Origin of the sequence: Chryseobacterium urinae, from assembly GCF_030518295.1 — a bacterium.
Taxonomy (GTDB): domain Bacteria; phylum Bacteroidota; class Bacteroidia; order Flavobacteriales; family Weeksellaceae; genus Chryseobacterium; species Chryseobacterium mucoviscidosis.
Genome location: NZ_JAULSJ010000028.1, coordinates 1 through 56116, shown reverse-complemented (window position 1 = coordinate 56116; position 56116 = coordinate 1). Strand labels below are relative to the sequence as shown.

Here is a 56116-nt window from a genome sequence, read left to right as displayed (position 1 = left end):
AAAAAAATCTCCCACATTGCTGCGGGAGATTTTATATGGTACTTTTAATTAGTGTTCAGCTTTTGGAGCTTCTTTAGCTTCGGCAGGTTTTGCAGTTGCTGTACTGTCTGTTTTTGGAGCTTCGGCTTCGTGCTTTTCTGCAGTTGCCTCTTCTGTATGCATTGTGGCAGCTTCGTGACCATGACCTTCACCTTGAGGATCGTCTGAATATCTTTCTGCTCCTTCTTCAAGTTTCAAGGTATTTTTGTTCCCTCCGGCCTGAATTTTCTTACAGCTTACAGCAACAGTAGCAAGAGCTAAACATATAACTAATTTTTTCATATGTAAAATTTATTTTTTTAAGATCAGCAGAATCATTTTGCATAGATTAACAAACACGATTCTTATTAATTTTTAATTGTCCAAAATTAAGGATTCCTATTTTTTTCGGCAACATTTTTATACTGATTTTAGTATAATTTTTCCTTTTTTGGATTGTGTAAAAATAAGATAATTTTCTCCACCGTCCTTCAGATTGTATTTCTTCTTAATTTCTTCAGGTTTTAGAGGATAATTTTTTGAAATGATATTGAACTGACTTTTCTTAACAATCTGTTTAGCTTCAATAACTTCCATCTCTAAAATCCTTCCTGGAAAATCAGTTATCTTTTGATTTGACGTGTAAAGATGTGTATTCGGATGTAATTTTTTTAATCTGAATTTTTCTGAGATTACATTAAAAATTCCGACTTTTAAAATCGAATTATTGGGAATGTAGATGTATCTTTCTGGTTCACCAAACTCTGCAACAGTAGTTTCTTCATCTCCAAATGTGAATGTAAACATCGATTCTTCACTTTCAAGGTTTACACAATGACAGATAATTTTGTCTGAATTTTGGTTTGACAGAAATACGACGACTTCTTTGACATCGTTTTTCAAGGCAATAATATCAATCCTGAAAATGTTTGATAAAACCGATACCAAATATTTCAGATCAATTAATGGTGAAAGTTTTATAACAACTTCTGCTGAAATCGACAATAATTTTTCCTGAATTTCAAGAATATTAGGCGAAAGATCTTCCAAAAGGAAAACTTTATTCTTATGATTGTCTCTTCGCGCCGGATCAAGATAGATGACATCGTAAGTTTCTTTATTTTCATTTAAAAAATCTTCGAGGTTCTGGTTGACAAACTTTGCTTTCCTTCCTAAAACGCTCCAATTGTGTTCAACAATTGCCAGAAGTTCAGCATTTTGTTCCACCAAAGTTATTTCTTCGAAATTTTCTGATAAATAATAGGCATCAATTCCAAAGCCGCTGGTTAAATCGATGAACTTCTTACCTTTTAAGATCTCAGATTTGTACAATGCTGTTTTTTCGGAGGAAGACTGTTCTAAATTCAGTTGTGGCGGAAAAATAATTCCTTCTTTCAGCAGAAACGGAAATTTCTTCTGTGCAACCTGTCTTCCTTTGATCTGCTGAACAATTTCCTGTATAGAAACTTCCGGAAACGGGGATTTTTTTAATAACAAAGAATGCAAATCTGCGTTTAGATTTGCATTGATAAATTGCTGAATTTCCTGATATAAAATTTCTTTTTTCAAAGTTTTTTATCTTTTATAAAAAATGTAATCCGCTAAAATAGGAGTAATTCCATTTTTTTTCAATAAAGAATTGATTTGTCCTCTGTGATAAGTGGAATGATTAATTGCCTGAAAAAGCATTTCTAAAACTGTGTTTTCAAACTTTTTTCCTCTTGAATTCTGATATTCTATTTTTTGATCCGGATCAAATTTCTGAACAATTTCAAGACTTTTATTAAAGTTTTGCTGATTAATCCCATTTAAATTTTCAAAAGGATTAATCTGCCAAACCTCAAAAGATTTTTCATTTAAAATCCGGGAATTCCAAATTTGTTGGGCATTTAAAGTATGATTGATAAGACTGATTGTTTTTTCATCAACCTTTTCAAGATTTTCAGAAATAATTTTAATCATTTCTTTGTTGAAATGATAAGTATATTCGAATAAATCAACTAATTTTTCTTTCATACTAAGTTACAAATCAGATTCTTTTTTGAACAGCATTGTATCTGGTGATAATGGATCTATCTTTTCAGGATTTTTTTGCTCAGTGTCCATATAAAATAGAATTTCATCTTTTTTAGTGAATTCAATAAGTCCTTTATTAAATTCTCCACTAATAAGTTCATCCCCATTTTTAAAATAAATAATTAAAGTAATTTTAAATGGTTTTTTAGAGAAATCTACTTTATATTTTATCTGACCAACTTTTCCTTTAAAATCACCTTCAGGAATAATAAAATTTTTCCCGTCAATATTATCACTTCCGAAGTTAAATGATATGAATCCATCTGGATAAAACGTCACAAAACCTTTTTCACCCTGATCCACTCCCATCCATTTTCCATATAAATCTTTTTCGACTTGTGAAAAACATAACCCGAAAAGCATCAAAAAGAAAATTAATAAACTTTTTTTCATGATATTTTCAAAAATTATTCAAACATTTCCGCCCAGCGAACGGATTTAATTTCTTTTTCGTTATAAAGTTCCTCAATAGACTTTTTAACGTCTAATTTCGGGTATAAATTAACGCCGATCAGCTTTATTTTTCCTTCTTCCACCCACTTCTGCTCTTCAATGGCGTGATCGTAGATTTTTTTCTGAACAGTTCCCTGCTTCAAAAGCTCGAGATAACCTCCGTTCTCCTCTATTTCCACAAAAAATGCCCAAGATTTTTCCGCGATCTGCCGAGTAATATCTTCTACATAATAACTTCCGTTAGATGCATCTTCAAAAACATTGATGATGCTTTCATACGCAAGAACAATTTGCTGTTTGAAAGAAATTTCTTCTGAATTTTCGGTACTTTTTTCTACCAGATAATTATTGCTGAAAACGGCATCTGCACCGCCGATCATGGCTGCAGCCAGTTCAAGAGTAGAGCGGATCAGGTTGTTTTCATTATCGGAAACGGCTTTATTTCTCAGGGAAGTTTCTGCAAAAATGTAGGGAATTTCGTCAAGATCGTATTCTTTTGACAATTGATTGAAAACTATTTTAAAGGCTCTCAGTTTTGCCATTTCGAAGAAATAGTTTCCACCAACTGCTATTCTGAAGATGAGTTTGTTTACAATTTCTGAACCATAGATTTCTACAAGTTCTTTTGTTTTTGCCAAAGCAATTCCTAATTGCTGAACAATAGAGGCTCCAGCGTTCTGATGAAGGGAAATATCTATACAAATATTTCTTCTGAACTGTTTTGCGAGTAATTCTTTGACCAACTGATCGTTAATTACAGCTTGTTTTTCATCAAAAACATCAATTAGTGAAAAGTACTGATCCTGTTCTTCGGGACTGATGTGTCCCGCCAACTCTTCATTGTTTATGAAAATTGTTTTCTGCTCGAGATTTTCTACATTTTGGTCTAAAATAAATGCAAAAACGTCTTCTTCTAAACTTTCATGATATTTTGCTACCAAATGGGTGCTTTCTTCAATTTTCGGCAGATTTACCAATGGTTCCTGCACAGAATCGTAGAAAGGTTTCACCACAATTCCTTCCAGATTTTCTTTGGTAAGGATTGGATAAATATCGTCTGTTTTAAGCTGTTTTTTTACTAAATTTTCCCAGGCTGTATTTGACATAGTTTTTGTATGAATTTGTGAATGGTCAATAGTCAATCCGATTTTATTCATCAATTTTTACTTGATTATAATCCTAACGCAAAGGTTTTTCAATGATGATAAATGACGAAAAATCATTTTTTAAAATCTACTTGCGAAGCAAAATTCATTATTGACAATTCATTAAAAAAAATTATTTTTTCGCGTTTGCGCTGTCAACTACCAGAATAAAAATTTCTTCATCCGGCTTTTTCATGAAGTAGTTTTCTCTTGCGTATTTTTCTTTTTCAGATTTGTTGTTCATCAGCTTTTTATAAAACGCATCGTTCTTTTCGTATTCGGTTTTATAGTATTGAAGCTGTTCTTCGTATTTGCTGATTTCGCCGTTCAGTTCATTGATGACAAGAAAGGAAGTTTTATCAAAGAAAATCATCCATACCAGAAACAGACAGATTGTAATGGTATATTTATTCAAAAAATATTTCTGAATAAGTTTGAATGTTTCAGACTTGGGCTGAATGTCTTTAATAAGCTTATTATCTTTCATTTCTAGTGTTTTCTCAACGAGTTTTTAATAACGGTGGTTAAAAAATCTATCGCAACGGAATTCTGTCTCATATTCGGGATGATAAGATCCGCTTCATTTTTGGAAGGTTCAATAAATTCCTGATGCATCGGCTTCAAAGTTGTCTGATAACGGTGTAATACTTCGTTAAGATCTCTTCCTCTTTCCTGTGTATCTCTTCTGATCCTCCTGATAAGCCTTTCGTCCGAATCTGCATGTACAAAAACTTTAAGATCAAATTCCTTCAATAATTCCTTGTTGGTAAGAACAAGGATACCTTCTACTACCAATACATTTTTAGGTTCTACGGTAACGTGATCTCCTGTTCTTCCATGCGTTACAAAGCTGTAAATCGGCTGCTCGATTGATTCGTTATTTTTTAAAGCTTTTACATGTTTTATCAGAAGGTCAAAATCGATGGATTTGGGATGGTCATAATTTAAGGCTTCTCTTTCTGCCAATGTAAGATTATGATTATCATGATAATAGTTATCCTGTGAAAGGATGTTCATTCCTTCGATATCAAGCTGCTGAATGATCTTATCAACAACCGTAGTTTTGCCGGAGCCTGTACCTCCTGCAATTCCTATTACAAGCATTGTTTTTGTTTCTTTATAGTTTTTACAAATATACTATTTTACTTGAATGCAAATAAATATTAAAAGCTGAAATTGTTCAGAAAAAATACTGTACAAAAACACAGGATCATAAATTCCCCTTTTAGCTTATGGCTTCTAATGAATTGATAATTGATTGCTCTCATAAAAAAAGCTCCGATGATGGTCGGAGCTGATCAATTTTATACGATTTCGCTTGTTAATTCCCTTGATAGCAGTTTTTCATGCATAGGTTTCAAAAGATCCATTGAGCCTGTTTTTACCGTGCATTTCCCTTTAAAATGGACGAGAATTGTACATTGCTCGGCTTGCTCTAAGGTGTGTTTGCAAATCTCGATCAGACAATCAATAACATAATCAAATGTGTGAACGTCATCGTTATGCAAAACCAATTTATAGACTTCATCGGTCTCATCCAATACTAGAACTTCTTCTTCGTACTGACGTTTCGGATCTTCGTAATCTTTTATGCTGTTATAAAAAATCATTTTTACATGGTTTACAATAGATTAAACTTCTCCTATTTTTTCGGCAAGATCACTAATGCTGTTGGGTTCTTCATATACCAGCTCTACCATTTCAACACTCTTATTGTTCATTTTAAGAATCTTGAAATGATAATTTTCCAGATCAAATTCCTGATTTTCTTCCGGAATGTCGGCTAAAGCGTGAAGAATAAAGCCTGCTAATGTATTGTATTCACTTTCTTCGGAAAGCGGCAGTTTTTTAGGAATGAATTCATTGATTTCGTCCAAAGGCTGTGTTGCCTGAACCCAGTATGTATTTTCTCCGATCTTGTCTACAATTTTTTCTTCATCGTCTTCTTCATCCTGAATTTCTCCTACAAGCTCCTCCAAAATATCTTCAAGAGTAATGATTCCTTCTGTTCCTCCGAATTCATCAATAACAATCGCCAAATGCTGTTTTTTCTGCTGGAAAATTTTCAGTAAGTCTGAAATCTTTTTACTTCCCACCACGAAAAATGCATCACGCATCAGTTCTTTCAGATCATCATGATTCAGTTCGCCTTTTCTTTTTACAAATTCTCTGATGATTTCTTTAGTGTACAAAACACCAATCACGTTATCAATAGAATTTTCGTAGACCGGAATACGGGAATATCCGCTTTCCATGATTTTATTGATTATTTCATTAATATCTTCTTCAAAATCGATGGAAGTAATGTTCTGACGCGGAACCATGATCTGTTTTGCAGAATGATCTGTAAAATCAAATGCATTTTTAATGATCTCATAATTTTCCTCTTCAATTTCTCCGCTGTCGGCAGATTGTTTTACCAAAAGCTGAAGTTCTTCTGTAGAGTGAATTTCATGCTCAGAAGCCGGATGAATCTTTACGAGTCTTAAAAAGGTATTCGACATTAAATTCATCAACCAGATAAAAGGCTTGAAAACCGTATAAAAAACTCTCAACGGAATTGCAGTCGCCATTGTAGTAGATTCTGATTTTCTGATGGCAATGGATTTCGGAATAAGCTCTCCGAAAACAATGTGCATGATCGTAATCAGTACAAAACTTGTAATCACCGAAATGGAAGTGATGGTTGCCTGACTAAGATCAATACTAAGCGAATGGAAAATATTTTCTACAATATGGTGTAACGCGCTTTCTCCTACCCAACCTAAAGCCAGGGAAGCCAACGTGATACCAAGCTGTGTAGCCGAAAGATATTCATCAAGATGCTTGATGATATGCTCTGCCTGTTTTGCCATAGAATTCCCTTCTGCGGCTTTTATCTGAATCTGTGAATAACGAACTTTAACAATTGAAAATTCTGCGGCTACGAAAAAGCCATTAAGTAAAACAAGTAATAAGGCCAGCAAAAGCCTGACTATGTCCGAGTCCATTTAGAAATTATATAAATTTAGTTCTACAAATATATACAAAATAAAAATAACAAAAAAAGCATCGTGATCTACGATGCTTTAATATTGTGTTAAAATAATTCTTTACGAATTTTTCAAGGCTTCTGCTCCGGAAACGATCTCTAAGATTTCGTTTGTAATGGCAGCCTGTCTTGCTTTGTTGTAGAAAATTACCAAATCGTTTTTCAAAGCCTGAGCGTTGTCTGTTGCTTTGTGCATCGCCGTCATTCTCGCTCCGTGTTCAGAAGCTACTGAATCAAGGATTGCTTTGAAAACCTGAGTCTTGATTGACTTAGGAATAAGGTTATCTAAGATTTCTTCTCTGTTTGGCTCAAAAATATAATCTGTTTCTACCTGAGATTCTGTATTTTCAGGCATTGAGATCGGAAGAAGCTGTTCTGTAGTTACTTCCTGAGTGGCAGCATTAACGAATTTATTATAAATTAAATAAACTTCATCAAATTTACCTTCTTTGAAGCTGCCCATTACTGCTTCTGCAATATGAGCTACCGCATCGAAGTTCAGGTTATCATACACAGCACTTTCGTTTGCATACACCGTACGCGTTCTTCTTACAGCATCAAAAGCTTTTTTACCAACAGAAAGAACTTCCACCTCGTATTGAGATTTGTTTTGAAACTGTGCATTCAGTTCCTTAACGATGGAAGAGTTAAAAGCTCCGGCAAGACCTCTGTTTGAAGTAATAGCGATGAAAAGTATTCTTTTTACTTCTCTTTTCTGAGCGTAAACAGAAATCTGATCAGGATCTGAACTGGAATTTACATTCTGGATAAGTTCCTGTAATTTCTCAGAATAAGGTCTTAACATTACGATTGCATCCTGTGCTTTTTTAAGTTTCGCAGCGGAAACCATTTTCATAGCACGGGTAATTTGCATCGTAGATGAAATTGACGTAATTCTGCCTCGTATTTCTTTTAAGTTTGCCATATTGGGTTAGTTGTTGGTTGTCGGTTGTTGGTTGCTAGTTTTAGAAAATTCTGTCAACTATCAACCAAAAACCATCAACTAATTTTTAGTTATATTTTGCAGCTAGATCGTTAGCAGCCTGCTTAAGAACACTTGTAATTGAATCATCAATTTTTCCTGCTTTAATGGCAGCCATTGTATCCGGATGCTTAGATCTTAGGAACTCGATGTATTCTATCTGGAATTCTTTTACTTTTCTGATAGGAACGTTTCTCAATAAGTTTTCTGTTCCTGCATAGATCATTGCAACTTGGCTGTCTACCGGAAGTGGAGAGTTTACCGGCTGCTTAAGGATTTCCACGTTTCTTTCCCCTTTAGAGATTACCGCTAATGTAGCAGCATCAAGGTCTGAACCGAACTTAGCAAACGCTTCTAATTCTTTATACTGAGCCTGGTCTAATTTAAGTGTTCCAGAAACTTTTTTCATTGATTTGATCTGAGCGTTACCTCCTACTCTGGATACAGAGATACCTACGTTAATCGCAGGACGAACCCCTGAGTTGAATAGATCAGACTCCAAGAAGATCTGTCCGTCTGTAATAGAGATTACGTTGGTAGGAATATATGCAGAAACGTCACCCGCTTGAGTTTCAATGATTGGAAGTGCCGTTAATGAACCACCACCTTTTACGATTGGTCTTAAAGACTCAGGTAAATCGTTCATCTGTCTTGCGATATTGTCATCCGCGATTACTTTCGCAGCTCTTTCCAATAATCTTGAGTGAAGGTAGAAAACGTCTCCAGGATATGCCTCACGACCCGGTGGTCTTCTTAAAAGTAAAGAAAGCTCACGGTAAGCAACTGCCTGTTTAGATAAATCATCATAAACGATCAAAGCTGGTCTTCCGGTGTCTCTGAAGAACTCACCGATCGCCGCTCCTGCCATTGCAGAATATACCTGCATAGGAACCGGATCCGATGCGTTAGCCGCAACGATTACCGTGTATGCCAAAGCTCCCTTATCAGAAAGTGTTTTAACGATTTGTGCTACAGTAGACGCTTTCTGTCCGATAGCAACATATATACAATATACAGGGTTACCTGCATCAAAGAATTCTTTTTGGTTGATGATCGTATCGATCGCAACAGTAGTTTTACCTGTCTGTCTGTCACCGATGATAAGCTCTCTCTGTCCTCTTCCTACAGGGATCATAGAGTCGATTGCAACGATACCTGACTGTAAAGGTTCAGTTACCGGCTGTCTGTAAATAACTCCGGGAGCTTTTCTTTCCAATGGCATTTCATATAAATCCCCAGTAATAGGACCTTTACCATCGATAGGGTTACCAAGAGTATCCACTACTCTTCCTAACATTCCTTCTCCTACTTTAATAGAAGAGATTCTGTTTGTTCTTCTTACTGTATCTCCTTCTTTTACTAATTTACTTTCACCAAGTAGTGCAACACCTACGTTGTCTTCTTCAAGGTTTAGTACAATACCTTCTACATCACTAGAAAATTTCACCAACTCTCCGTATTGTACGTTTTCTAACCCGTATACACGAGCAATACCATCACCGATGGTTAAAACTGTACCTACTTCCTCAACGTTTGATTGAGTATCGAAGTTGGCCAATTGCTGTTTTAAGATCGCAGATACTTCTGCCGGATTTATTTCTGCCATTGTATGGTTGTTTTTTTCTTAATTTAAATGAAAATCTTTTTTAATACTGTTAAGTTTAGACTTCACAGAAGCATCTATTTGCTGGTCTCCAACTCTTAAAATATAACCTCCTAAAATTTCAGGCTTTATATTCAACTGCAAATCAAAGTTTGCAGCGGTGTTAACAAGATTGGAATTTCTTAAAATTTCCTCAAGGTTTTCTTTTGAAAGCTGCGTCGCAGTAGTTACCGTTACCCTCTGTACTCCATTGATATCTTCAACTTTGTTGATAAACTCCTGAGCAATATTCTTCAACTGGTTTTCACGACCGTGCTTGATTACCAAAGTAATCAGGTTCTTTGAAGAAACGGATAAACCTTTGAAAATTTCGTTTGCTACTTCTACTTTCTTTTTAGAATCGATGTAAGGTGTCATGAAAAATTTATTTAAGTCCGCAGACTCTTTCATGATCTTTACTACATCTTTCATTTCAGAAAATACAGTAGCCGTTTGACCTGATTCGTTGGTGAAGTCAAGTAAACCTTGTGCGTATCTTTTAGCTACTTTCGATGTAAGCATTCTTAGTTAAGGTTTGATTTGTTTAAATAATTTTGAACTAATTCGTTTTGAGCTTCGCTATTGTCTAACTTCTGCTTCAGGATAGATTCTGCGATGTTTACAGATAAAGTACCAATCTGAGTTTTGATGTCTGCCATTGCAGCATTTTTCTCAGCATTGATGGTTTGCTTAGCTGCTTCAATCATTTTATCTCCTTCTACTTTAGCAACATCTTTAGCTTCACCTACGATTTTATCTCTGATTTCTCTTGCTTCTTTAAGGATGGCATCTCTTTCGATTTTAGCCTCACGAATAATTCTTTCGTTATCCTCTTTTAAAGTTTCCATCTCTTTTCTTGCCAAAGTAGCCTGATTAAGAGCGTCAACAATAGAAGTTTCTCTATCATTAATAGATTTTAAAATAGGTTTCCAAGCGAATTTACCTAACAAGAATAACAATGCCAGAAAGATAACAGACTGGATAATAAATAATCCTGATGAAAACTGATGAATTAATTCCATTATATAAATGTATAAATAATTATTACTTTTTTTCTTAAATAACCACTACCTGTAACCAACCGTTACGGATAGTGGTTTAATTTTAATTAGTTTACCGCGAATAGAGCAGCAAACGCAACACCTTCTACAAGTGCAGCTGCGATAAGCATAGCTGTTTGGATTTTTCCAGATTGCTCAGGTTGTCTAGCGATAGCTTCAAGAGCAGCAGCTCCGATTTTACCAAGACCGATACCTACACCTAGTACTACGATACCAGCACCTACAATTTTAGGGATTTCCATAATATATAATTTTAAAAAATTTGTTTCTGATAATTATTTTAAACTTTCAAATTAGTGAGCAGCGTGGTGTTCATGCTCATGCTCCTGTACTGCCATTCCAATGAACAAAGCAGATAACATTGTAAAAATATAAGCTTGTAAGAATGCAACCAACACTTCTAACAAATAAATTACTAATGTTAAGAAAGGGAATGCAACTCCTGCCACTACATTTTTAAATACATAGATTAATCCGATCAAACTCATTACTACAATGTGTCCAGCAGTCATGTTGGCAAAAAGTCGGATCATTAAAGCGAAAGGCTTCGTAATTGTTCCTAATAATTCGATAGGCAACATGATTAATTTCATTGGAACCGGAACTCCAGGCATCCAGAAGATATGTTTCCAATAATCTTTATTAGCAGAGAATGTAGTTATTAAATAAGTAAGGATTGCCAGGAAGAATGTCATTGTAATATTACCTGTAACATTAATTCCGAAAGGCATCAATCCTAATACGTTAAGGAATAAGATAAAGAAGAAGACAGTTAATAAATAACCCATAAATCTCTTATACTTATGTCCGATATTAGGGATAGCTACTTCGTCTCTTACAAAAATAACTAAAGGCTCTAAAAATCTTGCCGCACCTGTAGGAACTGCTGATTTTTTATATGATCTAGCCATTCCGGTGAATAGCAACAACATAAATACTGCTGTTAATAAGATAATAAGTACACTTTTAGTAATTGATAAATCTAAAACTTTTTCTGATGTTACGTGACCTTCTTCATCTTCCGCCAAATTTCCTTGTTCATCAGTCTTATAAATTTTTTCGTGATGCAGTTTATAATAAGAACCATCTACTTCTGTAGTTTCTCCATGCATAAACCCTTCCTTAGCATTACTCATAAAAGCATGAAAACCGTTATCGTAAAAAATAACCGGAAGAGGAAAACCTATATGGTGACCTTCTTTATCCACCATCAATGTAAAATCGTGAGCATCCAACAAGTGATGATCGATATACTCCTTATTTTCTTTACTTACTTTATCTTTCTCAGAAAGCTCTGTAGTAGCAGAACCTGCCTCAGCTTTAGCTTCACCATGCTGTGCAGATACTAAGTTTAATACAAAAATACTGTAGAATAAAACTGCGAATTTCTTAAACATTGATAGGTTTTTTTCGTTGTGCAAAAATATAATAATTTTTCTAGTTTCAATAAATATTTTTACTGTTTTTTATCATGATTAATGAGCTTAATGGCATAATACGTAAGCAGTGTTGTCAGGACAAAATACGGCAATATAAAATGAAATTTATATCCTTGAATAACTTCAAAGTTCAGTTTTTTTCTAATTAAATACATTAATCCGAATTTCAAAAGAATTAATCCAATCACAGACAATCCTAAAAACTCCGGTGCCACTCTATTTATTAAAACAATAAGTGTAATCATCATCATAAACATTACACTCAGGAATAGATAAAACTTAACGATTATAATTTCATCCAAATGAAAAACAAATTTCCAGAGTGAAAAATGAATTAAAAATGTTAAAAAAAACAATATTGTAACAAGAATATTTGGATTAGCTTTCATTTTAAATTTAATTTCTGCCTAACAGTTATTAGGTTGATTTTAATTAAACACAAAAATAGACTTTTTCTATCGGATTTTAATAATATTTGATTTTTATCATCTGATAAAATTTATTCCTTATATATAATATTACGTCGAAGACGGTTTTATATCCTAAAAATTTCCTTATTTTTGCAAACCTATAATTTACAATACATATGTTTAATAGTTTACAGGATAAATTAGACAAAGCGCTGCATAATATTTCAGGACGTGGAAAAATCACGGAAATCAACGTTGCGGAAACCGTAAAAGAAATTCGTAGAGCATTGGTGGATGCCGATGTTAATTATAAAGTTGCAAAGGATCTTACCAAAAGAGTTCAGGATAAAGCTTTAGGACGGGACGTTCTTACATCGCTTACTCCGGGACAGCTGATGACGAAAATCGTTCACGATGAGCTGGTAGATCTGATGGGTGGTTCTCAGGAAGGTATTAATCTTTCAGGAAAGCCTTCTGTAATTCTTATCGCTGGACTTCAGGGATCCGGTAAGACTACTTTCTCCGGAAAACTGGCGAATTATTTAAAAACAAAAAGAAATAAAAAACCTCTTTTGGTTGCGTGTGACGTTTATCGTCCGGCTGCGATCGATCAGCTTAAAGTTTTAGGCGGACAGATCGGGGTTCCGGTTTTCACGGAAGAAGGTTCTATGGATCCTTCAAGCATTTCTCAGAATGCGATTAATTTTGCAAAAGCAAACGGTCATGATGTAGTGATCGTGGATACAGCGGGTCGTTTGGCAATCGATGAGCAGATGATGAAGGAAATTAAAACTGTTCATTCTGTGATTACGCCAAACGAAACACTTTTCGTTGTTGACTCCATGACGGGACAGGATGCTGTGAATACTGCAAAAGCATTCAACGATACTTTGAATTTTGACGGGGTTGTTTTAACCAAATTAGACGGTGACACTCGAGGTGGAGCTGCTTTAACAATTCGTTCTGTTGTTGAAAAGCCAATCAAGTTCATTTCTACCGGTGAAAAAATGGAAGCGCTGGATCTTTTCTATCCGGAAAGAATGGCAGACAGAATCCTGGGAATGGGAGACGTTGTTTCCTTAGTAGAAAGAGCTCAAGAGCAATTTGATGAAGAGGAAGCGAAAAAACTTCACAAGAAAATCGCTAAAAACGAATTCGGTTTTGATGATTTCCTAAAACAGATCAACCAGATCAAAAAGATGGGGAATATGAAGGATTTGATGGGGATGATTCCTGGTGTTGGAAAAGCAATTAAAGATGTTGAGATCAGCGATGATGCATTTAAACATATTGAAGCAATCATCTACTCTATGACTCCTGAAGAAAGAAGAAAACCTTCTATCATCAACACCCAGAGAAAAAACAGAATTGCAAAAGGGGCAGGAAGAAAAATTGAGGATGTTAACCAATTGATGAAGCAATTCGATCAGATGGGTAAAATGATGAAAATGATGCAGGGTCCTCAAGGAAAACAGATGATGCAGATGATGAGCAAAATGCCAAATATGCCTGGAATGGGCGGAATGTTCGGCAAATAAAACACAAAAAAAACGATTAAAAAATAATTATTATGGAACTTAACGAAAAACAAGGGAACTACAACCAACCTTACAAATCAGAAAAAAAAGTAACTGCTGGAATTTTAGCAATTCTTTTAGGAGGATTCGGAGTACACAAATTCTACTTAGGCTATACGAAAGCAGGAATTATACAACTTCTTTTAAGCCTTCTTTGCATCGGAGGTCTTATTGGATTAATTGAAGGGATCATCTACCTTACAAAATCTGATGAAGAATTTGACAGAACTTATGTTCAAAACCAAAAAGAATGGTTCTAAGACTTTAAGTTTTACAAATACAAAATCCGGCTCATATCTGAACCGGATTTTTTGTTTATCGTAATGAAAGAAATTGAATTATTTATCAGATTTCTGAGCCTTAGCTTTGATGAAATAAGAGAAACCTAAGTTTACCCCGAAAGTATTTACTCTGTTCTTAAATTCAGTACCGAAATAAGTTTCTTTGTTCGAGAACTGATCGAAAGATACTCCTAAGTTAATCCCTAAAGACTGAGTTGCCATATAAGTAACTCCTCCTTTCACTTTCCAAGCTAAACCATCAGCAGTATAATCTGTTGAAGTTCCTGAAATAGTTTCTTTTGTTTTGCTTGAAGCATAACCAATACCCGCTCCCAAAAAAGGAACCACTTTGCTGCTGTTCGCAAAATAATAAGTTGCAGTTGGCATTACAGAAAAGCTGGAAACAGTATTTTTATCACCGCTATCTTTTGTTGTAACACTTGTAAAACCTAAATCAATCCCAACAGCTAATTTATCAATTACAAAATAACCTAAAGATGGAGTTACAGCGAAAGTGCTTACTTTAACACCGTCATACGTTTCACCGTTTACCTTAGTTTTAGTTTCCATATTGTTGAAACCAATTCCTGTGTTTCCGCTGATTACCCAGTCTCCTTTAGTCATCTGAGCGTTAGATAATCCGAAAAATGCGATTGCACCAGCTAATAATAGTTTTTTCATAGTTATAAAATTTATTTTTAAAAGATTTTTAAAAGATTAAAAAGTCCCAAGAAAACTCAGGACTTTTTAGTTTATATGCTTTGTTTATTATTTTGCGAAAACATATTTTACACCGATTCCAACAGAAGCCAAATCAAGACCGAAGTTGTAGTTATCTACACTTTTAGCATTCTTGTATTTGAAGTTGCTGTATCCGAATTCTCCGATAGTAGCCTCGATAGTCCAGTTTTTGTTTAAGAAATAATCTAAACCTGGCTTCACAGCAACACCGAAAGAATTGAATTTCTCTTCTGTAGTAGTTGTTGCGTTTGCAAAAGTAGTCTCACGCTTATCGTTTCCGAAAGCCATTGGTACTGAAAGCTGACCGAAGATGTAGAATTTCTCACCTAAAGTCCAGTATTTTCTTGCAAAAGGCTCTACTACAAATGCAGAAAGAGTGTTTTTAGTTGTAGTAACAGCACCTTCGTTTTTTGCTACGCTTGAAGCATAACCTACACCAACTCCAACTGCTACGTTTGTTCCAACGAAATGTCCGATTGTAGGAACTAATGTTAAATCACTAGTTTTGATATTTGTATTGTTATCTTCGCTTGCAGCAAAATTTAAAGTTCCTGATACATATGTAGTTCCTTTAGCGATTTGCGCATTAGATAAACCGAAAAGTGCAATAGCACCTGCTAATAATACCTTTTTCATTTTTTTAATAATTTTAATACTTTCTGACGGCAAATTTACAGTGACGGCTGTGAATATTAAAATTTGTTAATGTGATTAATATCATCGGTATTTTTTAGCAATTTTCAACAATAAAAGCTATTAAATAAAGGCTTTTAGCGTTTTCACAATTTTTTGAATAAAAAAACTCCAATTTTGCAATCGGAGTTCATTATAGTTGATTTTAAAAAATTTTACTTCAGGAAGAAATTTACCCCGAAATTCACCGCTCCGAAGTTAAATCTGTCGTCACCGTACCAATAAGGACCACGACCTTTGTATTTACTGCTTACACTCTGAAATCCTAAATACAGTTCTGTATTCTTCATCTGATATCCTACTCTCGGCGCTACATACAATCCGCTGTTGATATAGTTTCTGGTAGAAATTCCTGCTCCAAGATCCAATCCTACAAACAAAGGAATCTTGTTAAATCTGTATTTTCCGGAAACAGCAATAGGAACAAAACCAAAATCATCTACATTATCTTTTCCGAAAAAGTGTGAATATCCTGTAGCAGCACCAATATCAAGACCTTTAGTAATGTTCCACATATATGCTGCATCCAATCCCAGAGTTACACTTGCCGCATCGGATGCATCTCCAAGCGGAGCACCTACATGAGCTCCCAGTCTGAAACCTTCCTGAGCCTGCGTAAGACCTCCCAGAAATGCAAAAGCACCTAATAATAATAGTTTTTTCATTTTAATAATTTTAAATTTTGAATTTTCTAATGATAAAAATGTGGTAGCATTTTATACAGAAAAAAAGCAGTACAAATTCTGTACCGCTTTAATTTTTTTATGAGAATAAATTCTTAGTTCCCTCCGAATTTGAATCCTACTCCAACCTGTAAAAAGCTGTTAGTTAACTTTTCTCCGTTTGAAGCGTCTTTTGCCAAATTAGATACTCCCATATTGTATCTTGCATCAAAGAATAATCCGTTCTCCAGCATATATTCAGCACCAAGGAATGGAGCAATATTCAAAGTATTTAACTGATCTTTGATATCCACTTCATCGCTGCTGTTGATTTCGAATCCCGGAATAACACCGCCTAATCCTAAATCTGCAGAATATTTTTGTTTAGCAGAAAGGATAACTCCAAAACTTGCACCTGCAGAAACCGAAAGACCTTCAGTAATGAAATATTTAGCAGAAACAGGAATCAATAAAGTATGGTAAGTCTGTTTTGCCTTAACATTGAAAAAGTTGGTAGGATCACTAGGATCAACTTCTGCAATATTCAGTTTCCCTCCAAGTTGAGAATATAAAAGTTCCCCCTGTAAACCAAACCTGTCGCTTACTTTATATTCTGCAATACCTCCGATGTAAAAAGTATGTAACGGATCTGATGTTTCAGAATCTGAGTTGTCTTTAAGCTTAAGAGTTGAATAAGAATATCCTGCTTTAGGTCCGAATCTGAATTCCTGAGCTTTTGCGCTCAATCCCATAACAGCGACTGCTGTCAAAAGAAATAATTTCTTCATAGTTAATAGTTTTTTTATTAATCAGTCGCAAAAATAACACTTTTTTTTAAATATCAAAATGATTACAATAAAGTGTTTAAAAAATAAAAAACAGATCAACACCTGTTAATCTGCTTTTCAATTATATTATGATAAATTGTTTAATCGTTTCGCTGTCTTTTTTCCTCATCATTGTAGGCAAGAATAATTTTTCTTACAACAGGGTGTCTTACTACATCCTCTTCTGTTAAATGAACAAATCCGATTTCTTTTACATCCTTCAGAATTCTCATGGCTTCCTTTAATCCGGATTGCTGTTTCGGAGGTAAATCCACCTGACTCGGATCTCCGGTGATGATAAATTTAGCATTCATCCCCATTCTCGTTAAAAACATTTTCATTTGGGAATGTGTTGTATTTTGAGCTTCATCCAGAATTACAAAGGCATCATCCAGAGTTCTTCCTCTCATAAACGCTAAAGGAGCCACTTCAATCACTTTCTTTTCTATAAAACCTTCCAGTTTTTCATGCGGAATCATGTCGCGTAACGCATCATACAAAGGCTGTAAGTACGGATCCAGCTTTTCTTTAAGATCGCCCGGTAAAAACCCTAAGCTCTCCCCTGCTTCAACGGCAGGTCTTGTTAAAACAATTCTTTTAACGGTTTTATCCCTCAAAGCTTTTGCCGCCAAAGCCACACTCGTATACGTCTTTCCCGTTCCGGCAGGTCCAATCGCAAAAACCATATCTTTTTTCTCGGTTTCCTTAACCAGTTTTTTAAGATTGGTGGTTTTGGCTTTGATGATTTTACCGTTAACACCTTTTACAATGATATCCTGATCGAAAACAAGCTGCTTTTCGTTTTCATCTTTAATATTCAGAAGATTTTCAACATCTTTCAGGTCTATAGAATTATTTTTTGAAATAAAATTGACAATATCATCGAGCTTTTTCTTAAAAATGTCCAAAGCTTCCTGATTGCCCATCGCAAAAATATAGTGATCTCTTCCAGTGATTTTAAGAGTGGGAAAAGTAGATTTTATAAGGTTGAAAAATTGGTTGTTTACTCCGTAGAAGATTTTCGCATCGATATCCTCAAGATCATATGTCAATTCAAACATGCAGTATTATTATTAATTTTAGATTTTAAATTTAAAGCTTTTTTTGAAATTTATATCAAATTCTTTTCCATAATTTTTCCGGCATTCCTTTTATTTTAGATAAATTTGCATTTCTATCATTCTATACAACCATCAATGTCAATTATAACCCTCACTTCAGATTTCGGAAATTTGGATTACAGAGTCGCCGCTGTAAAAGGGAGCATTCTTTCTCTGAATCAGAAGGTTAATATTGTTGATATTAGTCACGAAATACAGGCTTTTAACCTTATACAGACCTCTTACATCGTAAGAAATGCATACAAACATTTTCCGAAAGGCACTATTCATATTGTTTCCGTAGACAGTTTTCACAACAGAAACAGGAAAAATATTTTATATAAATCCGACGGTCATTACTTTTTGGCAGCGGATAACGGCGTTTTAAGTTTAATCTTTTTTGATATTAAACCTGAAGCCATTTACGAAATTACATTAAACAACCGTTTCGACGATATCGTTAATTTTACTTCTACGGATGTTTTTGTTCCTGCAGCCGTTCATCTGGCAAACGGAGGACTTCCCGAAGTAATCGGAAGAAAAATAGACTCTGCAAAACAGCTTCTGTTTCCGAAACCTGTTTACAATGAATCCGAAAAGATGATCATCGGAGAAGTTACCTACATTGATAATTTCGGAAATATAATCTCAAATATTAATAAAGATTTTTTTGAAACCATCTCAAAAGGATACGAAAGTTTCACGATAAAATTCAGAAACTTAGCACTTTCAAGAGTCTTTTCGAGTCATACGGAAGTGGTTTCGGACTGGGATCGGGAAACAGAATTTCACGGGCAGTCTGCTGCAATCTTCAATGACAGTCAGCTTTTGGAGCTTACCATCTACAAAGGAAGCAGAAAAAACGGGGCAAAATCCCTGTTTGGACTTAACGTGGGCGAAAATATTTACATTGAATTTTTCTAAAATTTAATATTTCATAAAAAAATCGATTTTTTTTATATATTTGTCAAAATCTAAAAATTAAAAATGGCAGAATACAAATTATTGCTTCCGTCCATGGGAGAAGGTGTTATGGAAGCGACAATTATCTCCTGGTTGTTCAACGAAGGTGATAGCGTAAAAGAGGATGATTCCGTAGTAGAAATTGCAACAGATAAGGTAGATTCAGACGTTCCGACACCCGTTTCGGGGAAAATCGTAAAGATTTTGAAACAGAAAGACGAAGTTGCAAAAGTAGGTGAAGCCATTGCTATTTTAGAAATTGAAGGAGAAGGCGGAAAAACTGCTTCAGAAGAAGTAAAAACGGAAACTCCGGCGGCTGCTCCGGACGCGGAAACCTTAAAAACCATTGAGGAACCTTTAAAAGTAGCTGCTTCAACAGAGTTTTCGGGAGACCTTTATCTTTCGCCGCTTGTAAAATCTATCGCACAGCAGGAAAATATTTCTGAAACCGAACTGAAAACCATCAAAGGAAGCGGTCTGGAAGGAAGAATTACCAAAGAAGATATTTTAGCTTACGTTAAGAACAGAGGAAACCAGCCAGTTCAACAGGCAGCTCCGGTACAAACTGCATCTGCTCCACAACCGGTTGCAACTTCGGCTCCGGCTGCTACGATTACGGCTGCTGCAGGTGATGAGATCATTCCGATGGACAGAATGAGAAAAATCATCGCTGAAAACATGGTAAAAGCGAAGCAGATTGCTCCGCACGTAACTTCTTTCATCGAAACAGACGTTACGAACGTTGTAAAATGGAGAAATAAAAACAAATCTCTTTTTGAAAAACGTGAAGGTGAAAAACTGACGTTCATGCCGATTTTCGTGAAAGCAGTTGTTAAAGCGATTCAAGATTTCCCTATGATCAACGTATCAATCAGCGGAGAAAACATCATCAAAAAGAAAAACATCAACATCGGTATGGCAACAGCTTTACCGGACGGAAACCTTATCGTTCCTGTTATTAAAAATGCAGATCAGTTATCACTTTCAGGATTGGCAAAAGCAATCAACGATTTAGCGTACAGAGCAAGAAACAAAAAATTAAGACCTGAAGACACTCAGGGCGCAACATATACTATTTCTAACGTAGGAAGCTTCGGAAACTTAATGGGAACTCCGATTATTCCTCAGCCTCAGGTTGCAATTTTGGCAATCGGAGCCATCGTTAAGAAACCTGCCGTTCTTGAAACTCCAGACGGAGATGTAATCGCGATCAGAAACTTAATGTTCATGTCTCACTCATACGACCACAGAGTTGTAGACGGTTCTTTGGGAGGAATGATGCTTAAACATGTTCATGATTACCTTGAAAACTGGGATCTGAATACGGAAATATAATTTATAAATGATGAATGATAAATGATGCAATTGTCATATTAAGCTTATCGAAACATCTTTACAATATAAAACCTTCGATTTTTTTTCGGAGGTTTTTTGTTTGAAAAACTTTGTAGCATTTTATACCAAATCCTGACAAACCATGTAATAGAATGCTTTTTTTAACTGTCTTAAAATAAAAGCAAGAACCTATATTCTCAAAATATGAAACAAATTCTTCTGGCAACTTTTGTCTTAAATATTTCTGCCGTCTCTTTTTCGCAGCAAACCAATCAGTTTACATTAATTGATAATTACGTGAAAGAAGCCATTAAAGCAAATCAAATTCCCGGTTTAGCAATTGGTGTTGTAAAAGATAGTAAAGTAATTTTTGAGCAATATTACGGTACGGAAAATTTGGAAGACGCTAAAAAAGTAAGTCCAACTTCAATGTTCAGGATATATTCTACTTCAAAATTAATGACTGACGTTGGCATTTTTCAACTGATTGAACAGGGAAAACTTTCTCTAGAAGACAATGTTTCAAAATACGTTGAAAATCTACCACAGGAATGGCAAAATGTGAAGGTAAAAAATCTCTTGGCTCATTCTTCCGGAATACCGGATTTTATTGCTTTCAGTGATATTCTGCCAGAATATTCAGGTTCTAAAACTATTGAACGATTGAGCAAAGAGAAAATGGATTTTACAACAGGGAACGAATTCAGATATAATCAAACGAATTATATGCTTCTTTCTATGATTATTGAAAAAATTACCGGACAATCTTTTGAAGATTTTATTTTAAATAATCAATTTTCTGATGTAAAAAATCAGGTTGTTTATTCGTCAAATGCTCTTGAAAAAATTCCGAACCGTGTTATAAAATATAATTTCGATTCGGAGACTAAAAAATATGTAAAATCTAAAGATGTTGAAGGAAAAAAAGCATATCCCGGAAACGGAATAGCTATAACTTTACCTGCATTTTTGAAATGGAGCAGCCATTTAAGTAAAAACGATTTTCTGAATCAAAAAACAAAAGACATGATGTGGCAACCATTTGAATATGGAAATAAAAAAGATGTCTTTGCATACGGCTGGGAAATCAATAAAGTGAATAATATTTCGTCTTACGGCTTTTCTGGAGGAAATATAAGCGCTTTCAGATTTTATCCACAAAATAATATGGCAATAATCATGATGTCAAACGGTTATAACTTTTTTCCAGAACAAAATCACATCATAAATCATATTGCATCCATCGTGGATAACAATTTAACCGATAATTTTCTGTTAGCAGAAGAATCAATTATTAATGAATTTGCTAAGCCAAACAATCCAAATGCTGAAAAAAATTATTATTCCATTAAAGCAAAACATTCAAAATGGAATTTTGAAGACACATTGAATAATATCGGTTATATTTTAATGAGAAATTCCAGATTTAATGAGGCAGTAAAAGTTTTTGCGTTAAATGCTAAAGAAAATCCTCAGTCGGCGAATGCTTTTGACAGTTTGGGAGAAGGTTATTTTTCAATTAAAAACTATACTTTAGCATTAGAAAATTATAAAAAATCTTTAGCATTAAACCCAAAAAATACCAACGCAGAAAATATGGTCAACAAAATACAAGATTTAATGAAAAAATAATTAACATTTAACTTTAATTCTCAGTTTGTCTAAACTAAAAAAAACTTTTCACCGTGGAACTGGATTTCAGAAAACTCAATGTTAAAAAACTTTTCGATTTTTCAAAAGAAGAAGAAAATCTGATTTTTGAGGTTTATGACAAACTTTTTGAACTCTACGATATCGCCGTTATTGAAATCAAAGACTCCCCTTTTCATGAATTTAATTCCGGTGAAGGAATACCGCTTTTTGCTCCCAAAATAGGCTATTTCATTACGGATAACAACAGACAGAATTCTTTTTATCTCTTTATCGTCAGCAAAATAGGAACCAACGCAAAAGGAGCACGCACAACAACTTCGTACGACAGTCTGCAAATCTGGGGAATGAAAAAATTAAGCGATGATTTTGGATTTATTTCAGTCAGCAGGAAGAAATGGGCAGATAAAATTGCAGGAATATTCAGCAGCTTTACTGGTAATTTTAAAGACCGTGATTTTAAAGATTTTTATGTTTTGGGAAGCGATCCTTTTAAAACCCAATCCTTTTTAAACTCCGGAAGAAAAGAAGTTATAAAATCATTTCCTGATGAAGATTTTAAGCTGGAAATTAAAAACGACTTATTAAGCTTCGCCTTGCCTAAAGAACTTTCTGTACAAAACGCTTTATGGGCAGCAAAATTTTTAGAAGAAATATAAATTCCTTATTTTTATCATCAATCTTGCTACCAACAATTAAATGCTGAAAGTAATAGTCATCATCCGGAGATCTCTTAAAAAATCTTTCGATAACATCCGAAACGAACAACTGAAGTACAATCTGCTTCAGGCAATTCCATTCTGGATCGGTTCTGTGATTACGGGTTTTGTGGCGGTGATGTATGCAAAGATTTTTGCATGGGGCGAAAATCTCCTGCATTTTATTCTGGATTGGCATTCGTGGATGATCTTCATAATTGCCCCGATTGGTTTTGTTGTCTCGTGGTGGCTCGTAAAAGAATTTGCCCCGAATGCAAAAGGAAGCGGAATTCCGCAGGTGATGGCAGCCGTAGAATTAGCCAACCCGAAAGAACATAAAAAGATCCGAAGTTTACTAAGCTTAAAAATTATTGTTTTTAAAATTCTTTCTTCTTTGGTTTTGGTTATCGGAGGCGGTGCAGTCGGTCGTGAAGGTCCTACGATTCAGATTGCAGGTTCTGTTTTCAGAAAAGTAAACGAATACCTTCCCGAATGGTGGCCGAAAATTTCAAAGAAAAACATGATCATGACGGGTGCGGCAGCGGGACTTGCAGCGGCTTTCAACACACCTTTGGGCGGAATTGTTTTCGCCGTGGAAGAACTTTCCAAAACCCATATCAATTACTTTAAAACCGCTCTGTTTACCGCAGTTATCATTGCGGGTTTAACGGCTCAGACTTTGGCAGGTTCTTACCTGTATTTGGGATATCCAAAAACAAACGACGTTTCTTTAATGGTCATGTTTCCCATCATTTTAGTAGGCGGAACTGCCGGAATTTTAGCCAGTCAGCTCTCCGTAACTATGCTGAAAATGAATGACTGGAAGAAAAGAAAACTTAAAACAGACCGTGCGAACGTAGCATTTTTAATTTTCTGCGCTCTGATCATCGCTTCTATAGCCTTTTTCATCAACAGAGAAATATTAGGCTCCGGAAAAGAAATCATGGAACGCGTTCTTTTTACTTCAGAAAAACATGAAGACTGGTACGTTCCGGTTTTAAGAATGTTGGGTCCTGCCCTTTCCTTCACTTCCGGCGGCGCAGGAGGAATTTTTGCCCCTGCTTTAACAGCCGGAGCAAGTATTGGTTCTGTAATTTCAGGATTCATTCATTTAAGCCCGAATGAAACCAATGTTGTTGTTTTGGCAGGAATGGTTGCTTTTTTAACCGGAATTACCAGAGCTCCCTTTACATCAGCAATCATTGTTCTGGAAATGACAGACCGACATTCTCTGATATTTCATCTCATGTTAGCGGGAATGGTCTCTTCCATTGCCTCCATTTTGGTAAGCCGACATTCTTTATACGATGTCATCAAAGTGAATTTTTTAACGGAGATCAGAAAAGACGATCGTATCTAAAGGTCAGGGTTTTGGGTTTAAAGTTCATTTATAAAAAACAACAATCAAAAACCATGAACTGATAACAATTCACCACCAACAATTTTTCAGAAACATTCGCTTTCGTATTGCATATTACAAATATATTCTCTACTTTTGCACCTCGAAATAATTAACAAATTTTTTAACATTATGAACAATTACGAAACTGTTTTCATTTTAACTCCCGTTCTATCTGATGCACAGGTGGAGGAAGCAGTGAAAAAATTCGAAGATCTTATTAAAGAAAAGAACTGCGAAATCGTTGCTAAAGAAAACTGGGGATTAAAAAAATTAGCTTACCCGATCCAATTGAAAAAGAACGGATTTTACACTTTAATCGAGTTTAAAGGTGAAGGTTCTGTAGTTGCTGATTTAGAATTGGCATTCAAGCGTGACGAGAGAGTAATCCGTTACCTTACTACAAAACTAGACAAACACGCTGTTGACTATGCTGTAACTAGAAGAGCAAAAGTAAAAGCAGCTAAAGCTTAATTATTAACCCTATTTTTAAAAGACAAGACAATGGCAATAGACGAAATGGCTAAACAAGCCTCAGCTGGAGGAGAATCTGAAGTAAAATTCCTTACTCCGCTTGATATCAATACAAAATCTGAAAAGAAATATTGTAGATTCAAAAAATACGGAATTAAGCACGTAGATTACAAAGATGCTGATTTCTTATTACAGTTCGTAAACGAGCAAGGTAAAATCTTACCAAGAAGATACACAGGAACTTCTTTAAAATACCAAAGAAAAGTTTCTGCTGCAATCAAAAGAGCAAGACACTTGGCGTTACTACCATACGTAGCTGACTTATTGAAATAAAAAAATTGCAATTAGCCATTAGCTTCTCGCTTTTGGCTTTTTGTTGCTGAATTAATTTATAAATTCTAACGATGTGAAGAGTAAACCGGAACATAAAATCCGGAACTCCAAACTCTAAAACGGACAACAACAATGAACATTATTCTAAAAAAAGACGTAGAAAACTTAGGTCTTGAATTCGACACAGTAAGCGTAAAGCCTGGTTATGCAAGAAACTTCTTAATTCCTCAAGGGTACGCTTTATTAGCTACTCCTAAAAACATCGCAGCTTTAGAAGCTACTTTGGAGGCTAGAAAAGAAGAAGAAGCGAAATTGGTTGCTGCTGCAACTGCTGTAGTTGAGCAATTAAAGAAAACTTCTATTACAATCCCTGCAAAAGTAGGTACTGGTGATAAATTATTCGGTTCTATCAACAATGCGGATCTTGCTGAAGCTTTAGGAAAAGCAGGTGTATCTGTAGACAAAAAATACATCAAAATTCCTGGAAACACAATCAAGAGAACAGGTAAATTCTCAGCTCTTGTTAGACTTCACAGAAACGTTGAGTACAACTACGAATTCGATGTTGTATCTGATGCTCCGGTTGAAGCTCCAAAAGCAGCTCCTGCTAAAAAAGAAGAAGCATCTTCTGAAGAAGCTTAATCAAGACGAGATTTTCTCAACATATAAACCACTTCAACCGAAGTGGTTTTTTTGTGCCTTGCGACAGACTGAAGGTCTGAGAACGTAGTTCTGAAGCGACGAAGCAATCTTTCACAACAATTTATCATTACATCAGCAGATTTGTCATTTCGACGAAGGAGAAATCTATCCTCCAACAGAATATCTCTATGTTTTTCAGGAGCTATTTCCCGCTTTTCATTACAATCTTTTTTTGCAAAAAAGGATTTTCATTACAATCGGGGCTAAAATTCCCGTCATCAATAAATACTGATACGTTTTCACAACACTTACTTCTCCGAAAATAAAGAATGAAGCATAAATTTAATTATCCTAAGTTCGGGATAAATCTTCTTAAACGCAAGGTTAAACAAAGAGATTCAATTATAAGGAATTCTGCTTTTAAGATATACAAATGCGTAAAACTTATCAAAGTAATACCATTTTGTCTTTTTTAAATAAACGAAGTGCCTTTGTTTAGCTTACAAACTTTCAATAAGTAAAAAAAATCCTTTGTTTTTCTTTGCGATAAATTAATATAATTCTATAAATCAATTATTTAAATTTATTTCTTATCCCGAGCTGAGGTTAATTAATGTTTCCATAAAAAAAACTTGTATCATTAGTATTTAGAAAAAACACAAAAACCTCCCACTCTCAAACTCTCAAACCCTACAACTCTCAAACTCTATAACCCAAAATCACTCCTCACCTTTCAGCTTCTGTAGATAATCCGTCGGAGCAACCCCAATCACCTTTTTAAAAATATTACTGAAAGACGACAAACTGTTGTAGCCTACCATCATCGCGATTTCATACATATTATACTTCCCTTCCAGCATCAGTTCCAGAGAGCGGGTAATTCTCAGCGCACGTAAAAAACGGACGTAATTCATGCCCAGAATTTCCTTAAACTTTCGGGAAAGCGTTCTTGTACTCATCCCGAATTCTTTAGCCGTAGATTCTATGCTTAAAGGCTTTTCCAGATTTGCATGAATGTATTGTGCGACCTTCAGAAGCATTTCGTCATTCGGAAAAGGATGCTGAACCGGAAATGCAAGTTTCTTATCCCTTTTTTCAGGTAAAATCCCTTTTAACGCTTTAAGAAAATCATATTTTAATTCGTCATTCTTTGTGATTTTCCCATCCCAGTCTTTGGTATACAAAATCATCTCCCGAAGAAGATGACTTACCGAATAAATATTGATTTCATCAAAAAAGCCATTTTCGTTGTCTTCTTTTTTAAAATAAAAATTATACAGATCCACTTTCGGACTGGTAGAAAAAATGTAATGCGGTGTTCCGGCAGGAATCCACATAAAACATCTTGCCGGTAAATACCAGTGTTTCAGATCGGTGAAAATATGCACAATTCCACCTTCTGCATAGACCAACTGAGCCGAACTGTGATAATGGATTTCGGTTTTCACCTTTCCGGTAAGCACATGATAAACGTAAAATTCCGAATCTGCTTCTTCTACTGCTTTAAAATGACTTTCGTTCATTCAATAAAGATAAAAAGAAAATTTTAATATGGCGCAAATGAACAAATCTTTTTCTGTTTTCACAAATCATGTCGGAAGCTGTACCGCGTAAATTTGCAAAGTCAAAAACAATTCAGCAAAAAATCTTAACTATATTTATGAAAATGATATCATACGCAAACAGATATCAGTGGTTTGCGTTGTGCCTATTACTTATGAGTAATTTATTACAGGCACAGATAACCGATTATCAACACCTTAATCTGCAAAAAGCAATAGAGATCGGATTAATTCAAAACAAAAAAATAAAAATCAGCCATTTAAAAGATGAAATGTCCGAAACCAGAGAGAAAGATCTGAAAATGGAAAAGCTTCCCGATGTAGAATTTCACACAAGCTACAATCAGGTCACCAATCTTTTTCAGCATGAAGACGGCGTGTTTGCAAAAGCAACAAAGTACAACATCATCAATGGAATGTACGATTTTACGCTTTCGGCTTCCATTCCTGTTTATATGGGCGGAAAAATTAAAAATACCGAAAAAAAAGCCGCCATTGATACCGAAATTTCATCTCTTAAAACCCATCTGAATGAGAGACAACTAAAGATGGAAATTATCACCACTTTTCTCCAGATTCATCATTTAAAAGAACAGCAGCGTTTAATTAATGATAAAATGAAAGAAGATTCCGTGAACATCAAACAAGTGAAAGCCCTGAAAGCAAACGGCGTGGTTACGGTAAACGAAGTTCTGAGAACCTCTTTACAACTCTCTAACCATAAAATGAGCCGGACAGAGCTGGATAACGATATTCAGATTGCAGAACACAAGCTGAAAACGATGCTTTCGCTTCCGGAAAATCAGGAAATGCACGCAGAAACGGAAGATTTAATTTCTGAGAATGCAGAAATCCCTTACATCAATGAATTAACGGAAACCGCTTTACATAAAAACGAATCTGTGGAAATTGCCAATAAAAATCTCACTCTGAAAGAACTGGATCAAAAAATTGCCAAAGCGAATTATTTACCGAAAATTACCGCAGGTGGAGAGTACTTTTTAAAATATCCCAACATGATGTTTTTTCCGCCCGAACCTTATGCGTACCGTTTGGGAATGATCGGTATCCATCTTACCTACCCCATCGAAAATCTGTATAAAAACAAATACAAAATGCAGGAAGCAAAAGAAAATATAACTCTTGCCCAATTGCAGATCGAAGAAAACGAAGAAAATATCCGGCATGAAGTGTATGAAGCTTTCAAAAAATTTGAAGAAACGGAAGAAAAGGTAAAAATCGCAGAAGAAGCCATTAATCAGGCAAAAGAAAATTACAGGATCGTAAAGACCAAATATGCGAATAAGCTAAGTTTAATTACCGAACTCATTGATGCCGACAATGCCTATCTGGAAGCACAGTCCAACCTTATTTCCGTAAAAATTAACCGACAACTTAAATATTATCAACTCCAGTACACGATTGGAAATTTATAAAACTATGGCGAAGAAACAATTAACACAAAAGGAAAAAAGAATCAATAAAATCATCAGCGTTTTGGCGTGGATTCTTATCATCAGCGGAATAACAGGAATGTTAAGCTTCTATCTTTTTTCGAGAAAAAATGTAACAACCAACGATGCGCAGATCGAACAGTACATTACACCGGTTTCCAGCAAAGTTTCGGGGTTTATAAAAACAATAAAATTCAATGAAAACCAGTTTGTGCATAAAGGCGACACTTTACTTATCATTGACAACCGCGAGTTTATCAATCAGGTAAAAATAGCGGAAGCCGGTCTCCATGCCAATTCAGATAATATCAACACCATCGAAAGCGGAGTGAATACGAAAGAAAGTGACACTAAAATTATTGATGCTAAAATTACTTCTGCCAAAATCGACATCTGGAAAACCGAACAGGATTTTAAACGTTATAAAAATTTAGTGGATGAAGATGCTGCAACCGATCAGCAGTTTGAAAATGCAAAAGCTTTGTACGAACAAGCAAAAGCGAATCTATCAGCTTTAGAACAGCAAAAAAACGCGGTAAAAGCAGGCGTTAGTGAGCAAAAAACGAAAATCGCTCCGGTAAAAAGCCAGGTACAGCAAAGTTCTGCCAATCTTAACAATGCGAAGCTTTTTCTTTCTTATACTTTTGTTACCGCGCCCTACGACGGTTGGGTAGGAAAGAAAACCATTCAGGAAGGACAGTTGATCAAAGAAGGTCAGGCTTTGGTTCAGATCGTAAGCAAAGAAAAATGGATCATTGCCAATTATAAAGAAACGCAGTTGGGACAAATCGACCAGCAAAAAGAAGTCACTATCACCGCAGATGCGTATCCTGATGTGGAATTTAAAGGAAAAATCGTTTCGGTTTCTCCAGCTTCAGGCTCCCAGTTTTCTTTGATAAAGCCGGACAATGCAACAGGAAATTTTGTAAAAATAGAGCAGCGATTTCCGGTAAAAATCATTCTCAATAAAAATCAAAACAATGAAAAATTGCTTTCCGGAATGAATGTTCTGGTGAGTGCGAGGAAGATTTAGAGTTTGCGCGTTTCAGGGTTTGAAGGTTTGAGAGTGAGAGTGAGAGGGTTTGAGTTTTTTAGTGTTTTCATTTTTCTCGGATTTTTAATTAACCAATCAATTATTTTTTAGCGAAAAGGCAGAATACAATTTTGCCATCTTATCTTTTTTTACAATTTTCTGTCTTTTCGCAATTTTTTATTTTTTTTATTCAATTAATCATGCATCACAATTCAGTTTATCATCGATGGGTTCCGCAGTGGCTGAAACTTCCGCTTCTTATTCTCGCGCTTTTTCCGCATCTGATGCTGCTGTCGCTTCTGCATTCCAACAGTGCATTTACCGCGTCTTTTATGGATGCAGATTCGGACGACATTCAGTATCTCATGATCCTGATGTACGGAACATTTGTGGTCACGCTTTTGGTGATACAGCGTTTTATGGCATATTTCAGCGTAAAATATTATACTTTGCTGATGTCTTCCGCTTCCGTTCTCATTCTTTACGGACTTTCCGTTACGCATGATTATCATATAATTCTTGTCATCCGTTTTCTGGAAGGAATTTTCGGAGTTTTGGAAGGCGCTATATTTCTCCCGCTTATTGTGGCTGAATTAAAGACAAAACACGCCAAAGAAATTGCCTACCTTTTTATGTACACCATTATTCTTACAGGCGGAACATTAACTACTTCTTTGCTGAAATCAAGCATTGAAAACTACGATTTCCGCCACATGATTTTAATGATGGTCTATTTTCACGTTTTCGTTCTGGTAATGGCTTTTGCTATTTTCAATAAAAACAGATTTTTCCCGAAAAAACCTTTGTATCAGCTTGATATTGCAAGCTGGTTTTTGCTTTGGGGATGTCTTCAGGCAGGAGGTTACGCGCTGATCTACGGAAAAAGACTGATGTGGTTTGAATCTGATCGTATTGTATTCTGTTTTTTACTGTTCCTGACTTTTGGAGGATTATTTATGCTGAAACAGAGAAATCAGCCGCGCCCGTTTTTTCATTTTGAAGTTTTCAGCTCGAAAAATGTAATTGTTGGCGTTATTCTTTTCTTTATCTTTTATATTCTCAGAGCTTCCATCAACAATGTATACAGCGTGATGGCTGTTGTCTGGAAATGGCAGTGGGATTATATCGTGGAAGTTCAGTACTGGAACGTTGCAGGAAGTCTTCTGGGCGTTTTTCTGTCCGCATTATGCATCACGAAAGGTGCTTCTTCAAGGCTTGTATTTTTTACCGGATTTTTAATTTTAGCCATAGACAGCGCATGGTTTACCTATACTTTTTATCCGGATACAACGCTTCAGACGATTTGTCCGCCCTTGTTTCTTCAGGGAGTCGGACAAGGCTTGCTTTTTACTCCGCTTGTGTTCTTCTTAATTGCAGGAATGCCGGAACAGTATGTTTCCAATGCAACCGCAGTAGGAACCGCCATAAGATTCTGGACCACAGCAATCGGTTATGCGTTGATGCAGAATCTGATGCTATTTTTAACGTTAAAACATTCCGATTCTTTAAGTTCAGGATTTGTGAGCACAAACCCGATTTTCGCGTCGCAATGGAACCAGATTTTTGGAAATAGCATTTCGAAACTTCCGGTTAATGACTCTTTGTCTGTCACTGCCGGAATCTTTAAGTCAAAAATAAATTCACAGGCAATTCTGCTTTCCAATATGGAGATTTTTACAGGATTGTTCTGGCTGGCTTTAATTACCGCAGTAATTATTTTACTGTATCATCCGGTGAAAATTGTGGTAAGGAATATTATTTAAATAAAAAAACCGGAAGAAATTCCCGGTTATGACTATGATTTTGGAGACCAGACGTTGAAAAACTCTTTTACTTTTTCAAGGCTGTATCCTTTTCCTTCCTCTAAAACGTCGCTCTGCTGAACGTGGATCATTTTGCCATTCTGATCCAGAACGATGAAAACAGGATATCCGAATTTCGTTCCCGGATCGCCGTATTTCGCAAATATCTTTTCGTTTTTGTTTTCCGGAGAATAATTCAGGTGGTAATATAGATAATTGTCGTCCACTAATTTTTTCAGTTCCGGAGTGGTCTGTACATACTGATTGAATCTTAAACACCAGATGCACCAGTTTCCTCCTGCCTGAATCATGATGTTTTTCTTCTCCTTTTTCGCTTTTGCAATCAGATTCTGTATATCTTTTTCTGCATCTGCTTTCGGATCATAAGGTTTGGGAAGCTTTGCCTTCTCTTCTGCTGCTTTTTTCTTGGCATCCAGTTCAGCATGATCTGTCTTTACCAATAACGATTTTTCTTCTGAAACAGTTTTAACTTCCTGTCTTACGGTATTGGTATTCTGGGAGAAAGCGATAGAGCTTAACCCCATAAATGCGATTAATGATAATTTTTTCATACGTTAAAAATAAAAAAATAATACTATTTGTAAGCAAAAACAGAACCATAATTTTATTATGCGTAAATTTGCATGTTTTATGAATTTCCTTATCAAAATATTATATCTGATCTCCAAACTTCCGCTGAAAGTTTTGTATGTATTTTCAGACATCATGTTCTTTCTGAATTATTATATTGTAGGATACAGAAAAAACGTCATTACTCAAAACCTGAGAAAATCTTTTCCAAAAAAATCGGAGAAAGAAATTGCAGAGATCCGGAAGAAATTCTATCTCAACTTTTCCGATTATCTTGTAGAAACGGTAAAATCCTTCAGTATTTCCGAAACAGAATCGCGGGTAAGAATGCAGCACATCAATCAGGAGGTTTTTCATGAGGCAAAAGCGGAAGGCAAAAATGTGATTATGCTTGCCGGACATGTTTTTAACTGGGAATGGATCAATGCACTGGCAAAAGTAATTCCGCAGGATCACTGTCATCCTGTTTACAGAAAAGTGAACAGTGATTTCTGGGAAAACCAGATGAAAAAAGTCCGCAATAAATTCGGGAATGAAGCACTGGAAGCGAATGAAGTTATCATGCACATTTTCAGATCCAAAAGCAAAGGCAGTTCTGCTTATATGTTTGTGGCAGACCAGACTCCCCATTTTTCCCACGTTAATTACGGTTTGGAATTTTTAAACCAGAGAACTCCGGTTTTCATCGGTTATGATAAATTGGCAACAAGAATGGATCTGGCGTTCATTTACTGTGAAATGAAGAAGGTAAAACGCGGTTATTATCAGGTTAATTATCACAGAATTTATCCGGACGGAGAAAAATTTGTGGAAAATGAAGTGGTGAAAAAATTCCATAAATTATTGGAAAACACCTTGAATAAAAGACCCGATAATTACTTATGGTCCCACAGAAAATGGAAATATCAGGATTCTATAAAAACTTTTGATTCAGAAAAAATTTAATTTCTCATGTCCAAAAAATTAGCAGTCGCCATTTTAAACTGGAACGGAAAAAGCTGGCTGGAAAAATTTCTTCCCAATGTTGTTCATTTTTCTCAAAATGCTGATATTTATGTGGTTGATAATCTTTCCACCGATGATTCTGTCGATTTTCTTCAAAAGAATTTTCCTTCGGTACAGATTATTGAAAACAATAAAAATTACGGCTTTGCAGGAGGCTACAATGAAGGTTTAAAAGAAATTAAAAATGAATTGTACTGCCTTCTGAATTCCGATGTGGAGGTTACCGAAAACTGGATCGATCCTGTTTTGGAACTCTTTGAAAAAGATTCTTCCATTGCAGCAGTTCAGCCTAAAATCCTTTCCTACAACAATAAAAACTACTTCGAATTTGCCGGTGCAGGAGGCGGATTAATTGATAATTTAGGTTATCCGTATTGCAGAGGAAGAATTTTTGATGATCTGGAAGAAGATAAAGGGCAATATGATGATGAAACGGAAATTTTCTGGGCTTCCGGGTGCTGTTTATTTATTCGAAGCAAAGATTTTTGGGAGAAGAAAGGTTTTGATGAACGTTTTTTTGCGCATCAGGAAGAAATTGATCTTTGCTGGAGACTGATCAATTCCGGAAAAAAGATTTTTTATACCGGAAAATCTAAGGTATATCACGTTGGCGGAGGAACTTTGAACAAGCAGAGTGCACAGAAAACCTATTTAAACATTCGAAATAATTTTTCGATGTTATTAAAGAATCTTCCTTTTCCAAAATTAATCTGGCTGATTTTTTTCAGATTGTGCCTTGACGGAGCTGCCTCATTTTATTTTGCTTATAAAAATGGAATTTCCCATTTTTGGGCAGTTTTAAGAGGGCATTTTGGATTTTATGCGCAGATTCCCGGCACTTTAAAACGCCGTCAGAAACATCAGAAAACAGATTATTACCAAGCCAAATGGCTTGTTTTCAAACATTTTTTAGGGGATAAAAAGAAAATTTAATCCCTTACTCAAAACAATAAACTTTATTTATGGATTTCTGTGCAATAGATTTTGAAACGGCAACTCACGAGCGAAATTCCGCGTGTGAGCTTGGAATCTGTGTTGTGCAGGATTCAAAAATAATTGAGACCAAAACATGGCTCATCAAACCACCAAGTTTTCCTTATTTCAGCCCGTTTAATGTGGATGTTCACGGTATTCTTCCGGATGATGTGAAAGATTCTCCTACTTTCGATGAAATCTGGTATGAAGTAGAGGAAATGATGTACGGAACGTTAATGATTGCCCATAATGCAGGATTTGACGCAGGTGTGCTTCGCGGATGCCTGAATCATTATGGAATGTTCACGCCGAAACTCAATTATCTCTGCAGTATTCAGTTAGCCAAAAAATCATGGAATTATCTTCCGAGATATGGATTAAAACATCTTGCTGAATACCACCAGATCAGTTTTAACCATCACAGAGCAGGTGACGATGCAGAGGTTTGCGCTAAAATATCTTTACTGGCTTTTGAAAAACTGTTTCTCACAAGCAATGAAGAAGTGAATGATCTGATGAAATTAAAAATAAAAAAACTTTAATTTTTTTTGCTATTCCTTCGAATTGAAACAGCCAAATTCCAGAATGCAGAATTTAATTTCCAGATTTTGGAATTTTAATTGCTTAAAACTTCTGATAAAAGATTGAATTTAGGAATATCAATTTCAAAGCTTTCCTGCGTTTCCATATTTTTTACAAGGTATTTTCCGCTCATATTTCCCACTCCGGAACGAAGCATCACATTGGAGAAATAAGCGAAATTTTCGCCTGTAGGAATCTCAGGAGTCAAGCCGATTACGCCATCCCCGATGATCTCTGTATATCCGAAGCCTACGTCGAAGATCAGCCATTTTCTTTTAAGAATTTTTATCGGAAAACTTCCTTCGTTTTCAATAACGATGTTGTATTTAAAAACGTGTCTGTTTTCGGACGGATAACTGTTTTTGCTATCATATTCAGGTATTACTGAAACTTTGATATTGGAGGTCATTTTAGAAAACATCATCTTAGTATTTATTACAAGAGATACAAAAATCTCGCCTTTTTGAGGCGAGATTTGTATTTATACTATAATTTTTATCAATAATTATAATCCAAGACCCTTTCTTTCGTCTCCGTTCATTAAGATACCAACCGGATTGTCGATTGCTTCTTTTACTGCAACTAAGAATCCTACAGACTCTTTTCCGTCGATAATTCTGTGGTCATAAGACATCGCAACGTACATCATCGGACGAATTACCACCTGTCCGTCAACCGCAACAGGTCTCTGGATAATGTTGTGCATCCCTAAGATTGCAGATTGAGGAGGGTTAATGATAGGTGTAGACATCATAGAACCGAAAGTTCCACCGTTGGTAATGGTGAACGTTCCGCCAGTCATTTCGTCAACAGTGATTTTTCCGTCTCTTACTTTGGTCGCTAAATCTTTGATGTTGGCTTCAACGCTTGCAAAAGACATATTTTCAGCATTTCTCAATACAGGAACCATTAATCCTTTCGGACCTGAAACCGCAATTGAAATATCGCAGAAATCGTAGTTTACTTTGAAATCTCCGTCGATAGATGCGTTTACATCAGGATACATCTGTAAAGCTCTTGTTACCGCTTTTGTAAAGAAAGACATGAAACCAAGTCCTACTCCGTGTCTCTGAGCAAATTCTTCTTTATATAATTTTCTTAATCTGAAGATTTCAGACATGTCAACTTCATTGAAAGTCGTTAACATTGCCGTTTCATTCTTTACAGAAACTAATCTCTGAGCGATTTTTCTTCTAAGAACTGAAAGTTTAGTCGTAGTTGTAGATCTGGAACCTGTAGCGGTAACAGGGTTTCCTCCCAATGCAGGAACTGCAGCCAGTTCAGCGTCTGATTTAGTAATTCTTCCGTCTCTTCCGCTTCCTGAAACCTGTGAAGCATCCATTCCTTTTTCGTCAAGAATTTTCTTAGCCGCAGGAGAAGGAGCACCCGTTGCATACGTCTGCGTTGCAGCAGCTACCGGTTGAGCAGCAGGTTGTGGAGCCGGAGCTTCCTGTTTAGCAGGTTCAGCCGCTTTAGGAACCTCTTCCTGTTTTGGAGCTTCAGCAGCAGGAGCAGCGCTTCCTGAAGGTTTTGCAGCATCCATATCGATTAAACAAACCACCTGTCCTACTTGTACAACGTCACCTTCTTCAGCTTTCAGAGTGATTACACCACTTTGTTCAGCAGGCAATTCAAGAGTAGCTTTATCTGAATCTACTTCAGCGATGGGTTGATCTTTTTCTACATAATCACCATCTTTTACAAGCCAAGTTGCGATTTCAACTTCTGTAATTGATTCGCCCGGTGAAGGAACTTTCATTTCTAAAACTGACATATCGTATTTTTTATTTTTTTATTGATTATTATTTTTAATTAAGCGGTTACAGGTCTTTTTACCGGAGCATCGTTTCTGTCGAATACTCTGTTGATTACTGCATTCTGATTTTTCTCAAACATTTTGTGACTTCCCGGAGCCGGAGCACCACTTGGAACCGGAGCAATAACATTGATTCCTGTTTCTCTGAAGTTTCTTAGGATATAAGACCAAGCTCCCATATTTTCCGGTTCTTCCTGAGCCCAAACCAATTCTTTTCTGTTTGAATATTTTTCAAAGATTGCTTCGATAGCATCTGTCTGAAGCGGATATAACTGCTCGAATCTTACCAGTGCAATATTTTCAGCGTTTAATTCTTCTTTTTTAGCCAATAATTCGAAGTATAATTTACCTGAACAAAGTACTAATTTTTCAACTTTTGAAGGATCTGCAGAAGGATCGTCTAAAATTGGCTGGAAACCTCCGTTAGCGAAATGTTCAAGCGGAGAAACCACTTTCGGATGTCTTAACAATGATTTAGGACTCATTACCACCAATGGTTTTCTGAATGACCATTTCAACTGTCTTCTTAACAGGTGGAAATAGTTAGCAGGAGAAGTGATGTTTGCAACCACCATGTTTTCGTTTGCACAAAGGGTTAAAAATCTTTCCAGTCTTGCTGAAGAGTGTTCTGCTCCCTGTCCTTCTGAACCGTGAGGCAATAACATCACCAAACCGTCCTGAATTTTCCATTTTTCTTCTGCGGCTGCAAGATACTGGTCAACGATAATCTGCGCACCGTTCACGAAATCTCCGAACTGAGCTTCCCAAATCGTTAATGTATTAGGAGAAGCCATTGCGTAACCGTAATCAAAACCAAGAACTCCGTACTCGGAAAGGTGAGAGTTGAATACATCAAATCTGCTTTCAGAAACCTGTCTTAAAGGGATGTATTCTTCTTCCGTATCTTCCGTTTTTACAACTGCGTGTCTGTGAGAGAATGTTCCTCTTTCCACATCTTCTCCGGAGATTCTTACATTGTGACCTTCAACAAGAAGTGTTGCATAGGCCAGCCATTCTCCAAGAGCCCAGTCTAAAGAGTTTCCTTCAATTGCTTTTAATCTGTTTTCAAAAAGTCTTGTAATTTTATTTAAGAACTTTTTATCTGCCGGAAGTGTAGACATTTTAACAGCCAGTTCTTTCAGCTTTTCAAGATCATATTTTGTATCAACAGGTTCCTGAACCGCTCCTCTTTTCCCAATCGGATAATTCGTCCAGTCATCTGCCATGAAAACGTCCATTACGTTCTTTTCAATTTCTTTGGAAGCATCAAAGTCTTTATCTAAAAGTGCTTTGAATTCCGTTTCCATTTTAGCGATCACATCGTTGGATGTTACGTTGTCTTTCAGTAATTTATCTTTATAAATTTCTCTCGGATTCGGGTGCTTGGAAATTGTTTTATACAAATTAGGCTGTGTAAATCTTGGTTCATCTCCTTCGTTATGACCATATTTTCTGTATCCTAACAAATCGATATACACATCTTTTCCAAACTTCGCTCTGAAATCAGCCGCAAAATGGATCGCATGAACCACCGCTTCTGCATCATCTGCATTGACGTGCATTACAGGAGATTCTGTAACTTTAGCAACGTCTGTACAATAGGTAGAAGATCTCGCATCCATATAGTTTGTTGTAAACGAAACCTGGTTGTTTACCACGATATGAACCGTTCCTCCTGTTTTATAACCTTCTAAAGTCATCATCTGCGCAACTTCGTAAGCAATACCTTGCCCCGCAATCGCTCCGTCACCATGAATAATGATTGGTAAAACTTTAGAATAATCTTTGTATTTATCGTCCACTTTTGCACGGCAGATTCCTTCTACAAGGGCTGCAACTGTTTCAAGGTGAGACGGGTTTGGTGTTAAATTAATAGAAACTTCTTCTCCTGAAGCTGTTTTGATTTTTTTAGATGAACCTAAGTGGTATTTTACGTCTCCTGAGAATACATCTTCTTCAAATTCTTTTCCTTCAAATTCTGAGAAGATCTGCTTGTAAGATTTACCGAAAATATTGGTTAAAACATTTAATCTTCCTCTGTGCGCCATTCCTAAAACCACTTCATCTACGCCCAACTGAGAAGATCTTGAGATCAACTGATCCAAAGCAGGAATTAAAGTTTCACCACCTTCCAATGAGAATCTTTTCTGCCCGACAAATTTGGTGTGAAGGTAATTTTCAAACGCTACCGCCTGATTTAACTTTAATAAAATCTCCGTTTTTTCGTTGGCTGAAAGATTCGGGTGGTTTTCATTTACCTGAAGCCACTGCTTGATAAAATCTTTTTCTTCAACATTGTTGATGTGCATATATTCCACACCGATAGAATCACAGTAGATGTTCTCTAAATGTGTGATGAGATCCTGTAAAGTTGCAGGACCTTTCATTCCTGTTTCAACCGCACAGTTGAATTTTGTATTTAAATCTGACTTATCCAGACCGAAATTTTCGATGTCTAAAGTCGGCGTATAATGTCTTCTTTCTCTTACAGGATTTGTTTTGGTAAACAAATGTCCTCTCGTCCTGTACGCCTCAATAAGGTTTACTACCTTGAATTCTTTTTTGATGTGTTCCGGAACTTCTCCGTTTGTTGCTGCCTGAGTTGCCTGCTGAACAACAGGTGCTGAAGCTGCCGGAGCCTGAATATATTGAACGTTATCATCGTCTCCGTAGTTCTCCAAAGCAAAATCGAAGCCCTGAAAGAAGGCTTTCCAAGATGGTTCTAAAGAATCGGGATATTTTAAGTACTGTTGGTATAAATCCTCAATTAACTGAGAATGAGCTGCGTTTAGGAATGAAAATCTGTCCATTATTACAGTTTATCTGTTATTAAAATTTGTTTGTAGAATTAAGCTTCAAATTTAATAAAAAAAACCGATTCTGAACAGCCTTTAAAGTATTAAAAAAACTATAAAAGAAATAAATCTGCAGAATTTACTTAAATACTGATAATGAGAGCTTCATATTGACATCCTGATCTTCTGTCGGGCGTTCGAGAAAAGTCTGACGAATATCATTAAAACGCATCTCGTCTTTCTTGGCTTTCTGGATTAATTGTTGTATAGCCTTTACTCTTCCGGCATAGTTTCCTTTGTAGTACATCACATAATTCTGGGTCGGACTAATCGTTCTGAAACTGAAGTTATTATCTGTAACCCCAAATTTTTTAGACAGAGGAATCCCCAGAAAATAGGATACTTCTTTGTCTTTGTAATTGTCTGCATCCGTAATGAGCATCGGGAAACCGAATTCATCTTCTTTTTTGCCCAGATCCATTGTGGTGTAATTGTAAATCTTGTTATAATTCATCACAATATTCTTGTAAAGCGCATCTTTTTTGTTGGAAGTACTTACGTTTATTCCCAGCAATAATTTTTCTTCTTCATTTTCAACCATCAGACTATCGTATTTTATTGAAGCCATCTGATTATCTTTTTCCACTTTATTGCCCAAAACATTTTTAAGATTTGCCATACTTTTGTTGATGTTTTCGGCAAAACGGTCTTCGGTCCAGAAATTTTCAACTCTTCTTAAAACAGAAAGTTTCGGGGTATGAACAACCCAGGTAATTTTGGTTTTTTCAGAGGACACTGCTTTAAATTTAACGTCGACAACAGTCGGGCTTTCGTTTTTTTCTTCAAAAAGCTGATATCTTAGAGATTTATTCGGGTTTTCGTAACGGATAAACATTTCGCCATCCGTATCGTTTTTAGGATCTACATAGCTAATAGAACTTCCCAGCCCTTCATACGGCGTATAATAATCGATATCAATAGACTGGGAACTTGTAAAGAAATTATTCCATCGCGTAAAATGCTGCAGGTTATTAAACTGCAAAAAGACTTTTTCCAAAGGATAATCGATCTCTTTTTCTATTTTGAAATCTTTGCTTTCGTCCACAAAATAATACATCGAAGCTGCATAAGCTCCAATCAGCAAGACAATTACTACCGCTATGATCTTAAAAAAACGCATTGTACAAAAGTATAGAAAATAACAAGAGTGACCAATATGCTGATCACTCTGTTTTTAATTATTTTTTTAGTTGGAAGATGGAGGAACGGATGTTGGAAGTTTAGCTATGATGGTTTAGTTTTGAAAATTATCTTCATCGAAAACCATATTTATTATTAAAATTAATTTAAGTTAAACTTCAATATCTTCCCTCTTCCAGCTTCAAACATCCAGTCTTTTAACCAATATGAGTTCCCGGTTTTATAACGGCTCCTTTTTTCACCACGATAATTCCGTCCTGCACAGAATGGGTTCCGTAATCTCCGTCCTGAATATGTTTTCCGCCAATAATTCTCACATTATCGCCGATGTAGCAGTTTTTATCCAGAATTGCTTTTTCGATGTAACAATATTTCCCAATCCCCATATTTGGCTGTCCGTTTCTGTCGTTCTTCACAATTTCTGTGGTATCCTGATAAAAATCGGCTCCCATCACATAAGAATTTACAATCGTACTTCCTTTGTCTATTCTGGTTCTGTTTCCGATGACAGAATTTTCAATTTTATCTGCCAGAATGATGCATCCATCGCCAAAAACAGCTTTGCTTACATAAGAACCGTTTACTTTTGATGGTGGAAGCATTCTTGCGCGTGTAAAGACAGGCGAAGAGGAAAATAAATTGAACTTAGGAAAATCCTGACAAAGGTCGAGATTGGCTTCGTAGAAGGATTCAATGGTTCCGATATCCGTCCAATACCCTTCATACTGATAGCTTAATGTTGTGTATTTTCCGATGGAATTCGGAATGATATCCTTTCCGAAATCATCTCCTGCTCCTTCATCAAACATCTTTTTCAAAATGCTTTTCGTGAAGATATAAATTCCCATGGAAGCCAGATATTCTTTTCCGGCGTGTTTATTTTCTTCCGAAACTTCAGATTTTAATCCTTCTAAAAGATCATACCCCGGCTTTTCAACAAACGAAGTGATATTGCCTTCGTCATCCGAACTTAAAATTCCGAAACCTGTAGCGTCTTTTGCATTCACCGGAATGGTTGCAATGGTTACATCGCCTCCTTTTTCAATGTGAAAATTCAGCATCTCCCTGAAATCCATCTGGTACAACTGATCTCCTGAAAGAATCAGGATATAATCATAATCGTACTTTTCAAGGTGCTTCATCGACTGGCGCACCGCATCTGCGGTTCCCTGATACCAACTGTCGTTTTCAACGTTCTGTTCTGCAGCCAAAATATCTACGAAACCTTTGCTGAAAATATCAAAATGATACGAATTTTTGATATGGGAATTTAATGAAGCAGAATTGAACTGCGTTAAAACCAGAATTTTATTTAATCCTGAATTTAAACAGTTGGAAATAGGAATATCCACCAATCTGTATTTTCCCGCGATGGGTACAGCCGGTTTGGATCTTGAATACGTAAGTGGGAACAATCTTGTTCCTCTACCTCCTCCTAAAACAATGGAAATTACATTGCGATTCATAGTTTATCTTGCGTTTTATTTTATTAGGTTTACTGTTCTGTTTTTTAAATCTACATTTACTGTAAATGCAATCCCTTCTTCAGGATATATTTTGTTAATATTTACTTTATAAAAGTCCGGTCTGCCCAATTCTTCAGCATCTTTATCCAGATCATCAATTTCAATCTTATACTTAGCCAGTTCTTTTCTGAATACTTTATTAGTGATTAAAACATCCATGATATCCACCTGTTTCATTGTATAATCCTGAATATCCTTATCATATAAATCTTTCCAGTTTTTGCCGTATCTTTTTTGAAGAGCTAGATCTGTTTTTTCATTTTCAGATCTTACACTGTCCACCAATTCTTGGGTAACTTCGCATCCTGCAACTCTTACTGTTTTTATTTTCCATTTTTTGTTAACTGTTTTTTCGATTTCTTCTCTCTGAAAATTTGGAAGTCCATAAGTTAAAAACCAATAGTATCCGTCTTTATGGATCATCGTTTCCTCTTTTTGATGACAGGAAAGAACGATCATTAATAAAAATAGAAAATACAGCTTTTTCACGATTTAATTCTTATATAAAGCTATGTATTTTTCGGCTGATTTTTCCCATGCAAAGTCAAAATTCATATTAGCACGGATTAAATTTTCCATTTCACCTTTTTTATTGTAAACCAATAAGGCTCTGTTTATTGCATGGATAATATCGTCTACTCCCGGAAACGTAAAATTAATTCCCGCTCCACCTGTGGAAACATCTTCCACCGTGTCTCTTAATCCTCCTGTATACCGCACAATCGGAACGGTTCCGTATCTCATGGAATACATCTGGTTAAGACCGCATGGTTCCACTCTCGACGGCATGAGCAAAAAGTCCGCCGAAGCGTATATTTTATGGGAAAGATGTTCCTTATATCCAAGATCCAGAGCGAAATTGCTGTAAACATAATCGTACTCTTTCAGTTTATTTTCAATATAAGAATTTCCGGATCCCAAAATCATGATATTTAAAGCGCCATAGCTCTGCTTAATGCTTTTCCAGACCACGTCGGGAAGAAAATCGGCTCCTTTTTCGGTAGCAAATCTTCCAATAAATGCAAACAACGGAAGTTCCGGCTTCAAGCCGTATTCTTTACACAGTCTTTCTTTATTCTTTTTCTTCTGGGCAATGGCATTTTTAACATTAAAATTAAAATCCAGCATCGGATCGGTTTCCGGATTCCAGACTTCCGTGTCAATTCCGTTAATGATTCCGTAGGCTTTCCCGAATTCATCACGAACAAGGCTTTCCAGACCTCTGAAACTTACAAAAAGTTCTTCAAGATACCCCTGCGAAACCGTTGTAAAAGCATTGGCACATTTAATCATACTTGCCAAAGGGTTTATGACTCCGTTCCAGTCTAAAAGTCCCCATTTATACTGATCGAAAGCCGGCATATAATTCGCCATTTCCCAGCTCATCATTCCCTGATATTCACCATTGTGAATGGTTCCGATGGTTTTTACGCCTTTTAAAAATGAAAATTCAGGACAATGCTCAATCATGAAAGGAACTAACCCTGTGTGATAATCATGACAATGCAAAACATCCGGTCGGATTCCCATCGCACTCAGCCAATGAAGCGCTCCGTGCTGAAAAGCTAAAAACTGAAAACTTTCATCCGAATATCCGTAAGGATTATCGCGATCCAAAAGTCCCGGAATTCTTACCATAAAAAGCTCAAAGCCCAAAGCGTTGGTTTTTTCCTTTAAAACCTGCACCTGAAGCATATTTGAACCCTGGTGAATGAAGCCATCAAAAACTATGTCAAACTCATGATCATGCACGAAAGATTTGTTGTACCAAGGCATAACCACCTTCGCATCAATATCTTTAATTTTATTCTGATATTTTGGTAAAGCTCCCACCACATCTGCCAAACCGCCTACTTTTGCTACCGGATAACATTCCGTACTTAGATGATAAATGATCATTTTTTCTCTCTCGTTTATTATTTATATCTTAATTAAAATCTTCGATATTCGGGGATTTATAAATCTCAAATACAAAAAAAGATCTGTTTTCTGTAAACTCTTCTTTGATTATAATGTTTACATCATCTGACCGAAAAGCCATAAAGCTGTATTTATCTATATTATTCGCATCAAATTGGGAAGAAGGATCAAAATCAAAACGCTTTCTCTTGAATTCCGTGAAACCCTCCTCTTCTGTATTGTCATCCATTATTTCCCATTCCGTTTCTTCAACCTGCTGTTTGCTGATAAACTTAAACTCAAAATCCTTTACTGTTCTAAGATAATCTATGATTTCCAGAGTTTTATTTTTATCTCCAATGAAATCGATCTCACAAATCTTGTTTCTTAGAAATTCTATTTTATATTTTTCAATTTTAAAAGTAAAAAAATATAAATCTCCATTGAATTTTCCATCGCTTACAGGAGCATTAATTCCGGCTTTCGAAAACGACTCCAGAGTTTCACTGTCGAAATCCGTCCTTATAATGACATCCTTGAGACTTTCATAGTCTTTTCCTAAAATTTCTAATAACTGAATCATTACTTTTTATGTTGTTTGATTCTGTTATGCTTATTGTACTTTTTGTCTTTTCTTTTCAAAATAATTCCTGAAAGCGGCGGCAGACTTACGCTGATGGATTTCTGGTGATTCATGTATTCCTCATACTGTTCACTGAAAATTTCAGGCTTATAACCGCTTCCCGAATACCGTTCATCATCAGAATTGAAAACAATCTCCCAATGACTCGCTGCATTCACCCCAATTTTATAATCCAGAACTTCAGGCTTCAGATTGAGAATCACCATAAAAACATCATCTTTTTTCTTTCCTTTCCTCAAATAGACATACACGGAATTTTCCAGATCATCTGCTTCCACCCATTCAAAGCCTTCCCTGCTAAACTGATTTTCATAGAAAGCCGTCTCGTATCTGTAAAGATGGTTAAGATCTTTCACCAATGTCTGCAAACCTTTATGAACAGGATATTCCAGCAAATGCCAATCCAGACTCTGCCTAAAATTCCATTCGCTGGTCTGCCCGAATTCATCGCCCATGAAAAGCAGTTTTGCTCCGGGATGCGTAAACATATAAACATACAGTGCGCGAAGATTGGCAAATTTCTGCCATTCATCGCCTTTCATTTTATAAATGAGACTCGCTTTTCCGTGTACCACTTCATCATGCGACAAAGGCATCATATAATTTTCATTATACATATACATGGAAGCGAAAGTTAATTTATGGTGATGAAACTTTCTGTTCTCGTGTTCTTCTTTAAAATAATCCAGCGTATCGTGCATCCATCCCATCATCCATTTCATTCCAAATCCTACTCCGCCGTCATGAACAGGCTTTGTAAGCATAGGAAAATCTGAACTTTCTTCTGCAATGGTAATGATATTGTCTCCGAACTCTTTATAAACTGCGGTATTGAAATCCTGCAAGAACGCTTTTGCTTCGAGATTTACATTTCCTCCGTAAATATTCGGTTCCCATTCTCCTTCATTTCGGGAATAATCGAGGTGAAGCATTGAGGTTACCGCATCAACACGCAATCCATCTGCATGATACCGTTCCAGCCAGAACATCGCATTCGAAATCAGAAAAGATTTAACTTCATTTCTTCCATAATTGAAAATGTATGATTTCCAGTCGGGATGAAAGCCTTTTCTGGGATCTTCATGTTCGTATAGGTAAGAACCGTCAAATCTGTGCAAACCGTTTGCATCACCCGGAAAATGTGAAGGAACCCAGTCTAAAATCACACCGATTCCGTTTTGGTGAAGCTCATCAATCAAAAATATTAAATCCTGTGGTGAACCGAAACGTGAAGTCGCTGCGTAAAAACCTGTAATCTGATATCCCCAACTCGGATCGTAAGGATATTCCATCACCGGCATAAATTCTACGTGGGTAAAGCCCATTTCTTTAATATAAGGAACGAGTTTTTTACCGATATCGCGGTAATTCAGAAACTTTTTCGGATCATTTCCTTCTCTTACCCAGGATCCCAAATGGAGCTCATAAACCGACAACGGAGCATTTAACGTATTTTTTTTCCAGCGGTTTTCCAGCCAGTCTTTATCTTTCCATTCGTACCAAGTGGTGGAAACCAATGAGGCAGCCTGAATATTCTGTTCCCAGCTCAGAGCATAAGGATCACTTTTTTCTAAAATTTCTCCACGCGGCGTTTCTATAGCATATTTATACAAAGTTCCCCATGTTAAACCTGCAATGAAGCCTTCCCAGATTCCGGATTCGTCCCATCTCGGAAACAGGATATGATCTTTATGATTCCAGTTGTTGAAATTTCCGATTACCGAAACTTTCTTCGCGTTGGGAGCCCAGACTGAGAAATAAACTCCTTTTACTCCATCTTTTTCAGCGGAATGTGCGCCGAATTTATTGTACAGCTTGTAATGCTTACCTTCTTTAAAAAGGTAAACATCATGATCCGTAAAAAGAGTGTATGTTTTAACCGAATTCATCACGGTTTTGATTTAATTTTTATATTTTTCTTGAAACTACAAAAAATATCTGCAATAATCATTAATAAATTTTGAATAAATTATTATGTTAAACTCTTTGCAGTACTTGTTTCTATCAAATATAACGCTTTTTTATTCAGTGTTTATCGTTTTAAAATGATTTGTCTTAAAAAGATTTTTTATAAATTTATGCTTTAATTTTACTAAAAACACGGATGAAGTTTGAACTTTACACAGCAGAAAGTGATGAACGAACGGTTTACATCACAGGAAATTTTAACAATTGGAATCCGAAAGACTACAACTTTCAACTGATCCAAAAAGACTCTCAAAATTATTTTATCGAAATCGACGATCAGCTTTTGCCGGATGTTATTGAATACAAATTTACTAAGGGTGGTTGGGAAAATGTAGAACTCGACAAGTACGGAAGCATTACTCCTAATAAAAAAGCTTCAAAAGCAGCAGGAAAAACATCAGATACGGTTGAGAAATGGAGATTCAACTGGGGACCTTTTAAGGATGAATATTTTCCGATTGTCGAGATTATTTCGGAGGAATTTTATATTCCGCAACTTGACCGTTACAGAAAAGTATGGGCTCTTCTACCCTATGATTATTATGTTTCAGACAAAAAATATCCCGTCCTGTATCTTCAGGATGCACAGAATTTATTTAATGAAGGAAGCGGTTACGGAAACTGGGAAATCGATAAGAAACTTTCCATTCTCTCAGAATACGGTCGTGGAGATGTCATCATCATTGCAGTAGAACACGGAAGCGAAGAAAGGATTAAAGAATATATTTTTGATAACGACAATGTAGCGAACGGATCGGAAGGTAAAAAATACATCCGCTTCATTACAGATACTTTGAAACCTTATGTCGACCAGACTTACCGCACCAAAAGAGATCGTGACAACACCGGGATCGGAGGAAGTTCTCTTGGCGCACTGATCAGCATTTACAGCGGGTTTCTTTATCCTGAAGTCTACTCCAAACTGTTGATCTTTTCACCTTCACTTTGGGTGGAACCGAACAATAATTTTCCGATGATGAATTTCAGGGTTCCTTTTAAAACGAAAATCTATCTTTACGGAGGCGGTCAGGAAGGCTCAAAAATGGTAAAGAGAATCCATATTTTTGAAGAATATTTAAAACGCTGGGAAAAGAAAAACCTATTCGATTTTGAATTCAGAACAAGCATCAATCCGGAAGGTACGCACAGCGAATTTTACTGGTCGCAGGAATTCCCGAGAGCGATTGAATGGCTTTATTATAACAACACAGAAAACCCAGTGGAAGTAAAACCACAGCAGGAAAGCATTAAAAATTAAATTATGAAATTAATCAACAAAAAAAATAAAAATTATACGCAGGTTTTTCATCTTTTCACAGAAGAAGAATGGACGAAAACCAGCAAAAATTTCAATAAAAACATTTCAACTTTCTTCACGGGTAAAAAGCATGAAGTTTTTGTGAATGCCCATGAAGAAGGTATTACTTATTTTATAGGCTTAGGAAAATCTACTTTGCAGAATTTTGAAATTCAGCAGGTTGCTGTTAAATTTTCCCAGACGCAAAAAGGAAAAGTACAGCCTGTCCCGACATTAGTTATAGCCGACTGTTTGAACGAGAAGCAGTTTGAAGAATTCGCAAAGGGTTTATTAATAGGAACTTACAACTATCCTTTCGAAAAAACGCATGCGTTCTGGAATGCTAAATTTGAGCTTCATTTTGAAAATTTAAGCCAGAAAAAACTAGACACCATCAGTAAAAAAGCCGAAGCACTGAGCAACGGACAGACCGCCTGTCAGGAATGGCTGAACAAACCCGCCAATCTTAAAAAACCAGATACTTTCAGTTTATATTTAAAAAATTTAGCTAAAAAATATGATTTAAAATATACTTCTTTTAACAGGAAAAAGTGTGAGGAACTTGGTCTGGGCGCTTATCTTTCCGTTAATCAGGGAAGTGCTTATGACGCGGCGTTCACCATTGTTGAATACAAAACCAATGTTAAAAATGCAGTCACTTTCGGCTTGGTCGGAAAATGTGTATTATTTGACACAGGAGGAATTTCTCTGAAAAATCCCGACAATATGCATTATATGAAATCGGACATGGGCGGTGCAACTGCCGTTTTGGGAACGCTGATTTATGCCGCGGAAATGCAGCTTCCTGTAAATATAGTTGCTATTTTACCTATTACCGACAATTCTATTTCTGAAAATGCCTTTCTTCCGAGTGATGTTATTACGGCTTACAACGGAAAAACAATTGAGGTTCTCAATACCGATGCGGAAGGCAGAATGATTCTCGCCGACGGACTTTCCTATATGGCGAAAAACTTCAAAACTGACTTTCTGATCGACCTTGCCACGCTTACCGGAAGTTCCGTAAGAATGTTTGGCGATACTTGCGGGGCTCTGTTTTCCAACAATGAAGAATTGAAAAACCTTTTGATAAAAACCGGCGATAGAACCAATCAGAGACTTTGGAATTTACCGCTTTGGGATGTCTGGAAAGACGATATCCAGTCGGATGTGGCAGATATTAAGAATATTTCGATGAAACCTATCGGAGATTGCATTATTGCGGCTAAATTTTTAGAACAATTCATTGAGAACCATCCTAAATGGGCGCATCTTGATATTGCCGGAGTAGCTTTCGGAAATGTAGGTTATGCCAAAGAAAAGTCTGCAACGGGATTTGGAGTGCAATTATTAGCCGATTTAATCGAAAATTATCACTAAAAATTAGTTTATTACAAAAATTCTCTGTATAATTGAAATAGAATTTTCAAAAGCGCACAATATTTTAATTTTTAACATTAAATAATTAATAAAAAAACGTTTTTATTTTTGAAAGTTCATCAAAAACTAAAAAACATTGTATGGAGGAGAAAACAATAGTATGTATTTCGTGCTATTACAAGGGTTATGATTTCATGGATGAAATGAAAAAACTCGGTAATAAAATAATTTTAGTAACATCCGAAAATCTTAAAGAAAAAAACTGGCCGTGGCATGCCATCGATGAGGTATTCTATATGCCTGAAGTAAAGCCTTCTGTCTGGAATCTGGATCATCTCGTGCAGGGATTTTCCCATCTGATGCAGACCAGAAAAGTACACGCCGTTATTGCTCTGGACGATTATGATGTGGAAAAAGCGGCGCTTATCCGCGAAACATTCAGAATTCCGGGGATGGGACAGACTACGCACCGCTATTTCAGGGATAAACTTGCCATGCGACAAAAAGCAAAGGATTCCGGAATTAATGTTCCTGAATTTACGGCAGTTTTTAATAATGATGAGGTTAATCATTTTGTAGATCAGGTTCCTGCACCGTGGGTTTTAAAGCCACGTTCCGAAGCCTCTGCTTCAGGAATTAAAAAACTGAATTCCAAAGAAGAGCTTTGGGAAGCTTTGAATAATCTTGGGGAAGAGCGTCACCTGTTCCTTCTGGAAAGCTTTAAACCGGGAGATGTTTATCATGTAGACAGCCTTACTTTTAATAAAGAAATTGTTTTCACTTCCGCCTCAAAATATTTGGCTCCGCCGATGCAGGTTTCGCATGAAGGAGGTGTTTTCAGAACAAAAACGCTTGGAAGATATTCTGATGAATTTAAGGCTCTTGAAGAGGTAAATTCGAAAGTTTTATCCAATTTCGGACTAATCAACGGAGCGACTCACACAGAATTTATCCGCAGCAAAGACGACGGAAAATATTATTTTCTTGAAACTTCTTCAAGAGTGGGTGGAGCGCATATTCCTGATCTCGTGGAAGCATCAAGCAACATTAACATCTGGAGAGAATGGGCGAAAATTGAAGATGCTTTATTAAGAGGAAAAAACTATGAGGTTTCTAAACCTACAGGATATTATTCGGGGCTTATTGTCGCCTTAATTAAAGACAAAGAGCCGGATTACAATCAGTTTGAATGCGAAGAGGCGGTAAAATTCTTACCGATAGATTATCATGTCGGAATCGTTTACAAATCGAAAGATTCGGTAATCGTTCAGGAAAGATTAGACAGGGCAGCCGAAAAAATTCATGCTGAATTACTGAATATTCTTCCGCCGAAAGACAAACCTATGTCATAATTTAAAAAGAGAAATTAACATCAAGAAATTATTGATTTTATAAAATTAAGTTTACCCTAAAATCCTTTTTTAATCCCTAATTTAGAAATCATTAAATCAGGAGAATGAAAAGGCAGACCTTATTATCAATTTACTGATTAAACCCAAATACGAAAAAAAATGCCACAGATAGAGCATACAGATTATTATTCACATATACTAGGAACAAGTCTTAAAGTGGAAGTTACAGGACATTATGGTTATCCGATCATTATGTTTCCGACTTCACAGGGACAATATACTCAAAACCATGATTTTCATCTTAACGGAAGCATCAACTGGTTTATAGAACAGGGAAAAGTAAAACTTTACAACGTTCAGACCATAGACGGATGGAGTTTTTATGACAACAATATTTCTCCACAGCAAAGGATTAAAAACTATGAAAGATATGTTCAGTTTCTGATTCAGGAATTCGTTCCTTACGTTCAGAAAATTCATAAGACGCATCGCGTTGCGGTAGCGGGAGCCAGTTTCGGAGGATATCATGCGGCTAATTTTGCTTTCCGTTTTCCGGACGTTGTCTCGCATCTGTTCTGTCTGTCAGGAGCATTCAGCATTAGAAATTTTATGGACGGCTATTCCGATGAGCTGGTTTATTTCAACTGTCCGCGTGAATTTGTGAGAAATGATGAAGCATGGAAATACAAACATATGCATATTGTTTTAAGCACTTCGGATCAGGATATCTGTAAAGATAAAAACGTGGAAATGGCAGAAATTTTAGCTTCCAAAGGCATTGATTTCTGGTATGATGAAAGAAAGTGGATTAATCACGACTGGCCGCTTTGGAGAATGGTTTTCCCAACTTTTATCGGAGCATTCTTTTCTTAAAAACTTAAAAATTAACATTAAAATACAACATTAAAAAATACATTTATGGCAAAAAAAGTAGGAATTCTATTCGGTATGGAAGATACGTTTCCTTGGGCGTTTATTGATAAAGTTAACGAATTGGGAGGCGGAGAAATCATCGCAGAACCTGTACATATCGATAAACTTGAACAGGGCGCAGATTACGGATATGCTGTAATTATCGACAGAATTTCGCAGGATGTGCCTTTTTACAGAGCGTACCTGAAAAATGCAGCATTGAACGGAACGTATGTCATCAACAATCCTTTCTGGTGGAGCGCAGACGAAAAGTTTTTTAATAACGCTTTGATGACGAAACTGGGAATTCCGCTTCCGAAAACAGTTTTGCTTCCGTCTCACGAAAGACCGACAAACACTTCAGAAACCTCTTTCAGAAACCTGAAATTCCCTCACGACTGGGATTATATTTTCGATTATGTAGGTTTTCCTGCGTACATGAAACCGCATGACGGAGGCGGATGGAGAAATGTATACCGCGTGGAAAATCCGGAGGATCTGTGGTCGAAATTAAGCGAAACCGAGCAACTGGTAATGATGGTGCAGGAAGAAATTATCTTTGACGATTATTACAGAGTATACTGTTTAGGTAAAAAATATGTTCATATTATGCCTTATGAGCCGAGAAATCCTCATCATCTGAGATATGCAACTACACATCAGACGCAGGGTGCAGAACTGGAGAAATTATTAAAAACAATTCACGACTACACCATCAAAATGAATGAAGCGCTTGGCTACGATTTCAACACGGTAGAATTCGCGGTAAAAGACGGAATTCCTTATGCAATCGACTTCTGTAATCCGGCTCCAGATGCAGACAAAAATTCTGTAGGAGAAGAAAATTTTGCATGGATCGTAGAACACGCAGCCAAATTAGCGATCGAAAAAGCAAAAGAATATGTTCCGGGAAAACCAAACATCTCTTGGGGAAATTTCGTAAAAGATTCTGTAAAATAAGAATATCAACAAAAAGCACGAAAAAAAATGCATCAATTTACTATTGGAATCGAAGAAGAATATCAGATTATTGATGTTGAGAGCCGGGATCTGGTCTCTCATGTTTCGAAAATTATTGAAGGCGGAAAAGCTGTTTTAAGTGAAAATTTAAAGCATGAAATGCATGAATCCATGATTGAAATGGAAACAGGCATCTGCCAGAATATTCAGGAGGCAAAAGCCGAATTAACGAATTTAAGAAGACATCTTATAAAAACCGCCCATGAACAGGGACTGAGAGTTTCCGGCGGTGGAACGCACCCTTTCTCCAACTGGGAACACAACACCATTACAAACGGAGAGCGTTATATTAAAATTGTAGACGACATGGGTGATGTGGCGAGAGGAAATTTAATTTTCGGGCTTCACGTCCATATCGGAATCCCTAACCGTGAAGAAGGCGTAAGAATACAGAATGTGATGAGGTATTTCCTTCCGCACGTTTATGCACTATCAACAAATTCTCCTTTCTGGATCGGAAGAAACACAGGTTTTAAGTCTTACCGACAGGAAATTTTTGTAAAATTCCCAAGAACCGGAATTCCGAGTTTTTTCAATTCTTTAGCTGAATTTGACAGTTATGTAGACCTTTTGGTAAAGACAGGAACCATTGATAATGCTAAAAAAATATGGTGGGATCTCAGAGTTCATCCGTTCTACCCTACAATCGAATTCAGAATCTGCGATATGCCGATGAGAATTGATGAAACCGTTTGTCTGGCTGCCATAATGCAGGCTTTGGTTGCAAAAATCTACAAACTTCATCAGCAGAATTTAAGTTTCAGAAGCTACAGAAGATTATTGCTAAATGAAAACAAATGGCGTGCTTCCAAAAGTGGAATTGAAGCTCACTTAATTGATTTCGGAAAAGAAGAATCTGTTCCATATCCTGATCTCTTAAAGGAACTTCTTGAGTTTATTGATGATGTGGTGGACGAATTAGGATGCAGAAAAGAGGTGGAATACGCATGGACAATTCTTGAAAACGGAACCGGAGCAGACCGACAGCTTAAAGTCTTCAATGAAACAGGAGACCTTACCAAAGTTGTGGATTATATGATCTCAGAAACTGAGTACGGCATCACACACGGAGAAACCGCTTCATAATTTTTTGGTAACTTTGTAAAAAATATGAAGTCGTATGAATGATATTCGAATTGCTTTGCTGGACATGAACAACAATCATGTGAATCAGGGTTTTAAAAATATTAAAGAAATTTCTGAAGCATTTAAGCTAAGCTGTGCTCAGGAAAACGTAAGCATTGAAACATTCGATGTGAGATTTAAAAATGAAATGCCCAATGTAGAGGATTTCGATATTTTTATTTCTTCGGGAGGTCCGGGAGATCCGCACAGAGAAGGTCTTGAATGGGAAGATAAATTTGCTCAGTTTCTGGATAATGTTTTTGAACATAACCAGTACAGCGACGACAAAAAGTATCTTTTTCTGATCTGCCATTCTTTTCAGTTGGCAAGTATTCACTGGAAACTTGGAAATATCTGCAAGAGAAAATCGTATTCTTTCGGCGTAATGCCGGTTCATAAAACCGAAGAAGGAGAACAGGAATTTTTATTCAAAAATCTTCCGGATCCTTTCTATGCTGTAGATTCCAGAGCGTATCAGTTTATCGAACCGGATCATGACCGTTTTGAGGAACTGGGTATGAAAATCGTTGCCATTGAAAAATTCCGTCCGCACATTAACCTTGAAAGAGCGGTAATGGCGATTCGTTTTTCGGAGGAGATATTCGGAACACAGTTTCATCCGGAAGCCAATCCTGCAGGCATGATTGAAAATCTGAAAGATGAAAAGAACAAGCAGGCAATGATTGAGAATTTCGGAATGGAAAAATATCTTGAAACCGTGGACAGAATGGATGATGAAGATAAAATCATCCTTACTCAGGCTCAGATTCTGCCGAGATTTTTACATTTTGCAAAAAAAAACGTTTTGAAGCAGGCAGAAGCAATGGCTTAAATTTTTAATAAAACGAAAATATCAATACAAAAATCGGACACAGAAACTGTCCGATTTTTTAAATCACAAAAAGAAAAAGAATTATGATTCCAAAATACAGAAAGCAATTTAATCAGGAATTTTCTCAGGAAAAATACAATCAGTTTAAAGAAATTTTAGAACAGAAAAGTGGTCTGGAAACCGGATTCAGAATTTCCGAAAGTCCTTTATTTCTGACAAAAGAATTTGAATCTAAACTTATTGACGCCAGCGAAAGCATTATCAGCCAGATTAAGAATCTTCCTGAAGAAACTTTACAAAAAGCGATTCCTGATAACTGCAGAGTTCCCAATGACACGAAGCAACCTCACTTTTTCACCATAGATTTCGGGATCTGCAAGAGTGAAAACGGCGAGATTGAACCTCAGTTGATCGAACTTCAGGCTTTCCCTTCTTTGTATGCATTTCAGAAAGTTTTTGAACAGACATTCTGTGATGTCTACCCTTTTCTTTCGGAGCTGCAAAATAAAATGCCTCATGATGATTTTAAAAATTACATGAAGGATTTACTTCTGGGTGATGAAAATCCTGAAAACGTAATTCTCCTTGAAATTTATCCTGAAAAGCAGAAAACTGCCATTGATTTTGTTCTGACTGAAAAATTACTTGGAATAAAAACGGTTTGTTTAACCAAAGTGAAAAAAGAAGGAAGAAAACTATTCTACGAAAACGATGGAAAATTAACGAAGATCAGAAGGATTTACAACCGTGTTATCTTTGACGAATTAGACAGAATTCCGGATCTGAAAACTGAATTTGATTTCCGTGAAGATGTTGATGTAACCTGGGTTACGCATCCGAACTGGTTTTTTAAAATTTCTAAATTCCTTCTTCCGCTTTTACAGCATCAGTTTGTTCCTAAAAGCTACTTCCTTCATGAATTTCCAGAAAGCGAAAGCCTTGAAAATTTCGTTTTAAAACCTTTATTTTCTTTTGCAGGAAGCGGAGTGAATTTAAATCCGACAAAAGAAATTACAGATGCCATTGAGGATAAAGAAAACTATATTTTGCAGAGAAAGGTAAACTATGAGCCGATTTTTGAAGATATCAACGGAGAATTTTCAAAAGCAGAGATCAGATTGCTGTATATCTGGCGCGAAAATGACGAACGTCCTATTCTACTGGAAAATCTGGGCAGAATGACGAAAGCAGCCATGGTAAATGTGGATTTCAATAAAAAGGATGCGATCTGGATCGGAAGTTCGAATGCGTTTTTTGCAGAGGAATAGATATTAAGACGAAAGATGTGTGAAGTTAGTAATAATTTGAAATTCTGTACTTGTCTGGAAATTAAAGATCATGAATTAATAAATATTTATAAGAGATTAGAAAAGTTTCACAATAAAAAACTGCCGCAATCCAAGGAACTATTTAGCTGGATTTTATATGAATTTGCCGGTTTTAAAGACAATACTGGTATTATGGGACTTTTAAATATGCCAAGTGGAAAGATTGGTCAATTCCTTACTGAAGAGTTTGTACTGGATCAACTCAATAATAAAAACTGTTTTGATTTTGACTATGAACCAAAAGATGGAGACAATCTTCAAATCAATTTCCAAAGAAATAAATACTGGGTTGAATTTTTATCATTTATATATCACGAAAATCAATGGAGAGCAGATTCTTATGATACTTTTAATGAAAAAATTGAACCTAAAAATTACGGAATTCTA

56 protein-coding genes are annotated in these 56116 nt (G+C 36.1%); 25 read left to right on the top strand and 31 right to left on the bottom strand.

Features of this window, described 5'->3' with window-relative positions:
* Positions 1-48: 48 nt before the first annotated feature.
* From QWT87_RS16215 to atpB, 15 genes are all read right to left on the bottom strand, one after another.
* Entirely contained in the window at positions 49-321 is a 273-nt protein-coding gene (locus tag QWT87_RS16215) for a hypothetical protein (protein WP_108410379.1), read from the bottom strand.
* Positions 322-438: 117 nt separating this feature from the next.
* On the bottom strand, positions 439-1587 hold the full coding sequence (locus QWT87_RS16210; protein WP_302717268.1) for a THUMP-like domain-containing protein: 1149 nt from the start codon (positions 1585-1587) through the stop codon (positions 439-441).
* Between the two features lie 6 nt (positions 1588-1593).
* A complete protein-coding gene (locus tag QWT87_RS16205; RefSeq protein ID WP_302717266.1) occupies positions 1594-2034 on the bottom strand; it encodes a DinB family protein in 441 nt (146 codons plus the stop codon).
* A gap of 6 nt (positions 2035-2040) precedes the next feature.
* On the bottom strand, positions 2041-2487 hold the full coding sequence (locus QWT87_RS16200) for a hypothetical protein (protein WP_273077072.1): 447 nt from the start codon (positions 2485-2487) through the stop codon (positions 2041-2043).
* 14 nt (positions 2488-2501) lie between these two features.
* Entirely contained in the window at positions 2502-3653 is a 1152-nt protein-coding gene (locus QWT87_RS16195; protein WP_302717263.1) for a methylmalonyl-CoA mutase family protein, read from the bottom strand.
* A gap of 172 nt (positions 3654-3825) precedes the next feature.
* A complete protein-coding gene (locus QWT87_RS16190; protein WP_087710363.1) occupies positions 3826-4179 on the bottom strand; it encodes an FtsB family cell division protein in 354 nt (117 codons plus the stop codon).
* Positions 4180-4181: 2 nt separating this feature from the next.
* The gene (udk, locus tag QWT87_RS16185; protein ID WP_076390068.1) at positions 4182-4796 is read right to left on the bottom strand and encodes a uridine kinase; all 615 of its coding nucleotides are present in this window, start codon (positions 4794-4796) and stop codon (positions 4182-4184) included.
* Positions 4797-4996: 200 nt separating this feature from the next.
* Positions 4997-5302, bottom strand: coding sequence for an ATP-dependent Clp protease adaptor ClpS (locus QWT87_RS16180; protein WP_087710365.1), 306 nt, complete (start codon positions 5300-5302; stop codon positions 4997-4999).
* A gap of 21 nt (positions 5303-5323) precedes the next feature.
* Entirely contained in the window at positions 5324-6682 is a 1359-nt protein-coding gene (locus tag QWT87_RS16175; RefSeq protein WP_302717259.1) for a hemolysin family protein, read from the bottom strand.
* A gap of 102 nt (positions 6683-6784) precedes the next feature.
* Positions 6785-7648 carry an ATP synthase F1 subunit gamma gene (atpG, locus tag QWT87_RS16170; protein WP_076390064.1) on the bottom strand — a complete coding sequence of 288 codons (864 nt, stop codon included), beginning with the start codon at positions 7646-7648 and terminating at the stop codon, positions 6785-6787.
* A gap of 85 nt (positions 7649-7733) precedes the next feature.
* Entirely contained in the window at positions 7734-9311 is a 1578-nt protein-coding gene (atpA, locus tag QWT87_RS16165) for a F0F1 ATP synthase subunit alpha (RefSeq protein WP_076390063.1), read from the bottom strand.
* Positions 9312-9329: 18 nt separating this feature from the next.
* Positions 9330-9869, bottom strand: a complete 540-nt coding sequence (gene atpH, locus QWT87_RS16160) for an ATP synthase F1 subunit delta (RefSeq protein WP_302717255.1) — start codon at positions 9867-9869, stop codon at positions 9330-9332.
* Positions 9870-9871: 2 nt separating this feature from the next.
* A complete protein-coding gene (locus QWT87_RS16155; protein WP_108409973.1) occupies positions 9872-10369 on the bottom strand; it encodes a F0F1 ATP synthase subunit B in 498 nt (165 codons plus the stop codon).
* A gap of 86 nt (positions 10370-10455) precedes the next feature.
* Positions 10456-10650: an ATP synthase F0 subunit C gene (gene atpE / locus QWT87_RS16150; protein ID WP_002979108.1), complete on the bottom strand. Its 195-nt coding sequence runs from the start codon at positions 10648-10650 to the stop codon at positions 10456-10458.
* Between the two features lie 51 nt (positions 10651-10701).
* Positions 10702-11805 carry a F0F1 ATP synthase subunit A gene (atpB, locus tag QWT87_RS16145; RefSeq protein ID WP_302717226.1) on the bottom strand — a complete coding sequence of 368 codons (1104 nt, stop codon included), beginning with the start codon at positions 11803-11805 and terminating at the stop codon, positions 10702-10704.
* A 628-nt stretch (positions 11806-12433) separates the two neighbouring features.
* Between atpB and ffh the strand changes: the two genes are divergently transcribed.
* Both ffh and QWT87_RS16135 read left to right on the top strand, forming a co-directional pair.
* Positions 12434-13795, top strand: a complete 1362-nt coding sequence (gene ffh / locus QWT87_RS16140; RefSeq protein ID WP_302717224.1) for a signal recognition particle protein — start codon at positions 12434-12436, stop codon at positions 13793-13795.
* 32 nt (positions 13796-13827) lie between these two features.
* On the top strand, positions 13828-14094 hold the full coding sequence (locus QWT87_RS16135) for a TM2 domain-containing protein (RefSeq protein WP_076390057.1): 267 nt from the start codon (positions 13828-13830) through the stop codon (positions 14092-14094).
* A gap of 78 nt (positions 14095-14172) precedes the next feature.
* Here the strand turns inward: QWT87_RS16135 and QWT87_RS16130 are convergent, their stop codons facing one another.
* The 5 genes from QWT87_RS16130 to QWT87_RS16110 all read right to left on the bottom strand — a co-directional run bounded on the left by QWT87_RS16130 (position 14173) and on the right by QWT87_RS16110 (position 18099).
* Positions 14173-14796, bottom strand: coding sequence for an OmpW family outer membrane protein (locus tag QWT87_RS16130; RefSeq protein WP_302717221.1), 624 nt, complete (start codon positions 14794-14796; stop codon positions 14173-14175).
* 87 nt (positions 14797-14883) lie between these two features.
* Positions 14884-15492: an outer membrane protein gene (locus QWT87_RS16125; protein ID WP_116098899.1), complete on the bottom strand. Its 609-nt coding sequence runs from the start codon at positions 15490-15492 to the stop codon at positions 14884-14886.
* A gap of 212 nt (positions 15493-15704) precedes the next feature.
* Positions 15705-16214: a hypothetical protein gene (locus QWT87_RS16120; RefSeq protein ID WP_087710386.1), complete on the bottom strand. Its 510-nt coding sequence runs from the start codon at positions 16212-16214 to the stop codon at positions 15705-15707.
* 113 nt (positions 16215-16327) lie between these two features.
* A complete protein-coding gene (locus QWT87_RS16115; protein ID WP_116098898.1) occupies positions 16328-16999 on the bottom strand; it encodes a porin family protein in 672 nt (223 codons plus the stop codon).
* A 140-nt stretch (positions 17000-17139) separates the two neighbouring features.
* Positions 17140-18099, bottom strand: a complete 960-nt coding sequence (locus tag QWT87_RS16110; protein ID WP_087710390.1) for a PhoH family protein — start codon at positions 18097-18099, stop codon at positions 17140-17142.
* Positions 18100-18234: 135 nt separating this feature from the next.
* On the opposite strand from QWT87_RS16110, the gene QWT87_RS16105 reads away from it, so the two are divergent.
* The 8 genes from QWT87_RS16105 (at position 18235) to rplI (ending at position 25632) form a co-directional block, all read left to right on the top strand.
* Positions 18235-19062 (top strand): SAM hydrolase/SAM-dependent halogenase family protein, encoded by an 828-nt coding sequence (locus tag QWT87_RS16105; protein WP_185204670.1) that lies wholly within the window; start codon positions 18235-18237, stop codon positions 19060-19062.
* A gap of 63 nt (positions 19063-19125) precedes the next feature.
* Positions 19126-20436: a dihydrolipoamide acetyltransferase family protein gene (locus tag QWT87_RS16100; RefSeq protein WP_302717215.1), complete on the top strand. Its 1311-nt coding sequence runs from the start codon at positions 19126-19128 to the stop codon at positions 20434-20436.
* A gap of 204 nt (positions 20437-20640) precedes the next feature.
* Positions 20641-22068 (top strand): beta-lactamase family protein, encoded by a 1428-nt coding sequence (locus tag QWT87_RS16095; protein ID WP_302717213.1) that lies wholly within the window; start codon positions 20641-20643, stop codon positions 22066-22068.
* 53 nt (positions 22069-22121) lie between these two features.
* Positions 22122-22745, top strand: a complete 624-nt coding sequence (locus QWT87_RS16090) for a hypothetical protein (RefSeq protein WP_302717211.1) — start codon at positions 22122-22124, stop codon at positions 22743-22745.
* A gap of 40 nt (positions 22746-22785) precedes the next feature.
* Positions 22786-24144: a chloride channel protein gene (locus tag QWT87_RS16085; RefSeq protein WP_302717209.1), complete on the top strand. Its 1359-nt coding sequence runs from the start codon at positions 22786-22788 to the stop codon at positions 24142-24144.
* A gap of 171 nt (positions 24145-24315) precedes the next feature.
* Complete coding sequence (gene rpsF / locus QWT87_RS16080) at positions 24316-24657, top strand: 30S ribosomal protein S6 (RefSeq protein ID WP_029293501.1); 342 nt, start codon at positions 24316-24318, stop codon at positions 24655-24657.
* Between the two features lie 30 nt (positions 24658-24687).
* Positions 24688-24990, top strand: coding sequence for a 30S ribosomal protein S18 (rpsR, locus tag QWT87_RS16075; protein WP_002979091.1), 303 nt, complete (start codon positions 24688-24690; stop codon positions 24988-24990).
* Positions 24991-25122: 132 nt separating this feature from the next.
* Positions 25123-25632, top strand: a complete 510-nt coding sequence (gene rplI / locus QWT87_RS16070) for a 50S ribosomal protein L9 (RefSeq protein WP_214589900.1) — start codon at positions 25123-25125, stop codon at positions 25630-25632.
* A 719-nt stretch (positions 25633-26351) separates the two neighbouring features.
* Here rplI and QWT87_RS16065 read toward each other — a convergent pair.
* Entirely contained in the window at positions 26352-27155 is an 804-nt protein-coding gene (locus tag QWT87_RS16065; RefSeq protein WP_302717175.1) for a helix-turn-helix domain-containing protein, read from the bottom strand.
* A gap of 194 nt (positions 27156-27349) precedes the next feature.
* Between QWT87_RS16065 and QWT87_RS16060 the strand changes: the two genes are divergently transcribed.
* The 3 genes from QWT87_RS16060 to QWT87_RS16050 all read left to right on the top strand — a co-directional run bounded on the left by QWT87_RS16060 (position 27350) and on the right by QWT87_RS16050 (position 31444).
* On the top strand, positions 27350-28630 hold the full coding sequence (locus QWT87_RS16060; protein WP_302717174.1) for a TolC family protein: 1281 nt from the start codon (positions 27350-27352) through the stop codon (positions 28628-28630).
* A 4-nt stretch (positions 28631-28634) separates the two neighbouring features.
* Positions 28635-29681 (top strand): HlyD family secretion protein, encoded by a 1047-nt coding sequence (locus QWT87_RS16055; protein WP_302717172.1) that lies wholly within the window; start codon positions 28635-28637, stop codon positions 29679-29681.
* A gap of 200 nt (positions 29682-29881) precedes the next feature.
* Positions 29882-31444 carry an MFS transporter gene (locus QWT87_RS16050; protein WP_302717170.1) on the top strand — a complete coding sequence of 521 codons (1563 nt, stop codon included), beginning with the start codon at positions 29882-29884 and terminating at the stop codon, positions 31442-31444.
* A 32-nt stretch (positions 31445-31476) separates the two neighbouring features.
* Here QWT87_RS16050 and QWT87_RS16045 read toward each other — a convergent pair whose 3' ends face one another.
* On the bottom strand, positions 31477-32055 hold the full coding sequence (locus tag QWT87_RS16045) for a thioredoxin family protein (protein WP_302717168.1): 579 nt from the start codon (positions 32053-32055) through the stop codon (positions 31477-31479).
* Between the two features lie 79 nt (positions 32056-32134).
* On the opposite strand from QWT87_RS16045, the gene QWT87_RS16040 reads away from it, so the two are divergent.
* From QWT87_RS16040 to QWT87_RS16030, 3 genes are read left to right on the top strand one after another with little or no spacing between them, the layout of a single operon-like run.
* Positions 32135-33019, top strand: a complete 885-nt coding sequence (locus QWT87_RS16040; protein WP_302717166.1) for a lysophospholipid acyltransferase family protein — start codon at positions 32135-32137, stop codon at positions 33017-33019.
* 6 nt (positions 33020-33025) lie between these two features.
* Positions 33026-34012: a glycosyltransferase family 2 protein gene (locus QWT87_RS16035; RefSeq protein WP_302717165.1), complete on the top strand. Its 987-nt coding sequence runs from the start codon at positions 33026-33028 to the stop codon at positions 34010-34012.
* 29 nt (positions 34013-34041) lie between these two features.
* Positions 34042-34596 (top strand): 3'-5' exonuclease, encoded by a 555-nt coding sequence (locus QWT87_RS16030; protein WP_302717163.1) that lies wholly within the window; start codon positions 34042-34044, stop codon positions 34594-34596.
* Between the two features lie 74 nt (positions 34597-34670).
* On the opposite strand, the gene apaG is transcribed toward QWT87_RS16030, so the two are convergent.
* The 9 genes from apaG to glgB form a co-directional block, all read right to left on the bottom strand.
* Positions 34671-35045: a Co2+/Mg2+ efflux protein ApaG gene (apaG, locus tag QWT87_RS16025; protein WP_228457735.1), complete on the bottom strand. Its 375-nt coding sequence runs from the start codon at positions 35043-35045 to the stop codon at positions 34671-34673.
* A 96-nt stretch (positions 35046-35141) separates the two neighbouring features.
* The gene (gene odhB, locus QWT87_RS16020; RefSeq protein ID WP_302717160.1) at positions 35142-36410 is read right to left on the bottom strand and encodes a 2-oxoglutarate dehydrogenase complex dihydrolipoyllysine-residue succinyltransferase; all 1269 of its coding nucleotides are present in this window, start codon (positions 36408-36410) and stop codon (positions 35142-35144) included.
* A 38-nt stretch (positions 36411-36448) separates the two neighbouring features.
* Complete coding sequence (locus tag QWT87_RS16015; RefSeq protein WP_302717158.1) at positions 36449-39262, bottom strand: 2-oxoglutarate dehydrogenase E1 component; 2814 nt, start codon at positions 39260-39262, stop codon at positions 36449-36451.
* A 124-nt stretch (positions 39263-39386) separates the two neighbouring features.
* A complete protein-coding gene (locus QWT87_RS16010) occupies positions 39387-40427 on the bottom strand; it encodes an SRPBCC domain-containing protein (RefSeq protein ID WP_302717156.1) in 1041 nt (346 codons plus the stop codon).
* A gap of 217 nt (positions 40428-40644) precedes the next feature.
* Positions 40645-41913 carry a glucose-1-phosphate adenylyltransferase gene (locus QWT87_RS16005; protein ID WP_108410496.1) on the bottom strand — a complete coding sequence of 423 codons (1269 nt, stop codon included), beginning with the start codon at positions 41911-41913 and terminating at the stop codon, positions 40645-40647.
* A 15-nt stretch (positions 41914-41928) separates the two neighbouring features.
* The gene (locus QWT87_RS16000) at positions 41929-42462 is read right to left on the bottom strand and encodes an FEKKY domain-containing protein (protein ID WP_302717154.1); all 534 of its coding nucleotides are present in this window, start codon (positions 42460-42462) and stop codon (positions 41929-41931) included.
* Between the two features lie 3 nt (positions 42463-42465).
* A complete protein-coding gene (locus QWT87_RS15995) occupies positions 42466-43872 on the bottom strand; it encodes a glycogen synthase (protein WP_302717152.1) in 1407 nt (468 codons plus the stop codon).
* Positions 43873-43900: 28 nt separating this feature from the next.
* Positions 43901-44455, bottom strand: a complete 555-nt coding sequence (locus QWT87_RS15990; RefSeq protein ID WP_302717150.1) for a hypothetical protein — start codon at positions 44453-44455, stop codon at positions 43901-43903.
* Positions 44455-46404, bottom strand: a complete 1950-nt coding sequence (gene glgB / locus QWT87_RS15985; RefSeq protein ID WP_302717148.1) for a 1,4-alpha-glucan branching protein GlgB — start codon at positions 46402-46404, stop codon at positions 44455-44457. Before glgB ends, QWT87_RS15990 begins: the two co-directional genes overlap by 1 nt.
* Positions 46405-46619: 215 nt before the next feature.
* On the opposite strand from glgB, the gene QWT87_RS15980 reads away from it, so the two are divergent.
* The 9 genes from QWT87_RS15980 to QWT87_RS15940 form a co-directional block, all read left to right on the top strand.
* Complete coding sequence (locus QWT87_RS15980) at positions 46620-47741, top strand: alpha/beta hydrolase-fold protein (protein ID WP_302717146.1); 1122 nt, start codon at positions 46620-46622, stop codon at positions 47739-47741.
* Between the two features lie 3 nt (positions 47742-47744).
* Positions 47745-49160: a M17 family metallopeptidase gene (locus QWT87_RS15975; RefSeq protein WP_302717145.1), complete on the top strand. Its 1416-nt coding sequence runs from the start codon at positions 47745-47747 to the stop codon at positions 49158-49160.
* A 140-nt stretch (positions 49161-49300) separates the two neighbouring features.
* A complete protein-coding gene (locus tag QWT87_RS15970; protein ID WP_302717143.1) occupies positions 49301-50512 on the top strand; it encodes an ATP-grasp domain-containing protein in 1212 nt (403 codons plus the stop codon).
* A 159-nt stretch (positions 50513-50671) separates the two neighbouring features.
* Positions 50672-51385: an alpha/beta hydrolase-fold protein gene (locus QWT87_RS15965; protein WP_214589922.1), complete on the top strand. Its 714-nt coding sequence runs from the start codon at positions 50672-50674 to the stop codon at positions 51383-51385.
* Positions 51386-51430: 45 nt separating this feature from the next.
* A complete protein-coding gene (locus tag QWT87_RS15960; RefSeq protein ID WP_302717140.1) occupies positions 51431-52384 on the top strand; it encodes an ATP-grasp domain-containing protein in 954 nt (317 codons plus the stop codon).
* Positions 52385-52411: 27 nt separating this feature from the next.
* Positions 52412-53530 carry a carboxylate-amine ligase gene (locus tag QWT87_RS15955; protein WP_076390024.1) on the top strand — a complete coding sequence of 373 codons (1119 nt, stop codon included), beginning with the start codon at positions 52412-52414 and terminating at the stop codon, positions 53528-53530.
* 34 nt (positions 53531-53564) lie between these two features.
* On the top strand, positions 53565-54401 hold the full coding sequence (locus QWT87_RS15950; RefSeq protein ID WP_302717137.1) for a type 1 glutamine amidotransferase: 837 nt from the start codon (positions 53565-53567) through the stop codon (positions 54399-54401).
* Positions 54402-54484: 83 nt separating this feature from the next.
* A complete protein-coding gene (locus tag QWT87_RS15945; protein WP_302717135.1) occupies positions 54485-55669 on the top strand; it encodes a hypothetical protein in 1185 nt (394 codons plus the stop codon).
* A gap of 15 nt (positions 55670-55684) precedes the next feature.
* The coding region (locus tag QWT87_RS15940) for a hypothetical protein (protein ID WP_302717133.1) at positions 55685-56116 on the top strand (432 nt) is incomplete at its 3' end.

Excerpts from the sequence above, each read along its gene's own strand:
- QWT87_RS16215 (WP_108410379.1), bottom strand. The coding sequence starts at position 321 with ATGAAAAAATTAGTTATATGTTTAGCTCTTGCTACTGTTGCTGTAAGC.
- QWT87_RS16205 (WP_302717266.1), bottom strand. The coding sequence starts at position 2,034 with ATGAAAGAAAAATTAGTTGATTTATTCGAATATACTTATCATTTCAAC.
- QWT87_RS16200 (WP_273077072.1), bottom strand. The coding sequence starts at position 2,487 with ATGAAAAAAAGTTTATTAATTTTCTTTTTGATGCTTTTCGGGTTATGT.
- QWT87_RS16195 (WP_302717263.1), bottom strand. The coding sequence starts at position 3,653 with ATGTCAAATACAGCCTGGGAAAATTTAGTAAAAAAACAGCTTAAAACA.
- QWT87_RS16190 (WP_087710363.1), bottom strand. The coding sequence starts at position 4,179 with ATGAAAGATAATAAGCTTATTAAAGACATTCAGCCCAAGTCTGAAACA.
- udk (WP_076390068.1), bottom strand. The coding sequence starts at position 4,796 with ATGCTTGTAATAGGAATTGCAGGAGGTACAGGCTCCGGCAAAACTACG.
- QWT87_RS16180 (WP_087710365.1), bottom strand. The coding sequence starts at position 5,302 with ATGATTTTTTATAACAGCATAAAAGATTACGAAGATCCGAAACGTCAG.
- QWT87_RS16175 (WP_302717259.1), bottom strand. The coding sequence starts at position 6,682 with ATGGACTCGGACATAGTCAGGCTTTTGCTGGCCTTATTACTTGTTTTA.
- atpG (WP_076390064.1), bottom strand. The coding sequence starts at position 7,648 with ATGGCAAACTTAAAAGAAATACGAGGCAGAATTACGTCAATTTCATCT.
- atpA (WP_076390063.1), bottom strand. The coding sequence starts at position 9,311 with ATGGCAGAAATAAATCCGGCAGAAGTATCTGCGATCTTAAAACAGCAA.
- atpH (WP_302717255.1), bottom strand. The coding sequence starts at position 9,869 with ATGCTTACATCGAAAGTAGCTAAAAGATACGCACAAGGTTTACTTGAC.
- QWT87_RS16155 (WP_108409973.1), bottom strand. The coding sequence starts at position 10,369 with ATGGAATTAATTCATCAGTTTTCATCAGGATTATTTATTATCCAGTCT.
- atpE (WP_002979108.1), bottom strand. The coding sequence starts at position 10,650 with ATGGAAATCCCTAAAATTGTAGGTGCTGGTATCGTAGTACTAGGTGTA.
- atpB (WP_302717226.1), bottom strand. The coding sequence starts at position 11,805 with ATGTTTAAGAAATTCGCAGTTTTATTCTACAGTATTTTTGTATTAAAC.
- ffh (WP_302717224.1), top strand. The coding sequence starts at position 12,434 with ATGTTTAATAGTTTACAGGATAAATTAGACAAAGCGCTGCATAATATT.
- QWT87_RS16135 (WP_076390057.1), top strand. The coding sequence starts at position 13,828 with ATGGAACTTAACGAAAAACAAGGGAACTACAACCAACCTTACAAATCA.
- QWT87_RS16130 (WP_302717221.1), bottom strand. The coding sequence starts at position 14,796 with ATGAAAAAACTATTATTAGCTGGTGCAATCGCATTTTTCGGATTATCT.
- QWT87_RS16125 (WP_116098899.1), bottom strand. The coding sequence starts at position 15,492 with ATGAAAAAGGTATTATTAGCAGGTGCTATTGCACTTTTCGGTTTATCT.
- QWT87_RS16120 (WP_087710386.1), bottom strand. The coding sequence starts at position 16,214 with ATGAAAAAACTATTATTATTAGGTGCTTTTGCATTTCTGGGAGGTCTT.
- QWT87_RS16115 (WP_116098898.1), bottom strand. The coding sequence starts at position 16,999 with ATGAAGAAATTATTTCTTTTGACAGCAGTCGCTGTTATGGGATTGAGC.
- QWT87_RS16110 (WP_087710390.1), bottom strand. The coding sequence starts at position 18,099 with ATGTTTGAATTGACATATGATCTTGAGGATATCGATGCGAAAATCTTC.
- QWT87_RS16105 (WP_185204670.1), top strand. The coding sequence starts at position 18,235 with ATGTCAATTATAACCCTCACTTCAGATTTCGGAAATTTGGATTACAGA.
- QWT87_RS16100 (WP_302717215.1), top strand. The coding sequence starts at position 19,126 with ATGGCAGAATACAAATTATTGCTTCCGTCCATGGGAGAAGGTGTTATG.
- QWT87_RS16095 (WP_302717213.1), top strand. The coding sequence starts at position 20,641 with ATGAAACAAATTCTTCTGGCAACTTTTGTCTTAAATATTTCTGCCGTC.
- QWT87_RS16085 (WP_302717209.1), top strand. The coding sequence starts at position 22,786 with ATGCTGAAAGTAATAGTCATCATCCGGAGATCTCTTAAAAAATCTTTC.
- rpsF (WP_029293501.1), top strand. The coding sequence starts at position 24,316 with ATGAACAATTACGAAACTGTTTTCATTTTAACTCCCGTTCTATCTGAT.
- rpsR (WP_002979091.1), top strand. The coding sequence starts at position 24,688 with ATGGCAATAGACGAAATGGCTAAACAAGCCTCAGCTGGAGGAGAATCT.
- rplI (WP_214589900.1), top strand. The coding sequence starts at position 25,123 with ATGAACATTATTCTAAAAAAAGACGTAGAAAACTTAGGTCTTGAATTC.
- QWT87_RS16065 (WP_302717175.1), bottom strand. The coding sequence starts at position 27,155 with ATGAACGAAAGTCATTTTAAAGCAGTAGAAGAAGCAGATTCGGAATTT.
- QWT87_RS16060 (WP_302717174.1), top strand. The coding sequence starts at position 27,350 with ATGAGTAATTTATTACAGGCACAGATAACCGATTATCAACACCTTAAT.
- QWT87_RS16055 (WP_302717172.1), top strand. The coding sequence starts at position 28,635 with ATGGCGAAGAAACAATTAACACAAAAGGAAAAAAGAATCAATAAAATC.
- QWT87_RS16050 (WP_302717170.1), top strand. The coding sequence starts at position 29,882 with ATGCATCACAATTCAGTTTATCATCGATGGGTTCCGCAGTGGCTGAAA.
- QWT87_RS16045 (WP_302717168.1), bottom strand. The coding sequence starts at position 32,055 with ATGAAAAAATTATCATTAATCGCATTTATGGGGTTAAGCTCTATCGCT.
- QWT87_RS16040 (WP_302717166.1), top strand. The coding sequence starts at position 32,135 with ATGAATTTCCTTATCAAAATATTATATCTGATCTCCAAACTTCCGCTG.
- QWT87_RS16035 (WP_302717165.1), top strand. The coding sequence starts at position 33,026 with ATGTCCAAAAAATTAGCAGTCGCCATTTTAAACTGGAACGGAAAAAGC.
- QWT87_RS16030 (WP_302717163.1), top strand. The coding sequence starts at position 34,042 with ATGGATTTCTGTGCAATAGATTTTGAAACGGCAACTCACGAGCGAAAT.
- apaG (WP_228457735.1), bottom strand. The coding sequence starts at position 35,045 with ATGACCTCCAATATCAAAGTTTCAGTAATACCTGAATATGATAGCAAA.
- odhB (WP_302717160.1), bottom strand. The coding sequence starts at position 36,410 with ATGTCAGTTTTAGAAATGAAAGTTCCTTCACCGGGCGAATCAATTACA.
- QWT87_RS16015 (WP_302717158.1), bottom strand. The coding sequence starts at position 39,262 with ATGGACAGATTTTCATTCCTAAACGCAGCTCATTCTCAGTTAATTGAG.
- QWT87_RS16010 (WP_302717156.1), bottom strand. The coding sequence starts at position 40,427 with ATGCGTTTTTTTAAGATCATAGCGGTAGTAATTGTCTTGCTGATTGGA.
- QWT87_RS16005 (WP_108410496.1), bottom strand. The coding sequence starts at position 41,913 with ATGAATCGCAATGTAATTTCCATTGTTTTAGGAGGAGGTAGAGGAACA.
- QWT87_RS15995 (WP_302717152.1), bottom strand. The coding sequence starts at position 43,872 with ATGATCATTTATCATCTAAGTACGGAATGTTATCCGGTAGCAAAAGTA.
- QWT87_RS15990 (WP_302717150.1), bottom strand. The coding sequence starts at position 44,455 with ATGATTCAGTTATTAGAAATTTTAGGAAAAGACTATGAAAGTCTCAAG.
- glgB (WP_302717148.1), bottom strand. The coding sequence starts at position 46,404 with ATGAATTCGGTTAAAACATACACTCTTTTTACGGATCATGATGTTTAC.
- QWT87_RS15980 (WP_302717146.1), top strand. The coding sequence starts at position 46,620 with ATGAAGTTTGAACTTTACACAGCAGAAAGTGATGAACGAACGGTTTAC.
- QWT87_RS15975 (WP_302717145.1), top strand. The coding sequence starts at position 47,745 with ATGAAATTAATCAACAAAAAAAATAAAAATTATACGCAGGTTTTTCAT.
- QWT87_RS15970 (WP_302717143.1), top strand. The coding sequence starts at position 49,301 with ATGGAGGAGAAAACAATAGTATGTATTTCGTGCTATTACAAGGGTTAT.
- QWT87_RS15965 (WP_214589922.1), top strand. The coding sequence starts at position 50,672 with ATGCCACAGATAGAGCATACAGATTATTATTCACATATACTAGGAACA.
- QWT87_RS15960 (WP_302717140.1), top strand. The coding sequence starts at position 51,431 with ATGGCAAAAAAAGTAGGAATTCTATTCGGTATGGAAGATACGTTTCCT.
- QWT87_RS15955 (WP_076390024.1), top strand. The coding sequence starts at position 52,412 with ATGCATCAATTTACTATTGGAATCGAAGAAGAATATCAGATTATTGAT.
- QWT87_RS15950 (WP_302717137.1), top strand. The coding sequence starts at position 53,565 with ATGAATGATATTCGAATTGCTTTGCTGGACATGAACAACAATCATGTG.
- QWT87_RS15945 (WP_302717135.1), top strand. The coding sequence starts at position 54,485 with ATGATTCCAAAATACAGAAAGCAATTTAATCAGGAATTTTCTCAGGAA.